Genomic DNA, 57,426 nt, shown 5'->3' on the forward strand with positions numbered 1-57,426 from the left:
TTTATGGCTAATACCATCAATACCGAGAGCCAAACCACTGGTGATTGTCAATTTGTAATTTATAAATTTTCGAACAAATGCTTCCGTCCATTTCTTACCATACTCGGTAACTTGCCGACTTCCTATAATAGCAATTTGCTTTTCAGATAATAATTCACTTCGTCCCGACACAAAAAGTAATAATGGCGGGTTATATATCTGCTTTAATAAAAAAGGATATTGCACATCTAAAAATGTAATTAATTGATTTTCTGTATTTTCTAGCCATTTCAACGTTGATTCAATTCGCCTTAAAGAGACATTAAGGAATTGCAATCGTTGCATTTCATTCAGCCCACAAGCTTTTAAGACTGTATGATTTACTTTATCCACTTGTTTTAATTGAGATACTATCTTTGGCGCTATTTTTATTCCAACTCGGCTAACTTGCGAAAGTCTTAGCCATATTTCCTGTTCATTCATTTTGTCTTCCTGACAATAAGTTAGCACATTTGGAAACGAACAAATCATAACCAATACTGTCAATATGACTGATAAATGTCTAGAATAGACAGTAATTACCTTTCAAATTTTGGAAACTACTCGAAAAATTTATGTCAGTCTTAAACGTGTTACATTATCCAGACGAGCGCCTTCGCACCGTTGCAAAACCAGTTGAAAAAGTTGATGCATCTATCCAGTGTATTATTGATGATATGTTCGATACGATGTATGACGAAGAAGGCATTGGGCTCGCAGCAACGCAAGTGGATATCCACCAGCGCATCATTGTTATTGACGTTTCTGAATCACGTAATGAGCGCCTTGTACTTATCAATCCTGAGCTTCTTAATAAAGAAGGTGAAACAGGTATAGAAGAAGGCTGCCTATCAGTCCCTGAACAGCAAGGATTTGTACCAAGGGCGGAGAAAGTGAAAGTTCGTGCTCTTGATTATAACGGTACATCATTTGAACTTGAAGCTGATGGTCTACTGGCTATCTGTATTCAACATGAAATGGACCATTTAGTTGGAAAACTGTTCGTTGATTACTTATCACCTTTGAAGCGTCAACGTATTCGCCAGAAAGTAGAAAAACTCGATAGACTGAGAGCTAAAGAAGCTAAAAGTCGCTGAGTTGATAAGAAGTTAGTCTTTATTACTATAAATGGGAAAGGATCGTGTCAGAACCATTAAGAATTATTTTTGCAGGTACGCCTGATTTCGCAGCTAAGCATTTGGCCGCATTGTTAGAAACCAATCATAATATTGTTGGTGTATTAACTCGTCACGATAAACCTGCAGGTAGAGGCAAAAAGCTAACAGCGAGCCCTGTTAAGATCCTTGCGGAAGAACATGGAATACCTGTTTTCCAGCCAGTTACCTTACGTGATCCAGACAATCAACAATGGATCACAGATCAAAATGCTGATCTGATGATTGTCGTTGCCTATGGCTTGATCCTGCCACAAGCAGTTTTGGATATTCCCCGTTTAGGCTGTTTGAATGTTCATGGTTCGTTGTTACCACGCTGGCGAGGCGCCGCTCCGATCCAACGATCCATTTGGGCTGGCGACCACGAAACTGGTGTCACTATCATGCAAATGGATGCCGGCCTTGATACCGGAGATATGCTATATAAAGCTATTTGCCCGATTACTGCTGAAGATACTAGTGCAACTTTATATGAAAAGCTGGCGATTACAGGGCCTAAAGCACTTATTCATACAGTAGATTTACTCTCTTCAGGTCATTGTATCCCAGAAAAACAAGATGATTCTCTCGCTAATTACGCTGAAAAATTATCTAAAGATGAAGCGAGAATTGATTGGCAACTACCAGCTGAACACATTGAGCGCTGTATTCGAGCCTTTAATCCTTGGCCAATGAGTTATTTCATGGTTCAAGAGCAATTAATCAAAGTATGGCAAGCTGAAGTCATCGCTCAAGCACATAATCAGCGCCCAGGTACTATCATCAGTGCCGATAAAAAAGGTATCAGTGTTGCAACTGGTAATGGAATATTAAATATTACTCAGCTACAACCACCAGGCAAAAAAGCGATGAGTGCGCAAGATATACTTAACTCCCGCCGCGAATGGTTCATACCTGAGCAATTGCTAGACTAATGTATTGGTAGCATTACCTAAAAATGCAAAATTCGGTAATGCTACTTAAGTAACTAATAGACTCTCTTTCAATTATGAAAAACAAATATAATTTGCGTAGTATCGCAGCGACCGCCATTAGTCAGGTATTAGATAACGGGCAATCATTAAGTACCGTTTTACCTGATCTGCAACGTAATATTAATGATAAAGATAAAGCGCTACTGCAGGAGATTTGCTTCGGAGTTCTACGTTATCTACCAAAGCTCGAATGGTTTATTAGTCAGCTAATGGAAAAACCGCTAACAGGCAAGCAAAGAACTTTGCATTACCTCATCATGGTTGGGCTTTATCAATTACTCTATACTCGCATCCCTGCACATGCGGCTTTAGCAGAAACCGTGGATGGTGCAGTTGCATTAAAGCGCCCACAGTTGAAAGGCCTAATAAATGGGGTACTACGCTCTTTCCAACGTCAGCAAGTTCAATTAGAAGAACGTAACACAAATAATAATAGCCAATATTTACATCCTAGTTGGTTATTAAAACGCATTCAAACCGCCTACCCTGATAGCTGGGAAAATATTGTTGATGCCAATAATCAGCGTCCACCTATGTGGTTGAGAGTTAACTCCCAACATCATACAGCCGCACAATATTTAGAGTTACTCGAACAAGCAGACATTACAGCACACTTGCCCCCATCCCATCCAAGTGCAATTCGCTTAGAAGAAGCGGCTCCCGTTACCTGTTTACCCGGTTTTGAAGATGGCTGGTCAACAGTGCAAGATGTTTCTGCGCAAGGCTGTGCTGAATTACTTTCTCCAGCTAATGGCGAAAATATTCTCGACTTATGTGCAGCACCAGGCGGAAAAACGACACATATTTTAGAACTAGCCCCTAAGGCCCATGTTCTCGCTGTAGACATTGATGAGTCACGACTCAAACGAGTAAAAGAAAACCTGCAAAGATTAAAGCAGCAAGCTATTGTTATTCAAGGGGATGGTACGAAACCTGAAGAGTGGGCGAAAGATCAACAATTTGATCGTATTTTGCTGGATGCTCCGTGTTCTGCAACGGGAGTGATTAGGCGCCACCCTGATATTAAATGGCTAAGACGCGATTCAGATATTCAAGAGCTATCTCAGTTACAGGCTCAAATCTTAGAGGCTGTATGGCCATACTTAAAACCTGGCGGCACATTAGTGTATGCCACATGCTCCATCATGCCTGAAGAAAATAGCCAGCAGATTCAGCATTTCCTTTCTAAACATACTGATGCAAGTATGAATGATGGTACAGAATTAGGCTTACAAATATTACCAAGCACAACTGGGGGTGATGGTTTCTTTTACGCCCGCTTACTCAAGCACGTACAGTAATATTTAACAAAGACTCTGAGATAGGAAGATGCTATGAAGATCATTATTCTAGGTGCAGGGCAAGTCGGTGGGACACTCGCTGAAAACTTAGTGGATGAAAATAACGATATTACCGTTGTTGATACCAATGCCGATCGCTTGCGTCAGCTACAGGATCAGTTTGATCTGCGCGTAGTTAATGGGCATGGTTCTCATCCTCGAGTTCTTAGAGATGCTGGAGCTGAAGATGCAGACATGTTAGTTGCGGTAACTAACTCAGATGAGACCAACATGGTTGCTTGTCAAATTGCTTATAGCCTATTTAATACGCCGAATAAAATCGCACGTATTCGTGCAACCGAATATATCCGCGAAGCTGACAAGCTTTTTTTAGCAGAACAAATCCCTATTGATTATCTGATATCACCGGAACAGCTGGTTATTGAATATATCTATAAACTTATCCAATATCCGGGTGCTTTACAGGTCGTTAATTTTGCTGAAGGTAAAGTGAGCATTGTGGCTGTAAAAGCCTACTATGGGGGTTCTCTGGTAGGTAATGCATTATCTAGCTTACGCGAGCACATGCCACACATTGATACTCGCGTTGTCGCCATATTCCGTCAAGATAGACCCATTCGCCCTCAAGGTTCCACCATTATTGAAGCGGGCGATGAAGTTTTCTTCGTTGCCTCCACTCAACATATTAGAGCGGTAATGAGTGAGCTCCAGCGATTAGAAAAACCCTACAAGCGTTTAATGATTGTTGGTGGTGGCAACGTAGGTGCCGGCTTAGCTAAGCGATTGGAAAAAGACTATAGCGTTAAACTGATTGAACGTAATCAGGAAAGAGCAACTGAATTAGCTGAATTGCTCCATGATACGATTGTTTTTTATGGTGATGCTTCAGATCAAGAATTACTTACTGAAGAACATATTGAACAAATGGATGTGTTTATTGCGCTTACCAATGATGATGAAGCAAATATCATGTCCGCTATGCTTGCAAAAAAAATGGGCGCTAAAAAAGCCATGGTATTAATTCAACGCTCTGCCTATGTTGAATTAGTTCAAGGCGGTGTTATTGATATTGCCGTATCTCCACAGCAAGCAACCATTTCAGCTTTACTTGGTCATGTCAGAAAGGCGGATATTGTCAGTGTCTCATCATTGCGCCGAGGTGTTGCAGAGGCTATTGAAGCGATCGCCCACGGTGATGAAAACACATCAAAAGTGGTTGGTAAGAAAATATCAGAAATTAAGCTTCCTCCAGGTACAATTATTGGCGCCATCGTAAGAGAGGAAGAAGTCATTATTGCTAGTGATTACCATATTATCGAGCAAGGTGACCATGTCATTATGTTTATTACCGATAAAAAATATGTTCCGGATGTGGAAAAGCTGTTCCAGCCAAGTCCGTTCTTTTTATAATTATCTAAAATAAATAGTAAAAATTTGCAGGTTGATAATTCTAGATACTATAATTTTGATACGTGGTTCCACACGTTTAGTCATTTAGTTAATAAATAAAGGGAAGGGGTCGTACATGAGTTTTTTAAAAGAGTTCCGCGAATTTGCCATGAAAGGCAACGTTGTGGATATGGCTGTCGGTATTATTATTGGTGCTGCATTTGGTAAAATTGTTTCTTCATTAGTTGCCGATGTGATCATGCCACCATTAGGATTAATCATTGGTGGCGTAGATTTTAAACAATTCAGCCTTGTACTTCGAGAAGCGGAAGGGAGTGTACCTGCCGTAGTGATGAATTATGGGATGTTTATCCAAACAGTTTTTGATTTTGTTATTGTCGCATTTGCTATTTTTATGGCAATCAAGGTAATGAACAAAGTTCGTCGTGAAAAAGAAGAGGCTGCACCAGCAGAGCCTGCTGCTCCATCTACAGAAGAAGTTTTACTATCTGAAATTCGTGACTTACTGAAAGAACAGAATAAAAAATAACTAAAAGGCCAGTGGTAATAAGTTTATTAACCGATTACCACTGGCCTCCCAGTTACCTGCCTTATTTGCTTTTCCTTTTCTTGTATAGCTTCCTTTACCTTTCTTATTCTTCTCAACTCTCTGGCGAAATAGTGGGTCATGTAACAGTGCCTCAATGGCATTATCTTTAATCTCACCACGCTTATGCTGATATTTATTCATAATCTACCTTCATTATCAGTTTTAAATTAATAAATTTTTGATGCGCCTTTTTCTAGGATCTCCATTATAGAACAATATGTCGATGCATGCTCATCACCACAACATGCTGAACTCAAGGTCTTCAGTGAATCTCTCATAATGATTAGCTCTTGGATCTTCTTTTCCACTTCAATCAGCCTAATATCAACAATATTCTTTGATTCCTGACAAGTATGGTGTTCGGGATCAACTCGGATCGATAATAGCTCAGTAATCGCTTCAAGCGTAAACCCTAGTTGCTTCGCATAACGAATAAAACGTAGGCGCTGTAAATCTTGCTCCGTAAACAACCGGTAGCCACCTTCCGTTCTCGTTTTGTGCCCCATCAAACCCTGCTTTTCATAAAAACGGATTGTATCTGGTGTCACATCTGCCAATTTAGCTATTTGACCAATCTTATACATGCTCATTTTCTTATGCCTATAAGTATGGATAGAAAATAAAAATTCAAGGATGGAAAAGAATTAATTTGGAGGGGTAGAATAGCAGGTACAAAAAAACCGGGCAATACACCCGGTTTTCTTGAAAGCAATTACAGATTACTCTGCAGCTGCTTCTTGAGACTCAACAGCACGGTCAACAAGCTCGATGTAAGCCATCGGAGCGTTGTCACCTGCGCGGAAGCCACACTTAAGAATACGAGTGTAACCACCTGCGCGAGCTGCGAAACGAGGTCCCAGTTCATTAAATAGTTTTGCAACGATCTCGTTATCACGAGTACGTGCGAATGCCAGACGACGATTAGCTACGCTGTCGGTCTTGGCAAGAGTAATCAGCGGCTCAACGACGCGACGCAGTTCTTTCGCTTTAGGCAGAGTCGTCTTGATGATTTCATGACGAACTAAAGAACCTGCCATGTTACGGAACATAGCTTGGCGGTGGCTGCTGTTGCGGTTCAATTGACGACCACTCTTACGATGGCGCATGACCTTATCCTTCTCAGTAAAACCTTAACCTGTGATCCTAATCATCAGCAATACTTGCTGGTGGCCAATTTTCTAAGCGCATGCCCAGAGAAAGACCACGAGATGCCAAGACGTCCTTAATTTCAGTAAGAGATTTCTTACCAAGGTTCGGAGTTTTAAGCAACTCAACTTCTGTACGCTGTACCAGATCACCGATGTAGTGGATAGCTTCTGCTTTGAGGCAGTTAGCAGAGCGGACAGTCAATTCCAGATCGTCAACTGGGCGCAGTAAGATAGGATCGAATTCTGGTTTCTCTTCTTTAACTTCTGGCTGACGTACATCACGTAGGTCAACAAAAGCTTCAAGTTGTTCAGCCAGAATGGTAGCTGCACGGCGAATCGCCTCTTCAGGATCGATTGTACCATTAGTTTCCATTTCGATTACTAACTTATCCAAGTCAGTACGCTGCTCAACACGAGCTGCTTCAACATTGTAGGCAATACGCTCTACAGGGCTATAGCAAGCATCGACTAACAGACGACCGATTGGGCGCTCATCTTCTTCCGAATGAACTCGGGCAGAAGCCGGCACATAACCACGACCACGCTGAACTTTAATACGCATATTTACAGATGCGCTTTCGTCAGTGAGGTGGCAGATAACATGCTGTGGCTTGACGATTTCGACATCACCATCATGGATGATGTCGGCTGCAGTCACAGGGCCAATGCCAGATTTATTCAAGGTTAAAATAACTTCATCTTTCCCCTGAACTTTTACCGCCAGCCCTTTCAGGTTGAGGAGAATCTCCAGGATATCTTCCTGTACACCTTCTTTGGTGCTGTACTCATGCAGTACACCATCAATCTCAACCTCTGTCACCGCACAACCCGGCATAGACGAAAGCAGAATACGGCGCAGTGCGTTACCTAGAGTGTGGCCAAAGCCGCGCTCTAAAGGCTCAAGGGTCACCTTAGCGTGCGTCGAACTCACTTGCTCGATATCTACCAGGCGCGGTTTTAGAAACTCTGTCACAGAACCCTGCATTGTGTCCTCTCTTTGGTGCTAAGCTTTACTTGGAGTAAAGCTCGACGATCAGGTGTTCGTTAATGTCCGCAGACAAGTCAGTACGTTCAGGAATACGTTTGAACACACCTTCCATTTTAGCAGCATCAACTTCCAGCCAAGTTGGCTTCTCACGCTGTTCAGCCAGCTCTAAAGCAGCCTTGATACGAGACTGTTTTTTAGCTTTCTCACGAACGCTGATAACGTCATTCGGGGAAACCTGATAAGAAGCGATATTAACTACACGACCATTTACCATGATAGCTTTGTGGCTAACCATTTGACGTGCTTCTGCGCGAGTTGCGCCAAAGCCCATACGGTAAACGACGTTATCTAAACGACCTTCCAGCAGGGTCAGCAGGTTTTCACCTGTGTTGCCTTTCAGGCGAGTTGCTTCTTTATAATAGTTACGGAATTGACGTTCCAGAACACCGTAAATACGACGAACTTTTTGTTTTTCACGTAACTGAACACCATAGTCAGACAGACGCGGTTTACGCGCACCGTGCTGGCCAGGTGCCTGTTCTAATTTACACTTGGTGTCAATCGCGCGAACACCAGACTTCAGGAAGAGGTCTGTTCCTTCGCGACGGCTCAGCTTGAGCTTAGGACCCAAATATCTAGCCATTTTCTTTCTCCAACAGTCCTAAAAAAAACGAAACGTATTAAACGCGACGTTTTTTCGGTGGGCGACAACCGTTATGAGGGATAGGAGTCACATCAGTAATATTAGTGATGCGGAAACCAGCGGCGTTCAGAGCACGAATTGTTGATTCGCGACCCGGACCCGGTCCCTTAACCATAACTTCCAGGTTTTTGATTCCGTATTCTTTCACAGCTTCTGCGCAACGCTCTGCCGCAACTTGTGCTGCGAACGGAGTGGATTTGCGAGAACCACGGAAACCGGAACCACCGGCAGTTGCCCAACCTAATGCGTTACCCTGACGGTCAGTAATGGTAACGATTGTGTTGTTGAAAGAAGCATGGATATGAGCCACACCGTCTGAGACTTGTTTTCTTACACGCTTACGTGCACGAACTGGTGCCTTTGCCATTATTCAATACCCCGACTTATTTCTTGATCGGCTTACGCGGACCCTTACGGGTACGAGCGTTAGTCTTAGTACGCTGTCCGCGCACAGGAAGACCACGACGATGACGTAAACCACGGTAACATCCAAGGTCCATCAGACGCTTGATGCTCAGGGTAATTTCACGGCGTAAGTCACCTTCTACAACATATTTAGCAACTTCGTCACGCAGCTTGTCGATTTGTTCTTCAGACAGCTCACTGATCTTAACATTTTCAGCAATACCAGTTGCTTCACAGATAGCCTGTGAACGAGTTTTGCCGATGCCGAAAATCGATGTTAAAGCGATTACGGTATGTTTATGATCAGGAATGTTAATGCCTGCTATACGGGCCACTATGCACTCCTAAGTTAAAATATACATTACTGTGCTGAAAAGCCCGTTTTCAGGATACTCAAACAATAATGTATCTTAGATAAAAAAGATTGGCTGGCTAATTTAGCCAGCTCAACCCAACTTTGCAAGAAAAAAATGCTTTTTCTTAGCCTTGACGTTGTTTATGTCTTGGCTCAACACTGCAAATCACACGAACGCTACCATTGCGACGAATAATTTTGCAGTTACGGCATAATTTCTTGACGGAAGCACGAACTTTCATTTTTACTCTCCGTAACTTCTAAGCAAACCATAATCACTCGCGTGATTATTTACCTTTTAGATTTGCTTTCTTCAATGCAGACTCATACTGACTTGACATCATCAGAGTTTGCACTTGAGCCATAAAGTCCATGATAACGACAACCACGATTAAGAGGGAAGTACCACCAAAGTAAAAAGGTACTTTCATTGCGTCACGCATGAACTCCGGGATTAGGCAGATAAAGGTAATATAAAGAGCGCCGACTAATGTTAATCGTGTCATTACCTTATCGATGTACTTGGCCGTTTGCTCTCCCGGACGAATTCCTGGTACAAATGCACCGGACTTCTTCAGGTTATCTGCTGTTTCTCTTGGGTTGAAAACCAACGCAGTATAGAAGAAACAGAAGAAGATGATCGCAGAGGCATAAAGCAACACATATAACGGTTGTCCAGGCTGTAAGTACATAGATACTGTAGTCAGCCAGTCCCAACCAGTTCCATCACCAAACCAAGACGCTATTGTACCCGGGAATAGTATGATACTGGAAGCAAAAATTGCAGGAATTACACCCGCCATATTCACTTTTAACGGTAAATGTGTACTTTGTGCAGCGTAGACACGGCGTCCTTGTTGGCGTTTAGCGTAGTTTACGACGATACGACGTTGACCACGTTCCATAAACACTACAAAGAAAGTTACCGCGAATACTAATACCGCAACCAACAGCAACAGGAGGAAGTGCAGATCGCCTTGCCGAGCTTGCTCGATGGTATGGCCAATAGCCGGCGGGAGACCCGCAACGATACCAGCGAAGATAATAATTGAAATACCGTTACCGATACCTCTTTCAGTTATCTGCTCACCTAACCACATAAGGAACATAGTCCCTGTGACTAAGCTAACAACTGCCGTGAAGTAGAATGGGAGGCCTGGATCAAGAACTAATCCCTGCATCCCTGGCATATTCGGTAGACCCATTGCAATACCAATAGATTGGAATATTGCTAATACCAGAGTACCCCAGCGAGTATATTGGCTTATCTTCCGACGACCTGCTTCTCCTTCCTTCTTGATCTCTGCTAATCGTGGGTTAACCACAGATAATAACTGGACAATGATCGATGCTGAAATATACGGCATGATACCCAGAGCAAAGATAGAAGCACGGCTAAGAGCACCACCAGAGAACATGTTAAACATTTCAATGATGGTGCCTTGTTGCTGTTCGAGCAATTTGGCAAGCACAGTGGCATCAATACCAGGGATTGGAATAAAAGAACCAATTCGGAAAACAATTAGCGCCCCAATAACAAACAAAAGTCTGCGTTTTAGTTCGCCAGCTCCACCTTTGGCACTTTGGAAATCTAATCCTGGTTGTTTAGCCATCTGTCACTTATTCCTCAATTTTACCGCCGGCAGCTTCGATTGCAGCGCGAGCACCTTTAGTAACACGAAGGCCACGTACAGTAACTGCACGATTCACTTCGCCAGACAGAATAACTTTTGCGTATTCAATCTGGATGTCAATAACGTTCGCGGCTTTCAGTGCGTTCAGATCAATAACATCGCCTTCAACAGAAGCAAAATCAGACAGACGGATTTCCGCAGTGATCATTGCTTTACGTGAAGTGAAACCGAATTTCGGTAAACGACGGTATAAAGGCATCTGGCCACCTTCGAAACCACGACGTACGCCACCGCCAGAACGAGACTTCTGACCTTTGTGACCACGGCCGCCGGTTTTACCCAGACCAGAACCGATACCACGACCTACGCGTTTAGGCGCGTGCTTGGCACCTTCAGCCGGAGACAGAGTATTTAAACGCATCTCTTACTCCTCAACTTTAACCATGTAGGAAACCAAGTTGATCATACCACGGACAGCAGGAGTATCCTCGCGCTCTACTGTATGACCAATGCGACGCAGACCTAAACCGACCAGTGTTGCCTTGTGTTTCGGCAGACGACCGATTGAACTGCGAACTTGTGTAATTTTAATAGTCTTAGCCATGGCTGATTACCCCAGAATTTCTTCGACGGATTTTCCACGCTTAGCTGCGACCATTTCTGGAGACTTCATGCTGTCTAAAGCATCCAGTGTTGCACGAACCACGTTGATTGGGTTAGTGGAACCATAGGTTTTAGCCAGTACGTTGCGAACTCCAGCTACCTCTAAAACAGCACGCATTGCACCACCGGCAATAATACCGGTACCTTCGTGAGCAGGTTGCATAAACACGCGAGAACCGGTGTGTGTACCTTTCACTGGGTGGAATAATGTGCCGTTGTTTAGAGCAACGGTTTTCATACTGCGACGGGCTTTTTCCATCGCTTTCTGGATTGCTGCCGGAACTTCGCGCGCTTTGCCGTAACCAAAACCAACGCGACCGTTACCATCACCAACTACAGTCAGTGCGGTAAAGCTGAAAATACGGCCACCTTTAACGGTTTTAGCTACGCGGTTTACCGCGATCAGCTTTTCCTGCAGTTCGCCAGCTTGTTTTTCGATGTGAGACATCTTACACCTCTACCTTAGAACTGAAGGCCAGCTTCACGGGCAGCATCTGCCAGTGCCTGGACTCTACCATGATATTGGAAACCAGAACGGTCAAAAGCAACAACAGTGATGCCTTTTTCCAGTGCACGCTCAGCAATTAATTTACCAACTGCTGCTGCTGCATCTTTGTTTCCAGTGAATTTCACTTGCTCATTGATAGCTTTTTCTGTAGTAGAAGCGGCAACCAATGTTTCAGAACCGTTAGGTGCAATAACCTGCGCATAAATATGGCGTGGAGTACGATGTACCACCAGGCGAGTCGCACCCAACTCTTGGATCTTGCGGCGTGCGCGGGTCGCACGACGGATACGAGCTGCTTTCTTATCCATAGTGTTACCTTACTTCTTCTTAGCCTCTTTAGTACGCACGATTTCATCGGCGTAACGAACACCTTTACCTTTATAAGGCTCAGGACGACGGTAAGCACGCAGTTCTGCCGCTACTTGACCAATCACTTGCTTATCCGCACCTTTCAGTACGATTTCAGTTTGTGTTGGACATTCAGCAGTAATGCCTGCTGGCAGTGCGTGTTCAACCGGATGCGAGAAACCTAAAGACAAGCTTACTGCATTGCCTTTGATTGCTGCACGGTAACCAACACCGACCAGTTGAAGTTTTTTGGTGAAGCCTTCGGTAACACCGATAACCATTGCATTCAGCAGTGAGCGAGAAGTACCCGCTTGTGCCCATGCATCAGCAAAACCTTCGCGCGGAGCGAAAGTTAAGTGGCCATCTTCATGTTTAACTTCAACTGCATTATGGATAGTACGAGTAAGCTCGCCGTTTTTACCCTTGATCGAAATAACCTGACCGTTGAGTTTTACCTCTACGCCGGCAGGAATGACGACGGGTGCTTTTGCCACACGAGACATTCTTTCCTCCCGAATTAAGCTACGTAGCAGAGAATCTCGCCACCAAGACCAGCTTGGCGAGCTGCACGATCAGTCATGACACCTTTAGAGGTAGAAACAACAGCGATACCTAAGCCAGCCATAACTTGTGGCAGCTCATCTTTTTTCTTATAGATGCGCAGACTTGGGCGGCTTACACGCTGGATGCTTTCTACGACAGCCTTACCTTGGAAATAACGTAAAGTCAGTTCCAATTCTGGCTTGATGTCGCCTTCAATTTTAAAATCTTCAATATAACCTTCTTCCTTCAGCACTTTGGCAATCGCCACTTTCAGCTTGGAGGAAGGCATGGTGACCGCAACTTTATTCGCGGCCTGACCGTTACGGATACGGGTCAGCATATCCGCGATGGGATCTTGCATGCTCATCTGTCTTTACTCCCGTGATTCAATATGGTGACAATTACCAACTAGCCTTTTTAAGGCCCGGGATTTCACCGCGCATAGCGGCTTCACGGACTTTAATACGGCTCAGACCAAATTTCCGCAGGAAACCATGCGGACGCCCAGTTTGACGGCAGCGGTTACGCTGACGAGAAGGACTTGAATCACGTGGCAGTGTTTGCAGCTTGAGAACAGCGTCCCAGCGATCTTCATCAGATGCTTTAACATCAGAGATGATAGCTTTCAGTTCTACGCGTTTTGCGAAGAATTTCTCAGCTAATTTAGCACGCTTAACATCACGCGCTTTCATAGATTTCTTAGCCATGAGTAACCTGCCTTACTTGCGGAACGGGAAGTTGAACGCTGCTAACAGTGCGCGACCTTCATCATCAGATTTCGCAGTAGTGGTGATAGTAATATCTAAACCACGTACACGATCCACTTTATCGTAATCGATTTCAGGGAAGATGATTTGTTCACGTACACCCATGCTGTAGTTACCGCGACCATCGAAAGACTTAGCGGACAAGCCACGGAAGTCACGAATACGTGGTACAGCAATAGAAATCAGACGCTCAAGGAACTCCCACATGCGTTCGCCACGCAGAGTTACTTTACAGCCGATTGGATAGCCCTGACGGATTTTGAAGCCTGCAACAGATTTGCGTGCTTTGGTGATCAATGGTTTTTGACCAGAGATTGCTGTTAAGTCAGCTGCTGCGTTATCCAGCAGTTTTTTATCAGCGATCGCTTCACCAACACCCATATTCAGGGTGATCTTCTCGACCCGAGGGACTTGCATGACAGAAGTGTAGTTAAACTCAGTCATGAGTTTATTAACTACTTCGTCTTTATAGTAATCATGCAGTTTCGCCATCGTATACTCCAAAAATTACTTGATAGTTTCACTGTTAGATTTGAAGAAACGGACTTTTTTGCCGTCTTCGAATCTAAAGCCTACACGGTCAGCCTTGCCAGTTGCCGCGTTAAAGATTGCAACGTTAGAAACTTGAATAGCCGCTTCTTTTTCAACGATGCCACCTGGTTGGTTCAGAGCCGGAACTGGCTTCTGATGTTTTTTAACCAGATTGATACCTTCAACGATAACTTTACTAGAAGAAATAACCTGCTTTACTTTACCGCGCTTACCTTTGTCTTTCCCAGTTAGCACGATAACTTCGTCATCACGACGGATTTTCGCTGCCATAGTTCGCTCCTTAGAGTACTTCAGGTGCCAGAGAGATAATTTTCATAAACTTCTCATTACGAAGTTCACGAGTTACCGGCCCAAAAATACGCGTACCGATTACTTGCTCACTGTTATTGTTTAATAACACACAAGCATTACCATCGAAGCGAATGACAGAACCGTCAGGGCGACGTACACCCTTCTTGGTGCGCACCACTACCGCTTTCAGGACATCACCCTTTTTAACTTTACCGCGTGGAATTGCTTCCTTAACAGTAATTTTAATGATGTCGCCTACATGTGCATAGCGACGGTGCGAGCCACCTAGAACCTTGATACACATTACGCGACGTGCACCGGAGTTGTCGGCCACGTTCAGCATAGTCTGTTCTTGGATCATTTTAGTGCTCCGCTAAATGTCAACTACTACTGAGCCACCTCATTATGAAGAGGCCGTTCAAATATACCCATACTACGAGGGCGCGGCATTATAACACCACATCTTCGTGTTGGACAGGAAAAAATAAACGGCTCGATCAAAAAGAGCCGTTTATTCATCACGAAAAATCTATTCTATTACAGAACAGCTTTTTCTACAACGCGAACTAAGGCCCAAGACTTAGTCTTAGACAGTGGACGAGTTTCGCGGATTTCTACCACGTCACCAATTCCACATTCATTGTTCTCGTCATGTACGTGCAATTTAGTCGTACGACGGATGAATTTACCATACAGAGGGTGTTTCACCATACGCTCGATAGCAACAACAATAGATTTCTCCATTTTGTCACTAACTACACGACCTTGCAGAGTACGGATTTTATCGTTCATTACGCACCTGCCTTCTCAGTCAGTAAAGTCTTCACGCGTGCGATATCACGACGCACTTGTTTCATTAGATGAGACTGTTGCAGCTGACCACTCGCAGCCTGCATACGTAAGTTAAATTGCTCACGTAACAGGTTTAAAAGTTCAGCGTTCAGCTCTTCTACGCTTTTTTCGCGCAGCTCTTGTGCTTTCATTACATCACCGTCTTAGTTACAAAGGTGGTTTTGATAGGCAGTTTCGCTGCTGCCAGAGAGAATGCTTCACGAGCCAGCTCTTCAGGCACACCGTCCATTTCATACAGGACTTTACCAGGCTGAATTAAGGCAACCCAATATTCTACGTTACCTTTACCTTTACCCATACGAACTTCGAGTGGCTTTTCAGTGATTGGCTTGTCTGGGAATACACGAATCCAGATTTTACCTTGACGCTTAACAGCACGGGTCATAGCACGACGTGCCGCTTCGATCTGACGTGCAGTCAGACGACCACGGCCAACAGCTTTAAGACCGAAAGTGCCGAAGCTAACATCCGTACCTTGCGCCAGACCACGGTTGCGGCCTTTGTGCACCTTACGGAATTTTGTACGCTTTGGTTGTAACATAGCGACGCTCCTTACTTGCGGCCTTTACGCTGCTGCTTTTTAGGTTGAGCAGCTGGTTTCTCAGCTTGTTCAACTGCAGCCATACCACCCAGAATCTCACCTTTGAAGATCCATACCTTAACGCCGAGAACACCATAAGTGGTGTGCGCTTCTGAAGTGTTGTAATCGATGTCAGCACGTAATGTGTGCAGTGGCACACGGCCTTCACGATACCACTCGGTACGAGCGATTTCAGCACCGCCTAAACGGCCACTGACTTCAACTTTGATACCTTTAGCGCCCAGACGCATTGCGTTCTGTACTGCACGCTTCATAGCACGACGGAACATAACACGACGTTCCAGCTGTGAAGAGATGCTGTCAGCAACTAATTTAGCGTCCAGTTCTGGTTTACGAACTTCGGCGATATTGATTTGCGCAGGAACACCAGCGATATCCGCTACTGTTTTACGCAGTTTTTCAACGTCTTCACCTTTCTTACCGATAACGATACCTGGGCGAGCAGTGTGAATAGTCACACGGATGCTTTTAGCAGGACGCTCGATTACGATGCGTGAAATTGACGCTTTTGCCAATTCTTTATTCAAGTACTGGCGTACTTTAAAGTCGCTGTCTAGGTTGTCAGCGAATTCATTAGTATTCGCATACCAAGTAGAGTTCCAAGGTTTGACAATACCCAGGCGAATACCATTAGGATGTACTTTCTGACCCATTGCTAGTCTCCAGAGTCTCAGCGATCGGACACAACCACAGTAATGTGGCTGGTGCGCTTAAGAATACGATCTGCACGGCCTTTCGCACGCGGCATGATGCGTTTCATAGTTGGACCTTCGTCTACGAAAATTTTCGCAACTTTCAGGTCATCAATGTCAGCGCCATCGTTTTGCTCTGCGTTAGCAATAGCAGATTCCAGTACTTTCTTCACTAAACCAGCAGCTTTCTTGTTGGTGTAGGTCAGAATTTCCAGAGCTTGCGACACTTTCTTACCGCGAATCAGGTCGGCTACTAAGCGAACCTTCTGGGCAGAAGAACGAGCGTGGCGATGCATAGCTAAAGTTTCCATCTCTTCCTCCTATCCTTAACGTTTCTTAGCTTTCTTATCTGCCGCGTGGCCGCGATAAGTGCGAGTCGGTGCGAATTCACCCAGTTTGTGACCAACCATTTCGTCGGTTACGAATACTGGAACATGCTGACGACCATTATGGACAGCGATGGTCAATCCGATCATATTAGGAAAGATCGTTGAACGACGGGACCAAGTCTTGAGAGGCTTCTTGTCTCCGCTTTCCACCGCTTTCTCTACCTTCTTCAGCAAGTGCAGGTCAATAAAAGGACCTTTCTTGAGAGAACGTGGCATGGCTTATCCTCTAATTATTTTTTAGAACGATGACGTACGATGAATTGATCAGTACGCTTGTTACTACGAGTTTTCTTACCTTTGGTCTGAACGCCCCATGGTGTTACTGGGTGTTTACCAAAGTTACGGCCTTCACCACCACCATGTGGATGGTCAACTGGGTTCATCGCAGTACCGCGAACGGTAGGACGAATACCACGCCAGCGGCTAGCACCAGCTTTACCAAGAACTCGTAACATGTGTTCAGCGTTACCAACTTCACCTAAGGTTGCACGGCAATCAGCTAAAACTTTACGCATTTCACCAGAACGCAGACGCAGGGTGACATAAGCACCATCACGAGCAACGATTTGAGCGTAAGTACCTGCTGAACGCGCTAACTGACCACCTTTACCTGGTTTCAGCTCGATGTTATGAACTGTAGAACCAACAGGGATGTTGCGCATTGGCAGTGCGTTACCAGCTTTGATAGCTGAATCAACGCCAGATTGAATCTGGTCACCAGCTTTCAGGCCTTTTGGTGCAAGAATATAACGACGTTCACCGTCTTTATATAGTACCAGTGCAATGTTCGCAGAACGGTTTGGATCATATTCCAAACGTTCAACAACTGCAGGGATACCGTCTTTGTTGCGTTTGAAGTCAACTAAACGATAATGCTGCTTATGGCCACCACCGATATGACGGGTAGTGATACGGCCATTGTTGTTACGACCACCGGATTTGCTGTTTTTTTCTAACAGCGGAGCATAAGGCTTACCCTTATGCAGCTCAGGGTTAACCACTTTAACAACGTGGCGACGGCCCGGAGACGTAGGTTTACATTTAACAACTGCCATTGTTCTTTACTCCTCCGACTTACTCTGCGCCGCTAACGAAGTCCAGATTCTGGCCTTCTTTCAGCGTAACGTAAGCTTTTTTCCAGTCACTACGACGACCAGAACGCTGACCGTGGCGTTTAGTTTTGCCTTTTACCAGCAAAGTGTTAACACCTTCAACTTCAACTTCAAACAGTTTCTGTACAGCAGCTTTGATTTCTGCTTTAGTTGCGTCTTTTGCAACTTTGAGAACGATGGTGTTGCTTTTTTCCATCGCTGTAGAAGCTTTTTCAGATACGTGCGGCGCGCGCAGTACTTGTAGCAGACGTTCTTCACGGATCATGCCAGCATCTCCTCAACTTGCTTCACAGCATCAGCAGTCATAACCACTTTGTCGAAAGCAATCAGGCTAACTGGGTCGATACCTGCTGCATCACGAACGTCAACCTTGTACAGGTTACGTGCTGCTAAGAACAGATTTTCATCTAATTCAGCAGTGATGATCAGAACATCTTGCAGAGCCATATCTTTCAGTTTCTGTGCCAGCAGCTTAGTTTTAGGTGCTTCTACAGAGAACTGTTCGACAACGATCAGACGATCTTGACGTACCAATTCAGACAGGATGCTTTTCAGAGCACCACGGTACATCTTCTTATTAACTTTTTGACTGTGGTCCTGTGGTTTAGCTGCGAAGCTAACACCACCAGAGCGCCAGATTGGGCTCTTGATTGAACCAGAACGTGCACGGCCTGTGCCTTTTTGACGCCATGGTTTTTTACCAGAACCAGAAACTTCAGCACGAGTTTTCTGAGCACGAGTACCTTGACGAGCACCAGCTGCATACGCAACAACTACTTGGTGAACAAGCGCTTCATTGAAATCACGCCCGAAGGTAGTTTCGGAAACAGTCAGCGCGCTTTGCGCGTCTTTCATTACCAATTCCATTCCTATCTCCTCGACGTTAAGCCTTGACAGCCGGTTTTACGATCAGGTTGCTACCAGTTGCTCCTGGAACAGCACCTTTGACCAGCAGCAGGTTGCGCTCAGCGTCAACACGTACTACATCTAAGCTTTGAACAGTTACACGTTCATTACCCAGTTGGCCTGCCATTTTCTTGCCTTTGAACACTTTGCCCGGAGTCTGGTTCTGACCGATAGAACCCGGAACACGGTGAGACAAGGAGTTACCGTGAGTAGCATCTTGAGTACGGAAATTCCAGCGCTTAACTGTGCCGGCAAAACCTTTACCTTTAGATGTACCAGTAACGTCGACTTTTTTAACGTCAGCGAAAATTTCAACGCTAATGCTTTGACCTACGTTAAACTCAGTACCTTCTTCAGTACGGAATTCACGCAGAATGCGGCCAGCTTCAACGCCAGCTTTAGCGAAATGACCTGCTTCAGGCTTAGTTACACGGTTAGCTTTTTTGCTACCAGTAGTAACCTGAATTGCATTGTAACCGTCAGTTTCTGCAGTTTTAACCTGAGTAACGCGGTTATTTTCAATTTCGATAACAGTTACAGGGATGGAAACGCCATCTTCAGTGAAGATACGAGTCATACCCACTTTCTTACCGACTAAACCAATCATTGTTTCAACCTCTCAATCGTTCGACGACCTGATTAACCCAGGCTGATCTGCACGTCAACGCCGGCAGCCAGATCCAGACGCATCAGAGCATCAACGGTCTTCTCGGTTGGCTCAACGATGTCAACCAGACGTTTGTGAGTGCGAATTTCGTACTGATCACGCGCGTCTTTGTTAACGTGCGGAGAGATCAGAACGGTAAAACGCTCTTTACGTGTCGGCAGCGGGATAGGACCACGTACTTGCGCACCAGTGCGCTTAGCAGTCTCTACGATTTCCGCAGTTGATTGATCGATTAAACGATGATCAAAAGCTTTCAGGCGGATACGGATTCTTTGGTTCTGCATGAGACCAGAGCTCCAACTATTTTATAAACGTAAATGATTACTCCTCGCACCCATTTCGATTGATAGGGGAGTGTAATCGTTCTTGATGTAACCCCCATATCGGGAGTATTGTCTAAATGAGCAACAAATCGTTGACTCAATACTGAGATTTCAGTCCTAAAATTTAGGGCTTACTCATCAGTAAGCCCGCGCATTATACGTAATTTATTGCGAAACGCAAGCAATCGGGGAAAATATGTGCGAATTTTCTGATGTGCAAATTTAGCAGATATAAAAAAGGCCCATCACTGGGCCTAATTACGTTTTCGCCAGCCATACAAAACTATTCTTCGATAACTTGTGCCTGAAGATAGTTTTGAATACCTAAACGTTTGATCAATTCAAGCTGAGTTTCAATCCAATCTATGTGATTTTCTTCATCTGCAAGAATCTCTATCATTAAGTCTCGACTAACATAATCATGAATTGAATCCGCATAACTAATGGCTTCTTTTAAATTTTTGGCGCCATCAAGTTCTAATTTCAAATCTGAAGCAAGCATCTCTTCGACATCTTCACCAATGTTTAGCTTACCTAGATCTTGTAGATTCGGAATACCTTCGAGAAATAAAATACGCTCAATGTACTTATCCGCATGTTTCATTTCATCAATCGATTCGTGATATTCCATTTCATTGAGTTTAGTCAGTCCCCAATTTTTAAACATTCGGGCATGTAGAAAATATTGATTAATTGCAACAAGTTCATTGCCCAGCAATTTATTTAAGTGGGCTATCATTTTTTTATCGCCTTTCATTTTTATCCTCCATCGCTTCCAGTCCTATAAGTGTAGTACTGAAATTGATGATATGAATAATATTTACACAGTTATCTGCGTGGCGAATTTTAACAAAACAATAGAGGGGTATGTGAAAGGGTTATGCAACGTGTTCAATACATTGCTCTTCAAGATGCTGAAGTTCTTCCTGTAAAATCTCGCGCGTTTGTCGGATACATTTTCCGCATTCGCGCCCTACTGGCAAAATCTGACGTAGCCCTTTCAAAGAGGTGACGTGATATTTACGCGCCACGTTCCTGATTTGTTTATCAGTGATTGCTTCACAAAGGCATACATACATGATCATTTACCTGCACAAATTACATACAGCAAGTTTAAATGAAAATGATTGGCATTTCAATTATCATTAATTGCAATATTTGAAAATAAAATAAATTAATGAGCTATATAAAAACAAAAAAGGACGTCCTAAGACGTCCCTTTTCTGTGGTTCTTTCTTATTCAGAAAGAGCGGTATTATGCAATGATTCTTGCAACAACACCCGCACCTACAGTACGACCACCTTCACGGATTGCGAAACGTAAACCATCATCCATCGCGATTGGGTGAATCAGAGTCACGATCATGTTGATGTTGTCGCCTGGCATTACCATCTCTACGCCTTCTGGCAGTTCGATAGTACCGGTTACGTCAGTTGTACGGAAGTAGAACTGTGGACGGTAGCCTTTGAAGAATGGAGTATGACGACCACCTTCATCTTTGCTCAGAATATAAACTTCTGATTCGAATTGGGTGTGTGGCTTGATTGAACCTGGTTTAGCCAGTACTTGACCACGTTGAATTTCTTCACGCTTAGTACCACGCAGCAGAACACCAACGTTCTCACCCGCACGACCTTCGTCCAGCAGTTTACGGAACATTTCAACGCCAGTACAAGTAGTCTTAGCCGTTGCTTGAATACCAACGATTTCAACTTCTTCACCAACTTTGATGATACCACGCTCAACACGGCCTGTTACTACTGTACCACGACCAGAGATTGAGAATACGTCTTCGATTGGCAGCAGGAATGGCTTGTCAATTGCACGCTCTGGTTCTGGGATGTAAGAATCCAGGTAGCCTGCTAATTCAACAATTTTCGCTTCCCACTCTGGGTTGCCTTCCAGCGCTTTCAGTGCTGAACCGCGAACAACTGGAGTGTCATCGCCTGGGAAATCGTATTGAGACAGAAGTTCACGAACTTCCATTTCAACTAATTCTAACAGTTCTTCGTCGTCTACCATGTCACATTTGTTCAGGAAAACGATGATGTAAGGAACACCTACTTGGCGACCTAACAGGATGTGCTCACGAGTTTGTGGCATTGGGCCATCAGTCGCAGCAACAACCAGAATTGCACCGTCCATCTGCGCAGCACCAGTGATCATGTTTTTAACATAGTCGGCGTGTCCTGGGCAGTCTACGTGTGCGTAGTGGCGAGTTGGGGTGTCATATTCTACGTGAGAAGTAGAAATGGTGATACCACGCGCTTTTTCTTCTGGTGCGTTATCGATTTGGTCGAATGCACGAGCGTTACCGCCGTAAGTTTTAGCCAGAACAGTAGTGATTGCTGCTGTCAGGGTAGTTTTACCATGGTCAACGTGGCCGATTGTACCAACGTTAACGTGCGGTTTTGAACGTTCAAATTTTTCTTTAGACATTAGATTGTCCCTCTAAGACACGGAATCGGTGGTTAAACCACATCAACCAAGCAAGGATTAAGTTCGCTTGTATTCTTTCTTTACAGGAGACAAAACAGGAGATAATTGAGAACATCGGGGAAGTGGTGCTGATAGGCAGATTCGAACTGCCGACCTCACCCTTACCAAGGGTGTGCTCTACCAACTGAGCTATATCAGCACATCTTGGAGCGGGCAGCGGGAATCGAACCCGCATCATCAGCTTGGAAGGCTGAGGTAATAGCCATTATACGATGCCCGCAATGAACTCGGCTACCTGAGTTATCAGCTGTTAAACTGTTTTCCGCAAAGCTTATAGAAGCTTATTGGAGATGGTGGTGGGAGAAGGATTCGAACCTTCGAAGTCTGTGACGGCAGATTTACAGTCTGCTCCCTTTGGCCGCTTGGGTATCCCACCTATCCAAATTTTTAATGGTGCCGGCACCAAGAGTCGAACTCGGGACCTACTGATTACAAGTCAGTTGCTCTACCAACTGAGCTATGCCGGCATCAAGTGCTGCGCATTCTAGGAAGAGTGAGCGCAGGATGCAACAAAAAAATTTAATTTTTTGTTCATTCGCTCACATTTTATTCGCTTTTTGCGATTTTGTTGATTTTTTATCTACTTTAAGATTAAAACATCAACAACAGCCATTAACTATAATCGATTATAATCTGAGGAGTAAAGCACCGTTATCGAGTTTAGTTTCGTAAAATATAATTTTTTTATTCACTATCACAGTTTTTTCCCAGTTTTGATCGTTTAGTTTTTCAGCAAAAAACCTGTTTTTTTTTGCATACGTCAAAAAAAATTCACATAAAACACAAAAAAACCTACGCCTACTTCTTTTCACTCGCTATGATGCTACCAAATTTTATGGATACAGATGCTTTTGCAGCCTGTCCAACCTGCACACAATAGGCAGATGTTGGTTTATGAAACAAAAAGAAAATTTTATGACGACACCATATTTAGAGTTCGATAGAGAGCATTGGGCCACTTTACGTGATTCTGTTCCTCTAACATTATCATCAAGTGAGCTTCTTGAACTTAAAGGTATTAATGAAGAGCTCTCCATGGATGATGTCATCGAAATTTATCTTCCTCTCTCTCGTCTACTGAACTTTTATATAAGTTCCAATTTGCGTCGTCAGGCGGTGTTAGAGCAATTTTTAGGAACTAATGGTGCAAAAGTGCCATACATCATTGGTATCGCAGGCAGTGTTGCTGTAGGAAAAAGCACTACAGCACGTTTGCTACAAGCGCTACTAACCCGTTGGCCAGAACATCGCAAAGTTGACTTGATTACTACCGATGGCTTCTTATATCCAAACCAAGTCTTACGTGACAAAGATATAATGAAGAAAAAAGGCTTTCCGCAATCTTACGATATGCGGAAGTTGGTTAACTTTGTTTCTCAAATCAAGTCTGGAGCGCGTAATGTTGCAGCACCTGTTTATTCGCATTTAACCTACGATATCGTTCCTGATCAGACACAAATTATCGACCAACCTGATATTTTAATATTAGAAGGCTTAAACGTTCTGCAAAGTGACATGGATTACCCTCAAGATCCTCACCATGTCTTTGTTTCTGATTTTGTTGATTTTTCCATTTATGTTGATGCGGCCCCTCACTTACTGAAGCAATGGTATATCGGACGCTTTTTGAAATTTAGACAAGGTGCGTTTTCTGATCCTGATTCATATTTCCATAATTATTCTAAGCTCAGTGAAGAAGAAGCGATCAATGTGGCGAGTTCAATTTGGGATGAGATCAATGGTTTAAATCTTGAAGAGAATATATTGCCAACTAAAGAACGGGCAAGTTTAATTATGACCAAGGGCGAAAATCATTCTATTCGGAATGTACGCTTAAGAAAATAATGGATAAGGCCGGTATTACCCGGCCACTATAGTTAATTTTCATTCGATCTTAATGATATTTCACCGCCAATATAAGGGATAATTTCTCCATTTTCTTTTTGTAATAACAGAGCGCCCTGCTCATTTATTCCCTTTTCAATACCAAAAACAATATCGTTACCAATCAAGAGTTTAACCTTGCGACCTAAAAAATTATCTAATTCAAACCACCGAGACAAAAATGGTTTCAATCCTTGTTTTTCAAATATACGTAATGATTCTTTTAATGAATTAATAATATTACCAGCTAATTCATTTCTCTCGACATTCTCAATTTCATCAATTAATGCAGACCAAGCTTGGTTAATTGTTTCCTCTTTTTGAATGATATTTTTACTCATACCAATATTGATACCAACACCAATAATAATATGTGCTGCATCACCAGTTTTGCCTGTTAGTTCAACCAGAATACCAGCAAGTTTCTTATCATTCATGTAGAGGTCATTAGGCCATTTAACCTTGACTTTGTTTCCACATAATTTATTTAAAGTTTCAGCAATTACGATACCAACAACTAAGCTCAAACCAATTGCAGCTGCGGGGCCTTGTTCTAATTTCCAATATGTTGAAAGGTAGAGGTTACATCCGAATGGTGAAATCCATTGGCGCCCGCGGCGGCCTCTTCCTGCACTTTGGTATTCAGCTAAGCAAGTATCCCCAGACTGCAGGTGAGGAATTCGATCCAACATATATTGGTTAGTTGAATCAATAACAGGCTCAACTATGACATTAGAATCAGAAACATATTGCTCAATACGTTCTTTACTCAATAGGTTAATTTGCGAAGGAAGCTGATATCCCTTACTAGTAACTGTTTGAATATCAAGACCCCATGAGCGCAATGTTTTAATATGTTTGTTAATTGCCGCTCTCGTCATTCCTAAGTGCTCACCCAGTTGTTCCCCTGAATGAATCTGCCCATCCGCTAAAATATCAATAACCTGTAATGGAATGCTCATCTCTTTCATTGTATACAGTCCACCGCATTGACCTCGCCATTTCGTCCTATAAAACGAACTTCAGGCTCCAAAAATATATCGAAATGCTGTGCAACTGTGTGGCTGACATGCTTAGCTAGCTCCACAATATCTTTTCCTGTCGCATTCTCTTTATTGATCAATACCAAAGCTTGCTGTGTATGAACAGCAGCTCCACCTAGTTCGTAGCCTTTTAAGCCGCATTGGTCAATCAACCAACCTGCCGCTAATTTCACACTTCCATCTGCCTGAGCGTATTGGGGGCAATTAGGATAACTAGCTTTGATTGTCTCCGCGAGTTCAGCAGAGACGACAGGATTTTTAAAAAAGCTCCCCGCATTGCCTGTTACAGCGGGATCAGGTAATTTGCTTCTGCGAGTCTCACATACCGTCTCAAACACATCTGAAGGCGTTACAGTGCTAGGATCGAGCTTAGCTAAATCGCCATACGCTAGCTGTGGTGACCACTCCTTAGCAAAAATCAATCCAACACTGATAATCGCATGCGAATTCTGATATTCATGTTTAAAGATACTGTCTCGATAGCCAAAATTGCATTCTTCCGCAGGGATACGAGTGATCCTACCTGTATCCAAGCAGAGGATATCCACATACTCACAAACATCTTTTAGCTCTAACCCATAAGCGCCAATATTTTGTATCGGTGCAGAGCCTACGCATCCAGGGATCAGCGCTAAGTTTTCTGCGCCATATATTCCCTTATGAAGCAATGTTTCAAGTAGTTGATGCCAGTTTTCCCCCGCAGATGCGTGTACATGCCAAGCATCTGCAGATTCAGTAATTTCGATACCTTTAATTCTGTTTACAATGACCACACCTTCAAAGTCTTCAGTAAATAACACATTGCTTCCCCCGCCTAATAGCAGTACTGGAAGATTGTCATTTTTTGCTGTTGTCCACTGTTGGTACAGCGCATCAGCGCTTTGTACAATATTCACCTTAATGGCTTTGGCATCAATACCGAAGCTATTAAGTGATTTGAGTTCGGCGGTCAGGTTCATTGCTACCTTCATTTCAAATAATGATCTAAGATTTTATAAGTCTATCAGCCAGGCCTAGCAGTGAATAGCATGTAGGCGGAAATAATATGATAAGTAAGAAATTGAGAAGAGTTTTGAAAAGTACAGATCGTTAGATAGCAAAAAGCCACCCATTGGGTGGCTTCTTATATTTAAAACCTAGCAGTTCCCTACTCTCACATGGGGAGACCCCACACTACCATCGGCGCTACGGCGTTTCACTACTGAGTTCGGCATGGGGTCAGGTGGGACCACCGCGCTATTGCCGCTAGGTAAATTCTTTTAAACTATTTTAGTATTCATGGTGCTGATACCCAGATTCGAACTGGGGACCTCACCCTTACCAAGGGTGTGCTCTACCAACTGAGCCATATCAGCAATATGGTACTGTCAGTCAGCACTGACACAACCTTAAAATTTAATGTCTGGCAGTTCCCTACTCTCACATGAGGAGGCCCCACACTACCATCGGCGCTACGGCGTTTCACTACTGAGTTCGGCATGGGGTCAGGTGGGACCACCGCGCTATTGCCGCCAGACAAATTCTGTTTATTCCCGTTTAGTCTTTAATCCACTAAACCAGAATATCAATCCTGAACAAGCTGTTGTGTCCACCTCTCGGCGTCCCACTTCATTGAATCAACTTTAATCTCTCAATCTCGAAAACACCTTCGGTGTTGTCAGGTTAAGCCTCACGGTTCATTAGTATTGGTTAGCTCAACGTATCGCTACGCTTACACACCCAACCTATCAACGTCTTAGTCTTAAACGTTCCTTTAGGACCCTTAAAGAGTCAGGGAAGACTCATCTCAAGGCAAGTTTCCCGCTTAGATGCTTTCAGCGGTTATCTCTTCCGCACTTAGCTACCGGGCAATGCCATTGGCATGACAACCCGAACACCAGTGGTGCGTCCACTCCGGTCCTCTCGTACTAGGAGCAGCCCCTTTCAATCTTCCAACGCCCACGGCAGATAGGGACCGAACTGTCTCACGACGTTCTAAACCCAGCTCGCGTACCACTTTAAACGGCGAACAGCCGTACCCTTGGGACCTACTTCAGCCCCAGGATGTGATGAGCCGACATCGAGGTGCCAAACACCGCCGTCGATATGAACTCTTGGGCGGTATCAGCCTGTTATCCCCGGAGTACCTTTTATCCGTTGAGCGATGGCCCTTCCATACAGAACCACCGGATCACTAAGACCTACTTTCGTACCTGCTCGAGCCGTCACTCTCGCAGTCAAGCTGGCTTATGCCTTTGCACTAACCGCATGATGTCCGACCATGCTTAGCCAACCTTCGTGCTCCTCCGTTACTCTTTGGGAGGAGACCGCCCCAGTCAAACTACCCACCAGACACTGTCCGCACCCCAGATAATGGGGCTACGTTAGAACATCAAACATTAAAGGGTGGTATTTCAAGGTTGGCTCCACGCAGACTGGCGTCCACGCTTCAAAGCCTCCCACCTATCCTACACATCAAGGCTCAATGTTCAGTGTCAAGCTATAGTAAAGGTTCACGGGGTCTTTCCGTCTTGCCGCGGGTACACTGCATCTTCACAGCGAGTTCAATTTCACTGAGTCTCGGGTGGAGACAGCCTGGCCATCATTACGCCATTCGTGCAGGTCGGAACTTACCCGACAAGGAATTTCGCTACCTTAGGACCGTTATAGTTACGGCCGCCGTTTACTGGGGCTTCGATCAAGAGCTTCTCCTTACGGATAACCCCATCAATTAACCTTCCAGCACCGGGCAGGCGTCACACCGTATACGTCCACTTTCGTGTTTGCACAGTGCTGTGTTTTTAATAAACAGTTGCAGCCAGCTGGTATCTGCGACTGGCTTCAGCTCCATGAGTAAATCACTTCACCTAATGCCAGCGTGCCTTCTCCCGAAGTTACGGCACCATTTTGCCTAGTTCCTTCACCCGAGTTCTCTCAAGCGCCTGAGTATTCTCTACCTGACCACCTGTGTCGGTTTGGGGTACGATTAATGATAATCTAGAGCTTAGAGGCTTTTCCTGGAAGCGGGGTATGAGCTACTTCGCCACCGTAGTGACTCGTCATCAGACCTCAGCATATAGTGAACCGGATTTGCCTAATTCACCTGCCTACATCCTTAAACCGGGACAACCGTCGCCCGGCCAGCCTAACCTTCTCCGTCCCCCCATCGCAATTATCACCAGTACGGGAATATTAACCCGTTTCCCATCGACTACGCATTTCTGCCTCGCCTTAGGGGTCGACTCACCCTGCCCCGATTAACGTTGGACAGGAACCCTTGGTCTTCCGGCGTGCGGGTTTTTCACCCGCATTATCGTTACTTATGTCAGCATTCGCACTTCTGATACCTCCAGCATGCCTCACAGCACACCTTCACAGGCTTACAGAACGCTCCCCTACCCAACAATATTTACATATCGCTGCCGCAGCTTCGGTGCATAGTTTAGCCCCGTTACATCTTCCGCGCAGGCCGACTCGACCAGTGAGCTATTACGCTTTCTTTAAATGATGGCTGCTTCTAAGCCAACATCCTGGCTGTCTGAGCCTTCCCACTTCGTTTCCCACTTAACTATGACTTTGGGACCTTAGCTGGCGGTCTGGGTTGTTTCCCTCTTCACGACGAACGTTAGCACCCGCCGTGTGTCTCCCGTGATAACATTCTTCGGTATTCGTAGTTTGCATCGAGTTGGTAAGTCGGGATGACCCCCTAGTCGAAACAGTGCTCTACCCCCGAAGATGAGTTCACGAGGCGCTACCTAAATAGCTTTCGGGGAGAACCAGCTATCTCCCGGTTTGATTGGCCTTTCACCCCCAGCCACAAGTCATCCGCTAATTTTTCAACATTAGTCGGTTCGGTCCTCCAGTTAGTGTTACCCAACCTTCAACCTGCCCATGGCTAGATCACCGGGTTTCGGGTCTATACCCTGCAACTCATTCGCCCAGTTAAGACTCGGTTTCCCTACGGCTCCCCTATACGGTTAACCTTGCTACAGAATATAAGTCGCTGACCCATTATACAAAAGGTACGCAGTCACACCACAAGGGTGCTCCCACTGCTTGTACGTACACGGTTTCAGGTTCTATTTCACTCCCCTCGCCGGGGTTCTTTTCGCCTTTCCCTCACGGTACTGGTTCACTATCGGTCAATCAGGAGTATTTAGCCTTGGAGGATGGTCCCCCCATATTCAGACAGGATAACACGTGTCCCGCCCTACTCGTCGAGTTCACAACACTAACACCTTCGGATACGGGGCTATCACCCTTTACTGCCGGCCTTTCCAGACCGTTCTCCTGATGCTAATGCTGATTAAGACTCTGGGCTGCTCCCCGTTCGCTCGCCGCTACTAGGGGAATCTCGGTTGATTTCTTTTCCTCGAGGTACTGAGATGTTTCAGTTCCCTCGGTTCGCTCGTTTGACTATGTATTCATCAAACGATAGTGCAACGAATTGCACTGGGTTTCCCCATTCGGAAATCGTCGGTTATAACGGTTCATATCACCTTACCGACGCTTATCGCAGATTAGCACGTCCTTCATCGCCTCTGATTGCCTAGGCATCCACCGTGTACGCTTAGTCGCTTAACCTCACAACCCGAAGGTGTCTTTATCAACTGACCCGACGGCCAATTGAACACGTTCAAGTTGAGATTTTTGAGAGACTCTCACATTGTTTAAGCGATAAACAATGTGCGTTGTTTTCAATTTTCAGCTTGTTCCAGATTGTTAAAGAGCATAATTGTTAAACCAACTACAACGTAATTGGCTTAATCATTATTTGTGGGGAACGTCTTTCACTCATTCTCCGCGCAATTGGCGTCCCCTAGGGGATTCGAACCCCTGTTACCGCCGTGAAAGGGCGGTGTCCTAGGCCTCTAGACGAAGGGGACACTACAGTCAGCTTCGCAGACGCGCTTTTTGCTCTACTTTCTATCAGACAATCTGTGTGAGCACTTCACAAGTACACTTCAATGGTAAGGAGGTGATCCAACCGCAGGTTCCCCTACGGTTACCTTGTTACGACTTCACCCCAGTCATGAATCACAAAGTGGTAAGCGCCCTCCCGAAGGTTAAGCTACCTACTTCTTTTGCAACCCACTCCCATGGTGTGACGGGCGGTGTGTACAAGGCCCGGGAACGTATTCACCGTAGCATTCTGATCTACGATTACTAGCGATTCCGACTTCATGGAGTCGAGTTGCAGACTCCAATCCGGACTACGACGTACTTTATGAGTTCCGCTTGCTCTCGCGAGGTCGCTTCTCTTTGTATACGCCATTGTAGCACGTGTGTAGCCCTACTCGTAAGGGCCATGATGACTTGACGTCATCCCCACCTTCCTCCGGTTTATCACCGGCAGTCTCCTTTGAGTTCCCACCATCACGTGCTGGCAACAAAGGATAAGGGTTGCGCTCGTTGCGGGACTTAACCCAACATTTCACAACACGAGCTGACGACAGCCATGCAGCACCTGTCTCAGAGTTCCCGAAGGCACTAAAGCATCTCTGCTAAATTCTCTGGATGTCAAGAGTAGGTAAGGTTCTTCGCGTTGCATCGAATTAAACCACATGCTCCACCGCTTGTGCGGGCCCCCGTCAATTCATTTGAGTTTTAACCTTGCGGCCGTACTCCCCAGGCGGTCGATTTAACGCGTTAGCTCCGGAAGCCACTCCTCAAGGGAACAACCTCCAAATCGACATCGTTTACAGCGTGGACTACCAGGGTATCTAATCCTGTTTGCTCCCCACGCTTTCGCACCTGAGCGTCAGTCTTTGTCCAGGGGGCCGCCTTCGCCACCGGTATTCCTCCACATCTCTACGCATTTCACCGCTACACATGGAATTCTACCCCCCTCTACAAGACTCTAGCTGACCAGTCTTAGATGCCATTCCCAGGTTAAGCCCGGGGATTTCACATCTAACTTAATCAACCGCCTGCGTGCGCTTTACGCCCAGTAATTCCGATTAACGCTTGCACCCTCCGTATTACCGCGGCTGCTGGCACGGAGTTAGCCGGTGCTTCTTCTGTTGGTAACGTCAATCGCTGATGATATTAGCATCAACGCCTTCCTCCCAACTGAAAGTACTTTACAACCCTAAGGCCTTCTTCATACACGCGGCATGGCTGCATCAGGCTTGCGCCCATTGTGCAATATTCCCCACTGCTGCCTCCCGTAGGAGTCTGGGCCGTGTCTCAGTCCCAGTGTGGCTGATCATCCTCTCAGACCAGCTAGGGATCGTCGCCTTGGTGAGCCATTACCTCACCAACTAGCTAATCCCATATGGGTTCATCCGATAGCGCAAGGACCGAAGTTCCCCTGCTTTGCTCCTTAGAGATTATGCGGTATTAGCTACCGTTTCCAGTAGTTATCCCCCTCTATCGGGCAGATCCCCATACATTACTCACCCGTCCGCCGCTCGTCAGCGAGAAGCAAGCTTCCCCTGTTACCGCTCGACTTGCATGTGTTAGGCCTGCCGCCAGCGTTCAATCTGAGCCATGATCAAACTCTTCAATTAAAAAGCTTGATGCTCAAAGAATGTTTACTGTCGTTTGATTTCCGAAGAAACCAAATTACCTATTAGTTCATATATATGAATTAACGTGTTAGTCACTCTTCAAGACTTAAAATCAAATATTTTTTTGATAGTGTCCTGTGAGTGCCCACACAGATTGTCTGATAAATTGTTAAAGAGCGGTGCGACATTTCTTGAGAAATTCGACTCAGTTTTTATCAACTTAGGTCGTTGTCGCGAGGTGGCGTATATTACGCTTTCCTCAGTGAGAGTCAAGCATTTTTTTGCTTAATCTTTTCAGATTCTCTCGCTGCCGGTTCAGTGTCCATCGCGCTTTGCGTTGGCTTGTTCCCGGTCAGTGGATGCGCATTATAGGGAGTCAGAAAAATCTGGCAACCCTTTTTTTGATGTTTTTTTTCGTTCGCTCAGCTTTTCAGCTAATTTGGCTTAAATGGCTAGTTTTTTCAGCGATTTGAAGCCTTCCGCCTCAAGAACAGGTCTTAATTCTTGTAAACTCTCGTTCATTAATAAGCAGTAAGCGAAGTCTTCTTCATTTGAATCCGTTACTTCAGCCTGATTATTGATGAGCCAAACGGTTCTTCTGGCAATTGCGGCGCCAGAATCAATGAATCGTGTTCCACTTGGTAGCACTTTTTCTAACTCTTCTACTATAAGAGGGAAATGGGTGCAGCCAAGAATCACCGTATCTGGGGCTTCTTTCATTTTGATCCACGGTTTGACGGCTTGAGCCACTTCATCCAGCGGCAGTATTTCACCATGTAACTTTCTTTCTGCCAATTGTACGAGTTCTGCTGAGCCTAAAGAGATCACTTTGCAGTCCGTCGCAAAACGTTCAATCAGCTCTTTTGTGTATTCACGATTTACCGTGCCCCGAGTCGCCAATAAACCAACGACACCGTTACGCGTCAGTTTGGTTGCAGGCTTAATCGCTGGAACGACACCAACAATTGGGAAAGTAAAATTCGCTCTTAAGTTAGGTAAGCTCACCGTGCTTGCAGTATTACACGCAATAACAGCAATGGTGAGAGGATGCTTTTTCGCGATGGCATTAACGATTTGATAAACCCTATCAATAATGAACTCTTCGCTTTTCTCTCCATAAGGGAAAGCTTCATTATCGAATGCATATATATAGTGCGCATTTGGGATCAGTTTTTTGACTTCGCGATAGACAGATAACCCGCCCACTCCGGAGTCAAATACCAGAATGGTCGGGCGAACAGATAGGTTGTTATCAGAAGTTGTAGCTTCCTGTGAGGAAATATTCTCTTCCAGCGGTGCGATAACCATACGCGGTCTCATAGTCTTTATCGAACATATTAGCTATTTTACCACGAATTGTGAGATGTGAAGTGATTGGATATGCAGCTGTGATATCCCAAAGGCTAACGCCGCCGAGTTTTAATCTTTTATAGTCACCAGTACTAGTATCATATTGACCGAAGTCTTTATCATATCTAGAACCAATGTATTGATAAGTTAGCCCCCAATCTACATTGGCAACATTCCAATCTAGTTGATATTTGATTTGTTGCTTAGCTCGACGAATTAAGACTTTATTCGTTTTATCGTCCCTAGGATCGGTATATTGATATGTAAGCTGATGGTGGAATATGCCTGTATCCATATCTCCGTTCCACTCGATACCTTTTATTGTCGCCTCACCGACATTTTGCCATCCCCAATTAGTTTCGGCTTTCGCATCAATAAGATTGGTAATTTCATTCTTATATGCAACTAATTGCCAATTTAAAGGACCTGTGAGCCCTTTCACTCCACCTTCCCATTGCTTGCTTTCTTCTGGCTTTAGGTCTGGATTGCCATATGGTGCTGAAGCATATAGTTGGCTAATGTTTGGTGCTTTATAAGCCGTAGCATAAGAGCCTATTAGCTGATACCCATCAATGAATTCCCATCCAGCGCCTGCTTGCCATGTTGTATGCCAGCCAAACTCTGAATGTTTTTCAGACCTTACAGCGCCTTCAATAGTAAAAGCAGAGATTGCTTGCTGAGACGTTAAATAGATTCCGGTATTATTGATTGATTCATTGTTTGGTAATGAAGATGTTCCCGCTTCAATGGTTTGCTTTTGATAATCAACACCAGCCGAAACTGTACCATTTTCAAATTGGTAATTATTTCCCCATTGAACGTTATACTGTTTCGAATCATCAGCACGAGAACCTTTACCGTATTTTCCATATCTTGGGTCATAGTTATAATCTTTAACGTGACTATAGCTGCTCATTAATGAAGTAGAGTATTTCTCCTGATGATATTTAACACCAGTTTCATAGGTGCGGCTATATAGCTTGCGGGTATCAGCCAAAATACCAGCAAATTCAGAGGCATCATAATTTGTTCGATTATCATACCCATAAGCTCTGGCATAAGCTAAAACATCTGGGGTAAATTGATGTTCCACACCTAGCCATAATGTTTTATTAAGAAAACCATCTTTGTCTGGCTGGGGATGTCCTCCTGTATTTCCTCTCGCCTCTACATCAAACCCTTTTGTATAGGTATAAGCCGCCGCGCCCGTTACGGTTGTATTCTCACCAATCTTCTGCTGCGTTGAACCGTTATAGTTTTGATAGCCATATGAACCGATCCCTGCATTCAAGGTGGTTCCTTCATTATTACGGCGAGTAATAATGTTAATCACCCCACCCACCGCATCAGAGCCATAAACGGCTGAACGTGCGCCACGAATATACTCAATACGCTGCACTAGCGAGATTGGAATTTGACTCATATCTGAAGAACCAGAAATTCCCGCTTGATTAAGACGAACACCATCAATTAAAACCAAAACATGGCGTGATTCTGTTCCTCTAATAAAGAGAGAACTTTGTTGCCCTATTCCACCATTTTGAGCAACATCCACCCCCGGTAAACGTCTCAATACATCAATCACGGTATTTGACTGCCAATGATCAATATCTTCACGGGTCACCACAGTCACTGGCGCTAATATAGAAGAGATAGGTTGTTCGAAACGGTTTGCAGACACCACCATTTCATCTGACGAATTAGAGCTTGCACTTGCCAAAGAGGAAATACCGCACAACACGGCCAGAGCTGCCACCGAAAGCGATAGCGACTTGTTATTATTCATTATGTTTACACTCGGAAAATCAATTAAATTAACATTCCGCGACGCTGAAAATCAGATCCGCGCTGAGATTCAACAAAGCGATAAGAGTTGTGGTAGGTATCGGACTTATAAAGTGACAAGTTGGGTTTCTATATATGAAGCGATATATAAAATGAAAATTCGACCTGTTATATCCCCTAAATAATTCAAGCTTCATGTAGGCGGCAAGCGAAGATATTCCTAGGAGCATACTGAAGTATGTGACTAGGATAGCTGAGCGATGCCAACACCCATGTAGCTTGAAGAATGACGGGGATACCTTAATTACCGTTGCGCGTCAGCTTTGGACTCTCACCAAATTCCCTCAACCACAGCACATAATCCTAAATTGAATAACTATCAGTGTCCATGAATCGATAATGAAAACTGGACATCTTCGCTGCTTGCCCTACAATTTCGCCCCTGATGTGAATTTTGACTGTTTTATGGGGCCATATGATGCAAAACACCTTGCACACCGAAGATTACGAACTGCAACTTGCAGAGAAAGTTGACCGTCTGAAGAGTTTGATGGCCCCTTATGCTGCGCCTGAACCTGAAATTTATTCATCTCCAACCTCCCATTATCGGATGCGTGCAGAATTTAGAATTTGGCACGAAGGCGATGACCTATTTCATATTATGTTTGATAAAGAGACCAAAGAACGCATTCGAATTGAGTCATTTCCAGTTGCTAGCCAGCTAATCAACGACATGATGGCTGAACTTCTGCCTTTATTAAAACGCTCTGAATTACTGCGCCACAAATTATTCCAGATAGATTACTTATCGACGCTAAGCAATAAGCTGATTGTTTCTCTGCTTTATCATAAAAAATTAAGTGATGAATGGACAGAACAAGCCAAACAATTGAAAGCCGATTTAACGGCCAAAGGCTTTGACGTTCAAATTATTGGTCGCGCCTCTAAAACTAAAATTATGCTCGACCACGATTATGTCGATGAAGTTTTACCTGTAAAAGGGAAAAACATGATTTATCGTCAGGTGGAAAATAGTTTCACACAGCCAAACGCGCAGGTGAATATTAAAATGTTAGAGTGGGCAATTGATGCGACTCAACATTCAACCGGCGATTTATTAGAGCTGTATTGTGGTAATGGCAACTTTTCACTGGCGCTGGCTCAAAACTTCAATCGTGTTTTAGCGACTGAAATTGCCAAACCTTCAGTGCATGCGGCGCAATACAATATAGAAGCTAACAAAATAGATAATGTGCAGATTATCCGAATGTCTGCGGAAGATTTTACTCAAGCCATGAATGGCGTTCGTGAATTTAATCGTTTAGAAGGGATTAATTTAGCGGATTACCAGTGCAATACGATTTTTGTCGACCCACCACGCAGCGGCTTAGATGACAAAACTGTTCAGCTGGTACAAGAATATGACCATATTCTGTATATCTCCTGTAACCCTGAAACCCTGTGCGATAATTTAGCGGAACTCACTAAAACCCATAAAGTTGAAAAACTGGCTTTATTTGACCAATTCCCATATACCCATCATATGGAAAGTGGAGTGTTACTCACTCGACGCTAATACTCTCTATAAATTATTCCCTATAAATTATCCATAAAAAACGCCGCACTATTATGTTGCGGCGTTTCTTTTTATTCAAAACTGATATTAATGTTCAGTTTCACTTTCGAGAGCTTGTTCTTGCAGCTCTTTTTTACGTGCTTTCCAGCTGGTATACATCCACAGTGCAATAATCACAATCACGGTTGCTGGGATAAAGTTAGAACCGACATCAGGATGTTGGACGCGTAAAATCGCTGCGTAGCCAAACATACCTAAGAAAAAGCTGCCGGCGACAAATTTTGGTAATCCCATTGGCATAGCTTGATTTAAATAGCGCTGGTGTAAACAGTAAACAGCCAAAATTAATGTGACGATTGGGAAGATAGAAAATTCCACAAAGGAATTAAACAGGGTAGAGAACGTTCCATGAGTCGATAAGCCGATTACTAAAGATAGCAGTAACGTGCTTCTCTCATAATTCTTGTGTTCCGTCATTGTCTCTCCTTTACTCTTTGGTTAAGTCAGGGTCTGTATCATTTTGTTTTTCTTGCTCGCGGCGGTACCAGTAATATGCGCCTTTAGCTATCATACGTAGCTGTAATACTAACCGCTCTTCGAGGCGTCGACGTTTTTCTTCATCAATATCAAGCGCTTCAGCGCCCGCACTAAACACAATAGTGACCATAGCTTCGGCTTGCATTTCAGTGAAATACCGCGGTGTACGATTTTCTAATTCAAGATAATCCGCTAATTCTGCAATAAAATGTTGGATTTCTCGTGCGACCGCAGCACGAAACTCAGCAGAAGTTCCTGAGCGCTCACGTAATAATAACCTAAACGCGTTAGGGTTATTACCAATAAACTCCATAAAAGTAGAGACTGACGTGCGGATCACACTCCCGCCTTTTGCGATACGTTGACGCGCTTGTCTCATGAGTTGGCGTAGCATCAAACCACTTTCATCAACCATGGTTAACCCAAGCTCATCAACATCTTTGAAGTGACGGTAAAACGAAGTTGGTGCGATGCCCGCTTCACGAGCGACTTCCCGTAAGCTGAGGCTAGTAAAACTACGTTCTGCACTTAATTGGCTAAATGCCGCTTCCACGAGCGAACGACGAGTTTTTTCTTTCTGTTTTGCTCTAACGCCAATAGTGTTGCTCACGATTTTCCTAGTTTTCTACAATTAAAACGCCGCGAATAGATCAAAATATCACTTTTGAATGCGCCCATCCGTTAAGCATACCTGAAAATTATTAATCTAGTTTAATGAAAAGATGACTCTCCCATCAATTTCGCCATTTTCAGAATTTCACCCAGCTTCATTTTTTCTAGGCTGTGTCTTTTATCGACTTTTTTCTATAAATTTTTTATATACTTTGCGCGCCTTTATTTTTATTTGCTTTCTATACTTATTTGTCTTTAGGATTTCGAATTGAGACAAGATGGCAAACGAATGTTACTATCACAACGTCCCTAGAATTAAAACAGGCTTACCTCATGCAACAACATACCCATTTTGATGCAATTGTCATTGGTTCCGGTCCTGGTGGTGAAGGTGCCGCTATGGGCCTGGTTAAACAAGGAAAAAACGTTGCTGTTATAGAACGTTATAACAGTGTCGGCGGCGGCTGTACCCACTGGGGTACTATTCCCTCTAAAGCCCTTCGTCATGCTGTTAGTCGAATTATCGAATTTAATCAAAACCCTCTATATAGTGATAATTCCCGCAGTTTACGCTCCTCTTTTTCTGAAATTCTTACTCATGCCGAAACCGTTATAAGTCAACAAACTCGTATGCGTGAAGGGTTTTATGAACGCAATGGTTGCCAAATGTTTTCTGGTGAAGCAACTTTTGTTGATGATCAACATGTTAGCGTACGCTATGCAGATGGAAGTTGTGATGTCCTTAGCGCAGATAAAATTATTATTGCGACTGGCTCACGACCTTATTGCCCGCCTGATGTTGATTTTACCCACTCCCGAATTTATAACAGCGATACCATTCTCAGCCTTTCCCACGAACCTCGCCATGTGATTATTTATGGTGCGGGTGTGATTGGTTGTGAGTATGCATCCATATTTCGTGGGTTAGGTGTCAAAGTCGATTTGATCAACACTCGTGATCACTTATTGGCATTCCTTGATCAAGAGATGTCTGATGCATTGTCTTATCATTTCTGGAACAGTGGCGTGGTTATCCGTCACAACGAAGAGTATGAAAAGATTGAAGGTTTAGATGATGGCGTTATTGTTCATCTTAAATCAGGCAAGAAAGTGAAAGCGGATTGCTTACTGTTCGCGAACGGTCGTACTGGTAATACTGATAATATCGGTCTGGCGAATGTGGGGATCGAAGCGGATGGTCGTGGCTTAGTCAAAGTTGACCATGCTTATCGCACCAGTAATGAGCATATCTATGCTGTTGGCGATGTGATTGGCTATCCAAGCCTAGCTTCTGCTGCTTATGATCAAGGGCGAATTGCGGCTCGCGCAATTACCTCTGGCTTAGGTAATGCCCATTTAGTTGAAGATATTCCGACAGGTATTTATACCATTCCAGAAATTAGTTCTGTGGGTAAAACAGAACAAGAATTGACGGCAATGAAAGTCCCTTATGAAGTCGGTCGTGCTCAGTTTAAACATTTAGCACGAGCACAAATTGCTGGCATGAATGTGGGTAGTTTGAAAATTCTCTTCCATAGAGAAACTCTTCAAATTTTAGGTATTCACTGTTTCGGTGAGAGAGCGGCTGAAATTATTCATATCGGCCAAGCGATTATGGAACAAAAAGGTGAAGGGAATACCATCGAATACTTCATTAATACCACATTTAACTATCCAACCATGGCTGAAGCGTTCCGAGTTGCGGCATTGAATGGTCTAAATCGACTGTTTTAGCGGTTCTCTACGCTTTACACTGAATGATTGGCTTTAGAATAAGTGATTGCAGGTTTATTCCCGCAATCACTTTTTTTGTTTTTATCGCTTACTTTTTATTTCTGTAGTACTTATCCATCGAGCTGTAAATTGTCTCAGCAAGCTGCTCATAACGTCCACGCAATGGAGAGCCCGGACGATAAACTAATACAATGCGGCGTTTTGGCTCAGGTTCAATACAGTTCAAGTAACAAACGCCATCACGACAAGCCTCATGAGGTACAGCCAAATCTGGCAGCAATGTAATTCCGCTACCCGCTGCGACCATGTTTCTCAGCGTTTCTAAGCTCGTCGCTCTGAAATGGGTATCTTCTTTTGCCCCGGCTTGGAAACAGAACCCCATCGCTTGATCACGTAAACAGTGACCATCTTCTAGCATCAATAATTTCTCACCCGCTAATTCGCCCATTTCAACCGTATCACGGTCATGCCATGGGTGGTTTTCATAAATCGCGAGTTTCATTGGCTCTTCAAATAATGGCACAACAATAAAGGGTTCGGTTTCTTTGACTTCTGCCAGAATAGCGCAATCCAACTTACCACTATCTAACTGAGCTAATAATTGCTGAGTCTGCGCTTCGTGTAAGTAAATTTCTAGTTTAGGGTGCACACGGTGTAATTCAGGAATAATGTGCGGAAGCAAATAAGGTGCAACAGTTGGGATCAGTCCTATATGTAAAGGCCCTGACATGCTTTCACCTTGTAAAGCGGCCATTTCTTGTAGAACTTTTATCTCTCTTAAGATCGTTCTTGCTTGCTCAACGAGCAATAAACCTTGTTGAGTAAAAAGCACTTTTCGGCTGGTTCTTTCTAATAGCATCACGCCGAGCTCTTCTTCAAGCTTACGAATTTGACCGCTCAGCGTAGGCTGACTTACATGGCAAGAATCCGCAGCACGTCTAAAGTGCTTGTGCTCAGCAAGTGCAACTAGGTACTCCAGATCACGAATATTCATCCGCCTTTTTCCTCTCGTTATGCCTGACTATATAGATAATACCAATCATTATAGAGAATATATAACATTTCATCTATTGATAAAAATAAAAAGCAATATTTAAATTTTTTTAAGAAAAATCTCATTTAAATATGAAACAAACTGTAATATCTGGAAAATAAATGTATCAGTCTTTTTCCGAATAAAAAATGATTTCAATATGCAATAATCAACCATTTTTACTCGTTAAAGGAGTAAAAATTATGTATTAAAAAATATTCAGGCAACTATTCCAATAAACTTCTTAATATATCTTTCTTCTTACTCTTGTACTTACGAACTAGTTCAATGAATCACACGTGGCATCCACTAAACCTATCAACCTCGCTACACTTTCCTCATCGAGCAATATCAGAAGAAAAAATGAATAATTTTATTAAAAATAATAACATACAAAATTAATTATTTGTTTTTTTTGACATATTTTTAAATATTTTTAACGTTGAAGTTAATCACCTTAATGCCAATAATATACCTACTTGAACGCAATTAGCACAATTTAGAAATTACGTTGATAAGAATCATGAATTGGTACAGAGCTATTAATAACCCCATAAAAACCATTAAAATAAATAATCATTTATTCAAATTAGTTGAATCCATTTGCCTATGATGGCTTTGGATAGCTGAATAACACTCAATAGCAATGATGCTAAATGTTAAATACATATTACCCATTATTAGAGTATTTATATTGATACTTAGCCATCCTGATAATTGCTCTTAAATTCCTATATAGAATGGCTACCAAACAAGCTAATAGGACTTAATACCCGAAAATGAGGTAATAGCAAAAATAAGGGATATAACTTTATTAAGTATTAGCTCATAGTAATGAAACATTTTGTTATATTCTCTTTCATATTTAATTAAAGTTTGTAAATACATATAAAAGAATATATTAAAGTGATCTGCATAGATTTCAATATTCATTATCACTCACCTAACGAATGAGTGTACTCAAAACCCAATAGCCAGCCATTTAATTCATCAATATATGATAAGTAAGTTTTTTGTATCAAAATTATAAACAAATTGGTTCTTGACTAGTTTTTTATGGGTATATGTTTTTACTTATACTATATTTAACTTATCCCATATTGTTTAATTTAATTTTAAAATTTCCATACATTTGATTTTCAATATTTACACCTTAATGGAGTTATTTGAATTATTATAAGCCCCATCAAATAGCACGAGGTAATTGAAAAAAGAAAAGTAGCCAATATATATCTTACGCAATACCGAATTAATTAAATTAATACACTTAAAAAAATTGATTAAACACAAATCAGTTAGGGGATACTATTATGAAAAATTTACCATCAATCGCTAAAAAAACCTTCTTTCGCGCAGTCATGGCATTATTACTCGTTCCTGCTTTTAGCGCCGTTAATGCCTATGCAGAAAACAGCGAACATAACGGTACCATCCAATTTACAGGCTCAATTGTCTATGCATCTTGCTTGAATGAAGTAAATAATAATAATGTCACTGTAAATTGTCTGAACGACAATGACGATATGGTTGCCAATAACATTGATCTGAAAAAGTTAGTGAAAACTCAAGGTTGGAAAGTCCTGAATGGCGGTCGAAGTGTTTATTCTTATGATTGGGTGAATGAAGACAAACAGATGGGTATGTTAACAATTAAATATAGTTAAGATTAAACGTTATGGAAATTGGGGTAGCCATGCTACCCCCCATTTTTTTGCTACATTTTCTTTATTTACATCTTCAAGCGAGTTCTCGCATCCACAATAGCTTTTGCTACCTGCTTTTGAGATACCCCACCTTTTGCTAATCGCTTATCAAGACAAGATTGTAGAGATAAAATCTCATACACATCCAGTTGGATAGTTGCACTGAATTTTTGCAAATCACTTAATGCCATCTCTTCTAATGCTTTACCCTGCGCTATCGCAGCCACCACCGCTTCACCCACAATATGGTGAGCTTCACGGAATGGAACGCCTTTCGCCACTAGATAATCCGCCAGCTCAGTCGCATTTGCATAACCTTGTTTTGCTGCATCTTCACAACGAGGACGACGAATTTGGATACCATCCAGAACGAGTACCGCCATATGCATACAATCTAACCATGTATCGAGGGCATCGAATAACCCTTCTTTGTCTTCTTGCATATCTTTGTTGTAAGCAAGCGGCAACCCTTTCAGGGTCATCATCATGCCAGTCAATGCCCCTTGAACACGGCCACATTTACCACGAATTAACTCCAATGCATCAGGATTTTTCTTTTGCGGCATCAGCGACGAGCCTGAAGTCACTTTATCGGATAACTCCACAAACCCGGCTTCGCCACTGTTGAAGAAAATCAAATCTTCAGCAAAGCGAGATAAATGCACCATACCGATGCTGGCGTCAGATAAAAGTTCTAACACATGGTCTCTATCAGAAACGGTATCTAAACTGTTACGCGTTGCGGAGGAAAAGCCTAACCATGATGCTAATTGCTCACGGTCAATATCATAGGCCGTACCCGCCAACGCCCCACACCCTAATGGGCTGACATCCAAACGTTTTAAAGTATCTTGCAAACGGCTTTCATCACGAGACAACATTTCGCTATACGCTAAACACCAATGGGCGAATGTCACTGGTTGAGCACGTTGTAAGTGGGTATAGCCCGGCATCACTGCATCTTGGTTATTTTCAGCGGTGATGACCAACGCTTTTTGTAATTCGGTGACGGCTTCTAATAACAGCGCCACTTGGTCTTTACACCACAATTTTAAGTCCGTTGCGACTTGGTCATTACGACTACGACCCGTATGCAGTTTTTTCCCTAAATCACCGACTTTATCAATCAGTTTACCTTCTACCCAGCTATGGATATCTTCGGCATCGCTTTGCAAGATAATCTCAGGATCGGCTTGCACTTCCGCCAATAGCGCATTAAGTGCTTGCTCGAGAGATTTTTGCTCGCTATCAGACAGCACGCCAACTGTGACCAATGCTTTTGACCATGCCACAGAGCCAATAATATCCTGCTCAGCTAAGCGATAATCAAAACGCAGTGAATCATTGAATTGTTTAAACCGTTGATCTGCCTGCTGACTAAAACGTCCACCCCAAAGTGCCATAACGAGTCCCTACCTGATTGATAAAATAAGTGTCTGCCCGACAGCCTTATTTGGCTGTCGGGGTCATACTGATAAAACTATTTTGCTTTGTTCTGTTCTTTCAGTGCACGAATACGTGAAGAGAGTGAGTAGAGGCGGATAAACCCACCAGCATGGCTGTGATCGTAAACTTCATCTTCACCAAATGTTGCAAACTCTTCAGAGTACAGGCTCTTATCCGCTTTCTTCTGGATAGCCGTCACTTGCCCTTTATACAATTTCAGAACCACTTCACCGGTCACATCCTGAGCCAGAGATTCTGCTGCTGCTTGCAAAGAATGACGAAGTGGCGCAAACCAGCGACCGTCATACACCACATAAGACATTTCCAGACCTAGCTGTTCACGCCATTTGTAGCTATCGCGGTCTAATACTAATTGCTCAACACCACGCAGCGCAGCCATCATGATGGTGCCCCCCGGGGTTTCATAGCAGCCACGGGATTTCATACCCACTAAACGGTTTTCCACGATATCGATACGACCCACGCCATGTTTTGCACCCAGCGTATTTAATGTTTCTAAACAGCCTAATGGAGACAGCGCTTTCCCGTTTACAGAAACCACTTCGCCGTGTTTCACGCCAACCGTCACCAGCTCAGCTTCATCTGGTGCATCTTTCGGATCAACCGTCCACACCCAGCAATCTTGGTTAGCGGCATTCCAAGTGCTTTCCAATACGCCGCCTTCAGTAGAAATGTGCCATGCGTTTTCATCACGGCTGTAGATTTTCTCTAAGCTCGCGGTCGTTGGAATATTACGCTCTTTCAGGTAATCCAGCAGGGCTTCACGGGAACGTAAGTCCCACTCACGCCATGGCGCAACCACTTTCAGTTGTGGTGCTAAAGCGGTGTAAGTGCTTTCGAAACGCACTTGGTCATTACCTTTACCGGTTGCGCCGTGCGCGACTGCGTCTGCGCCAACTTTCAGTGCGATTTCAACTTGCGCTTTAGCGATAATTGGACGCGCCATAGACGTACCCAGTAAATAGCTACCTTCATACAGCGCACCTGTTTTCAGCACTGGGTAGATATATTCTTTGATAAATTCTTCACGCAGGTCAACTACGTAGCATTCAGAAGCACCTGATTGCAGGGCCTTTTTCTCAACACCGACTAAGTCTTCTCTGTCTTGACCCACATCAGCAACGAATGCCACGACTTCACAATCATCGTAGTTTTCTTTTAACCATGGAATGATAGCCGACGTGTCTAATCCACCGGAGTACGCTAATACAATCTTCTTAATGCCCTTTTTCATAAATTACCTGTCCCAATTCTTTTAAAATAAAGGTGTTTAAAATTAAATGTCTGATTTGTCTGTTTGCTTTCTCAGTTATACACTCAAGAAGCAAGAATTCGTGTGCCAATCGCGGTGCCATTAAATAGTGATGGCAACTGTTCCGCATGACGCCAGCTCGCAATATCCACTGGGCGTTGCAATGTGGAAGCCGCTTCTAACGCCGCATTCACTTTGACTATCATTCCATCCGTGATGATGCCTTGATCAATCAGTTTCTGCGCTTTAGCGGTGGTCATCTCATCAATCTTTTGGCCTTTACCATCCAAAATACCGCTCACATCAGAAAGCAGGACTAAATCTGCATTCAGTGCTTGAGCAATCGCTGTCGCCGCTTGGTCTGCATTGACATTCATCAGTTGCCCCTCTTCAGTGATCCCGATAGAGCTAATGATTGGCAAATATCCCGCAGACAGTAATAGTTTCAGTAACTTCGCATCACCCGCTTTCGCACTACCCACATGACCGAGTTCATCATTAATTTGCGTAACCACTGCGCTGTGTCCATCCCCAAGTGATAAACCCACCGCTTGCAATTGATGTTTAATCGCCCATGCCAACAAGGTTTTATTCGCCGTTCCGGCTAGCGCGCCGGTAATAATGTCGATTTGATCTGCTGGCGTGACGCGCAATCCTTGTTTTTTCACGACGGGTAATTGCAGTTTTTGCATTAATTCATCGACTAAACACCCGCCACCGTGAACAATCACCAACTCACGTTGATGAGCCTGACGGTAGGTTTGGATCGCCGTAAATAATCTTTCTAGGGCTTCTTCGCTATCGAGTAACACACCACCCAATTTAATGACTAAAGGTTGCATGGGGATTTATCCTTAATAAATTGCCATAAGAGCATTAAAGTAATGATTGCGTTTCGTTGAAACCAAACCGAATATTCATGCACTGAACCGCTTGCGCTGCGGCACCTTTTAATAGGTTATCTTCTGTACCTACTAAAATCAGGTGCTCACCTTTCAATACAAAGCCGATATCACAAAATGGAGTGCCAACCACCGATTTCAGTGCAGGAACGCCTTTATCATATAAACGGACTAACGGTTTATCGTGATACGCATCTTTAAATGTTTGGCTAATTTGCTCCGCTGTAACGCCGGCTTTCACTTTGCAAGTGATGGTCGCCAGTATGCCCCGTGCAAAATTGCCTAAATGTGGCGTGAAAATCACGTCTCTACCTAGATGCGTTGCGATTTCAGGTTGATGACGGTGAGTGAAAATACCGTAAGGCTGTAAGCTCACTTCGCAAAAGCTGTTCGTCATGGAAGCTTTGCGCCCTGCCCCTGAAACTCCACTGGTCGCATTAATCACTGGCCACATGTTTTCATCGAGCAAATCCGCTTCAATCAGCGGCTTTAATGAAAGTTGAGAAACCGTTGGATAACACCCCGGCACCGCAATCAGCTGAGCTTGACGGATTTTATCTGCCTGCCATTCCGCTAAACCGTAAACTGCTTGCATTAACCACTGGGTATTTGTATGTTCGAAACCGTAGTATTGCGGATAAAAAGCCGCATCTTGAACACGATAAGCACCCGAAAGGTCAAACACCACGCAACCCGCTTCAAGAAACTGGGGGGCGATGTCATGACTGACTTCATGGGCGGTCGCGAGGAAAACAACATCAACCCCTTTTGCCGCCTCAACCACATCGGTAAGCGGCTGAACCGGAAGGTCGATAATGCCTTTATACTGGGGATGTAAATCAGAAAAGCATTTACCCGCATCCGCACTTTGTGCAGAAACCATCAGCCCAGAAAGATGAATATCAGGATGACGTTGTAAGTAAGCGGCTAATTCTGCTCCAGTATAACCACTGGCCCCGACAATGAGTGTGTTCAACATGTGTTTTCTACCTTGTACTCGTGACCCAAACAGTTTAATGTGTATTTTTATTCAAATAAAGTGCATGAATATTGATACTATTATGGATAAAGGCTGTCAACAGTGAATATTAAATTACCTGCATTTATTGAGATTTATCGTCAATTAATCGCCACGCCGTCGATTAGTGCGACCGATTCGCAACTCGATCAGAGTAACCGAGCGCTGGTGGAGCTATTAGGTGGATGGTTAGAAACCTTAGGCTTTACTGTGAATATTCAACCGGTCCCTGATACCCGAGATAAATATAACCTGTTAGCCTCGATTGGCGAGGGTAACGGAGGGTTGATGCTATGTGGTCATACGGATACCGTGCCATTTGATGAGGGTCGCTGGAGTAAAGATCCGTTCAAGCTCACCGAACATAATGGCAAACTGTATGGGCTAGGCACCGCAGATATGAAAGGCTTTTTTGCCTTTATTATTGATGCACTGCGTGATGTTGACCTCAGCACCTTAAAGCGCCCTCTGCATATTCTTGCCACGGCAGATGAAGAAACCTCGATGGCTGGTGCTCGCTTTTTTGCCGCCAGTACCGAATTACGCCCTGATTTCGCCATCATTGGTGAACCGACGTCATTACAGCCTATTCGCGCGCATAAAGGACACCTTTCCAATGCCATTCGTATTACAGGTCAATCTGGGCATTCCAGTGATCCAGATAGAGGCGTTAATGCCATTGAATTAATGCATGAATCTATCTCTCACTTAATGACTTTGAGAAATACATTGAAAGAGCGCTATAACAACCCTGCGTTTGTGATCCCGTATCCAACCATGAACTTTGGTCATATTCATGGTGGTGATGCAGCGAACCGAATTTGTGGTTGCTGTGAATTACATATGGATATTCGCCCACTGCCAGGTTTAACGTTGCAAGATCTGGACGAGCTACTCAATGAAACTCTCGAACCCGTTCGTGCAAAATGGCCGGGTCGCTTAGCCATTGAAGAGATGCACCCACCGATCCCCGGCTATGAATGCCCGACAGATCATAAAATGGTCGCAGTCATTGAGCAGTTATTAGGTAAAAAAGCGGAAACTGTAAACTACTGTACGGAGGCGCCATTTATCCAAGAACTTTGCCCGACACTGGTGCTAGGCCCCGGCTCTATTGAACAAGCCCACCAGCCTGATGAGTTCATCGATATGAGCTTTATTGAACCAACCCGCCAACTCATCAGCCAAATGGTCGAGCACTTCTGTTTTACTGAATAGTGTTTTATTGAATAATGTTTTACTAAGTAATGTTGTACCGCATGCGGAGTCACTCGGCTCCGCATTTCCCCATCATGAATTTTTCTCTTATTGCGCCTGAAAAAACATCAATTCCAAATTTGATTTAGGAGTTGACTCTCTCTCAATATCGCGTAATCTCTATTTAGACGTCTAAACGTATAGAAGTACAAAAGAATGCATATAATCAAATAACGAAAATAATCATTAAATAATGAGTTTCTTGAGGCGAGGTCACAGGGTATGAGTTTCTTTCACGCAAATCAGCGCGAGGCGTTGAACCAGAATTTAGCTGAATTAGATGGGCAGATTAATGTCTCATTTGAATTTTTCCCACCTCGCTCAGCAGAAATGGAACAGACATTGTGGAAATCTATCGATAGGCTCAAGGTCTTAAAACCGAATTTTGTCTCTGTCACCTACGGCGCTAACTCCGGTGAGCGAGATAGAACCCATAGCATCATTAAAGATATCAAAGACAAAACAGGATTAGTAGCCGCACCGCACTTAACCTGCATCGATGCCAGCCCTGATGAGCTAAAAACTATCGCTCGAGATTATTGGAACAACGGTATTCGCCATATTGTGGCATTACGGGGAGACCTTCCTGATAACAGCCGTAAGCCCGATATGTATGCAGAGCACTTGGTTGAATTACTGAAAACTGAAGCTGACTTTGACATTTCCGTCGCCGCTTACCCTGAAGTACACCCTGAAGCCAAAAGTGCTCAGGCTGACTTAATCAATTTGAAGAAAAAGATTGAAGCCGGAGCCAACCGTGCCATTACCCAATTTTTCTTTGATGTTGAAAGCTACCTACGTTTTCGTGACCGCTGCGTAGCAACGGGTATTGATGTGGAAATCGTACCGGGAATTTTGCCTGTTTCTAACTTCCGCCAGCTAGAACGTTTTGCCAAAATCACCAATGTGCGTATCCCAAGTTGGATGAATAGAATGTACGAAGGCTTAGATGATGACCCTGAAAGCCGCAATCTTGTTGGTGCGTCAATTGCCATGGACATGGTGAAAATTTTAAGTCGTGAAGGCGTAAAAGATTTCCATTTTTACACCTTAAACCGCTCTGAATTGACTTACGCCATTTGCCATACATTAGGCGTTAGACCAAAATAATTGGGTGTTAGGTGAAGCAGCCACTTTATTCCATATTACTTATCGGGTTAATTCATTTATCGTGAATTAACCCAGTCATATTCCCCTTTCCTCTATTCTATTTATCGCCATTCTCTATAATTCCATTTTCCATAGTTAATACAGGCTAAAACCAGTCATTATTAGACTAGATATTAAAATTATGGCATAAATAATTAATTGAATATGTCCAAATAGAATTAAAATACATTAAATATTTAATTAAAAACCTGAAATTAGATCAATCCAAAACAAATAGTCTTTTAATGATGTACTGCTTAATATCATTAAAAACCACATAAAACGCTATTTCATCCTTCTTCACCATTATTTTCCTGATAATGAAAATTTTATTTTTCAATAGTTTACAAAATCAAGGAAACCGCATATCCCATTGATGCAACTCATTTTTTCACATTGAATGACGTAGTGAAAACCCAGATTAACAATGTTGATAAATTGTTATACCTGATTAACTTCGAATTTAAATCATATTTACCATGAAAACAAATAATCAAAAAAACCACTATTAAAATCAGACTTTCTTTTAAAGAACTTTATTCTGTTTTATTTTTATGCTTATATGAAAATATAAGATTATTGATCCTTCCTAGTAATAACATCTCAATTATTGAGGAGATTCGTTGTATGAATAATAAATCAGTATCTTCAAAATATAGTGAATTAGATGATATTTATGCTTCATTTGATTTATCCCAATCCTTACCAAAAACGAAATTCCCAATCAAAGAAAGCGACCCGAGAAATGTATTTAGTGCAGTTCGTGATGAGCTAATGCTAGATGGTAATTCCCGACAAAACTTAGCGACATTTTGCCAAACATGGGTAGATGACGAAATTCGTAGTTTGATGGATCTCTCTATCGACAAAAACATGATTGATAAAGACGAATATCCGCAAACTGCCGAAATTGAAAACCGCTGCGTGCATATGCTCGCTGATTTATGGAACTCTCCTGACGCGCTCAACACATTAGGCTGCTCAACGATTGGCTCTTCAGAAGCCGCAATGTTAGGGGGGCTGGCGTTAAAATGGCAATGGCGTAAAAAACAAGCAGCCAAAGGAAAACCAACCGATAAACCTAACTTAATCTGTGGTCCTGTCCAGATTTGTTGGCATAAATTTGCCCGTTATTTTGATGTCGAACTGCGTGAAATTCCGCTCGAAGGCGACCGCCTGATCATGAGCCCAGAAGAAGTTATCAAACGCGTTGATGAAAACACTATCGGTGTCGTTCCAACTCTAGGCGTGACGTTCACTTGCCAATATGAGCCAGTGAAAGCTGTTCATGATGCATTGGATAAACTGCAAAAAGAAACGGGCTTAGACATTCCTATCCACGTGGATGGTGCAAGTGGTGGTTTCCTCGCGCCTTTCTGTGCGCCTACACTGGAATGGGATTTCCGTTTACCTCGCGTTAAATCCATCAACGCATCTGGACACAAATTTGGTTTAGCGCCATTAGGCGCTGGTTGGGTAATTTGGCGTGAAGCAAAAGATCTCCCAGAAGAGCTCATTTTCAATGTGAACTACCTTGGCGGTAACATGCCAACCTTCGCATTAAACTTCTCTCGTCCGGGTGGACAAATCATTGCACAGTATTACAACTTCCTGCGTCTTGGTCGCGAAGGCTACGCCAAAATTCATAATGCCTGCTATGCCACCGCTCAATACCTTGCCCGTGAAATTGAAAAACTGGGCCCATTTGAGATGATTTTTGATGGCGATAGTGCCAAAGGTATCCCAGCACTGGCATGGAAATTAAAAGACGGTGCGAAAACCAGTAACTACTCTTTATATGATATTGCAGACAAACTACGTAGCCGCGGCTGGCAAGTTCCCGCTTACTCAATGCCTGCAAACCGTGAAGATCTGGTGATCCAACGTATTTTAGTCCGTCACGGTGTCAGTCTCGACCTCGCCTCATTACTCATCGAAGACTTCAAACGCACCCTCGAATATTTCGAGAAACACCCTGTCAGTACACCACTTTCTGAAGAAGAAAGCGGCGGTTTCAATCACAGCTAATCCTTAGTCGTTTATCCAGTCGGCGTATTCATTTATGCGCCGACTGACTTCGTAAAACATATGACAGGAGAATAGGCATGGCGACGTCAACAACAGCTCCAGCCGCAAAACAACTCACCTTGTTAGGTTTTTTTGCAATCACCGCGTCTATGGTGATGGCGGTCTATGAATATCCGACATTCGCCACATCGGGTTTCAGTTTAGTTTTCTTTTTACTCTTAGGGGGATTGCTGTGGTTTATCCCCGTAGCCTTATGTGCTGCCGAAATGGCTACCGTTGAAGGCTGGGAAGAAGGGGGAATTTTCGCGTGGGTTTCCAACACATTGGGAGAGCGTTGGGGATTTGCGGCGATTTCATTTGGTTATCTGCAAATTGCGATAGGCTTTATTCCGATGCTGTATTTTGTACTCGGCGCCCTATCCTACATATTAAATTGGCCAGAACTCAATACCGATCCTGTCACCAAAACCATCGGCGCTCTGGTAATTTTATGGGTTCTCGCCTTTACCCAATTTGGGGGAACCAAATATACAGCAAGTATCGCAAAAGTCGGTTTCTTTGCTGGGATTTTATTACCGGCTTTAATTCTCGTTGGGCTAGCGATTAGCTACTTGGCAAGTGGTGCCCCTTTAGCTATCGAGATGAGCACAAAAACCTTTATTCCTGACTTCACTCAAATCGGCACATTAGTGGTTTTTGTTGCCTTTATTCTCAGTTACATGGGTGTTGAAGCCTCAGCAACCCACGTCAACGAAATGAAAAACCCTGGTCGAGATTATCCTGCGGCAATGTTTTTACTGATGATTGCGGCGATTTGCTTAAGCTCTATTGGTGGTTTATCGGTTGCTGCCGTGATCCCTAACAGCGAAATCAACCTGTCTGCGGGTGTGGTACAAACCTTTGAAGTTCTCGTTAGCCACTTTAATTCCACCTTAGAGTGGGCAGTACGGATTATTGCTGCGTTGCTGTTACTCGGCGTGTTAGCGGAAATTGCCTCTTGGATTGTAGGACCTTCCCGTGGGATGTATGTCGCTGCACAAAAAGGAATTCTGCCGAAAAGCTTTGCCAAAGTGAATAAAAACGGCGTACCAGTCACGTTAGTCATTTCCCAATTACTGATCACCACGGTGGCGATTATTGTCCTCACCAATACAGGCGGCGGCGGGAATATGTCCTTCCTGATAGCGCTGGCATTAACTGTTGTTATTTATCTGTGTAGCTACTTTATGCTGTTCCTCGGTTATATGCATTTAGTCTGCAAACAATCAGATAAAAAACGGGCATTCAACGTACCGGGCGGTAAAGGCTTTAAATTATTAATCGCGTTTGTTGGGTTAGTGATCTCAATTCTGGCATTTGTGGTGTCATTCTTCCCGCCAAGTTCATTACCAGGCGGAGCAGATGATACGACTTACGTAACGCTGCTAGCGGTCAGTTTTGTGATTATCTTCCTGCTACCTTTTGTGATTTATGCATTCCACAATAAAGCCGGAAAATCCACCAACGTCTCCATGGTGCATATCAAAACTCACAATGCCCCAACCAACCATTTCTTTATTCATCCACGGGCGCGTTCGCCTTACCATCTGATCCATAATGATCAGAACAAAAAATAACGTTCAACCATAAACGAAAAAGGCTGCCAATTGGCAGCCTTTTTACTGACAGAAACTAATCGTTATCCGGTATTACGCATACCCGCCGCAACACCAGCAATGGTCACCATCAACGCTTGCTCCACACGAGGGTCTGGATGCTCTTGTTGACGAGAACGTTGGAGCAATTCGGCTTGAAGAACGTTCAGTGGGTCAGTATAGACGTTACGTAGCGCGATAGATTCTGCAATCCACGGTAAATCCGCCATCAACGCTTCATCTTTAGAAACAGCTAAAACACTCTTAATATCTTCAGATAACTGGTCACGCAGCTTTTGTCCCAGAGGCCATAAACGTTTTTCAACGAGGCAATGGTCATAGTATTCCGCCAGCCATAAATCGGCTTTCGCGTACACCATTTCCAGCATCGCAATACGGGTTTTGAAGAATGTCCACTCTTGCCACATTTCATCCAGCACCGCTTGCTTGCCTTCTTTTTCGATAACATGTTTCAGCGCCGCACCTGCCCCTAACCACGCGGGCAACATCAAGCGGTTTTGTGTCCACGCAAAAATCCAAGGGATAGCGCGAAGGGTTTCAACGCCCCCAGTAGGACGACGTTTTGCAGGGCGAGAACCTAATGGCAATTTACCCAGCTCTAACTCTGGAGTTGCCGCACGGAAATACGGGACAAAGTCAGGCTGTTCACGCACATAATCGCGATACATCGCGCAAGATACGTCAGACAATGAATTCATTACCGCCTTCCACTCTTCTTTTGGCTCTGGCGGTGGCAGTAAGTTAGCTTCGAGGATAGCGCTCGCGTACATAGCCAAGCTGCTAATGGTTACTTGCGGGAGACCAAACTTAAAGCGGATCATCTCGCCTTGTTCCGTCACACGCAGTCCGCCTTTTAAGCTTCCCGGTGGTTGGGAAAGTAGTGCAGAGTGTGCCGGAGCACCACCGCGGCCAATGGTGCCGCCACGCCCATGGAACAGTGTCAGTTTTACGCCTTCTTTATCGCACAACTTAATCAGGGCATCTTGTGCACGATACTGCGCCCATGATGCCGCCATCACACCCGCATCTTTTGCAGAGTCCGAGTAACCAATCATCACCATTTGGCGATCATCAATCAGCTCACGATACCACTCAATGCTGAGCAACTTAGTCATCACGCTTTCGGCGTTATTTAAGTCTTCAAGGGTTTCGAACAGTGGCGCAACCGGCAATTTAATCGAAGCGCCCGCTTCTTTTAGCAGGAGTTTGACGGCTAAAACGTCGGATGGCACTTTCGCCATCGAAATCACGTAAGCGGCGATAGAGTCATTCTTCGCTTTAGCGATAACGCGGCAAGTTTCGAACACTTCTTGCGTTTCAGCTGTCGGTTGCCAGTCTTGTGGGATCAGCGGACGACGAGATTGCAACTCAGTCAGTAAGAAATCTTGCTTCTCTTGTTCTGACCAATTGCCATAGTTACCTAGCCCCAAATATTCTGTCAGCTCAGACAGCGCATCTGTATGGCGAGTGCTTTCTTGGCGCACATCGATACGCACCAATTGCAGACCAAAGCTGCGAATACGACGCAGCGTATCTAACAGTGAGCCATTAGCAATAATGCTCATATTGCAGGCAACTAGCGATTGGTAGCAGGTATACAGCGGATCCCACAGTTGCGCGTTATCCGTCAGTAAATCCGCTGGTGGCAGAACTTGCTCGCCTTTCACTCGGCGCTCTAAATATTCCAATGTAGAGAACAGTTGGCTACGCAGATTTTTGGCGATTTGGCGATAAGGCTCATCCACATCATCGCCGCCCGCCAGTGCACGTAGTTCTGGCGTCGCTTCCGTCATAGAAAGCTCCGACACCAAGACCTGAATATCTTTCAAGAATAAATCGGCAGCTTTCCAACGGCTTAATAGCAGAACATGGCGAGTCACTTCCGCGGTCACATTCGGGTTGCCATCACGGTCTCCCCCCATCCATGACGTAAAGCGGATTGGGTTGGCTTCGACAGGTAATTCAGCCCCAATGGACTCTTCAAGCTGTTCATTGAATTCCCGTAAAAATGCCGGAACCCCTTCCCACAACGAGTTTTCAACAACCGCAAAGCCCCATTTCGCTTCATCGATTGGCGTAGGGCGAATTTTACGAATTTCATCGGTGTGCCAAGATTGCGCCACCAGTTGGCGTAAACGACGCATAATATTGTTGCGTTCGTAATCCGCTAAATCATCATGATCGAGCTGGGATAAACAGGTGTTCACCTCAACCAATTTGTGAATTAAGGTGCGACGGGCGATTTCGGTTGGATGGGCGGTCAGCACCAGCTCAATAGAGAGCTCTTCAACGGCTTTTTGAATATCATCGTGGCTAAAATCGTGCTCTTTTAAACGCCCAAATAATTTCTGTAAAGCAACAGGGTTACTCGCCGCTTCGCCGTGAGGAGAAATACTGTGGTACTGCTCTGCCACGTTGGTTAAGTTTAAGAATTGGTTGAATGCCCTCGCAACGGGTAATAGCTCATCGTTGGTGAGTGTTTGCAAGGTCATTAATAATTTTTGGCGCTGAACTTCATTACCTGCGCGGGAGGATTTGGATAACTTGCGAATAGATTCGACTTTATCGAGGATATCTTCACCAAGAGCGTCTTTGATGGTATCACCGAGTAGCTTACCCAACATACTGACATTACTGCGCATTGCGGAATATTGCTGATTCATGGGACTCCTGATCTTGTGCTGTTGGCAGGATGCCACCCCGCTTCTCGTGAACGGTTAACAAACTGCGCTGGATTTCCTGTAATAAAATTTCAGTCGGCTAGAATTATGTTTTGTGATGCAGACCGCGAATTTCACCCTGTACCCTATATTCATATCAGAAAAAAAGCGCTTTGGGTGATTTTTCTGAAATTTAATTACAGCACTATTTTTATTAATTTTTCTTATTTAAGTATTGCGTCAGCGCAATCTATCGTCGATTCAGCACTTTTAAGTCATGAATCTTATTTAAGAATAAAATAGGAATGGGAAAATTTGAGAAATGAAGAGAACGCACGAGTTTATCTACCCCGTGCGTTGCTGATTTTATAAAAGCTGAGAAAGTCGATTCAAGTCAGATTGGATAGCGCCAGCGGTCACATCGCGACCTGCTCCCGGTCCGCGGATCACCAATGGGTTATCACGATACCAACGGCTTTCAATGGCAAAAACGTTATCCCCCGGTAATAAAGAGGCTAACGGATGCTCAGGTTTAACCGCCTCGACACCCACTTTTGCTTTACCTTTCACCGCATCAAACCGCGCTACATAACGTAGCACTAATCCTAGCTCCTTCGCGGCTTCTAAGCGCTGCTGCATCTGCTCGTTAATCACGGCGCTATTTTCAAAGAACTCATCCAGTGAGCCCGTTTCCGCTTGCGCTGGCACTAATGATTCCACGCGCACGTCATCCGGTTCGATATCATAGCCCGCTTCTCGCGCTAGAATAATGAGCTTGCGCATCACATCTTGCCCAGATAAATCGATGCGAGGATCCGGTTCTGTTAATCCTTGCTGCCAAGCTTGCTCGACAAGCTCACTGAAAGGCACAGAGCCATCAAATTGCAAGAATAGCCACGATAATGTGCCGGAGAAGATCCCACTGATCGCCAGAATCGCGTCACCACTTTCTTTGAGATCGCGCACGGCGTAGTTGATCGGCAACCCCGCGCCGACGGTCGCGTTGTAGAGCCAATGGCGCCCCGTCTTCGCAAACGCATCACGAATATCACGGTATTGCTGAGTAGGCGCCGCCCCTGCAAGTTTGTTTGCACTGATAACGTGGAAACCATAACTCGCAAAATCCACATAACTATTGGCGAGCTCGCCGCTGGCGGTGACATCCAACACAATCAGGTCATCATAAGGGTGCGCTCGCATCCATAAAAACAGATTATCGTCTTGGTGCTCAACTGCTTCGTCATCAAAGAAGGCTAATGCGCGGCTTGGGTCGATACCTTGGTAATTCAATAAACTGCGGCGGCTATCTACCACGCCCGCCAAGACAAAATCAAAGTCACTGCGAGCAGAAATATTTTGCTGCTCGACCGAAAACAGTTCTAACCAACGAGCGCCAATATTACCTTTACCAAACAACACTAAGCCAATGCGCTTTTCGGCACGGAATAAGCTTTGGTGCATGCCTTGAATAATATGCTCAGTTTGATTAGTACGCAGTACCGCGACTAAGCTAATGCCATCTTCTGAGTGCCAGATAAACTCAACTGGCTGCCCTTTGAGTTCTTCATAAAAGCGGTGGCTGTGCAGCGGTTTTTTACACACGCCAGCACCAACCAGAGCCACCAGTGAAAAACCTTCACGTAATGAAAGAGACCCCGGCAATGCCGCTTCTTCCAACACATTCAATGCACTTTCGACCACTTCCGAGGTGTAGCACAGTTGCAAGATAGCGCGATCATGGTGAACACCTCGCGCCAGAGGGCGAAGTTGTACGCGTTTTAATAATAAATCCACATCCTTGCAAATTTGGTTAAAATCGCGCCCTGCGGCAATTCGCAGCTCAATTAAGCACACATCGTTATGGCTGGTGACAATT

Annotated in this window: 60 protein-coding genes, 6 tRNA genes, 4 rRNA genes and 1 riboswitch (2 of these 71 running past the window's edge); of the genes, 13 read left to right on the forward strand and 57 right to left on the reverse strand. The window is 44.0% G+C overall.

Annotation, left to right across the window (positions count from 1 at the left end):
- On the reverse strand, positions 1-462 hold the 5' end (the start) of the coding sequence (gene dprA, locus H0913_RS17765; RefSeq protein ID WP_181477702.1) for a DNA-processing protein DprA. It extends 618 nt beyond the left edge of the window; 462 of the gene's 1,080 nt are visible here — the first part of the coding sequence; the start codon lies at positions 460-462; its stop codon lies off the left edge, out of view.
- Between the two features lie 131 nt (positions 463-593).
- Between dprA and def the strand changes: the two genes are divergently transcribed.
- From def to mscL, 5 genes are all read left to right on the forward strand, one after another.
- Complete coding sequence (gene def, locus H0913_RS17770; protein WP_181477703.1) at positions 594-1,115, forward strand: peptide deformylase; 522 nt, start codon at positions 594-596, stop codon at positions 1,113-1,115.
- Positions 1,116-1,159: 44 nt separating this feature from the next.
- Positions 1,160-2,107, forward strand: coding sequence for a methionyl-tRNA formyltransferase (fmt, locus tag H0913_RS17775; RefSeq protein WP_181477704.1), 948 nt, complete (start codon positions 1,160-1,162; stop codon positions 2,105-2,107).
- A 74-nt stretch (positions 2,108-2,181) separates the two neighbouring features.
- Positions 2,182-3,468: a 16S rRNA (cytosine(967)-C(5))-methyltransferase RsmB gene (gene rsmB, locus H0913_RS17780; protein ID WP_181477705.1), complete on the forward strand. Its 1,287-nt coding sequence runs from the start codon at positions 2,182-2,184 to the stop codon at positions 3,466-3,468.
- A 33-nt stretch (positions 3,469-3,501) separates the two neighbouring features.
- Positions 3,502-4,878, forward strand: coding sequence for a Trk system potassium transporter TrkA (gene trkA / locus H0913_RS17785; protein WP_036955884.1), 1,377 nt, complete (start codon positions 3,502-3,504; stop codon positions 4,876-4,878).
- Between the two features lie 115 nt (positions 4,879-4,993).
- Complete coding sequence (mscL, locus tag H0913_RS17790) at positions 4,994-5,407, forward strand: large-conductance mechanosensitive channel protein MscL (protein ID WP_036955890.1); 414 nt, start codon at positions 4,994-4,996, stop codon at positions 5,405-5,407.
- On the opposite strand, the gene H0913_RS17795 is transcribed toward mscL, so the two are convergent.
- The 37 genes from H0913_RS17795 to H0913_RS17975 all read right to left on the reverse strand — a co-directional run bounded on the left by H0913_RS17795 (position 5,408) and on the right by H0913_RS17975 (position 22,881).
- Entirely contained in the window at positions 5,408-5,608 is a 201-nt protein-coding gene (locus H0913_RS17795) for an alternative ribosome-rescue factor A (protein ID WP_154603128.1), read from the reverse strand.
- Between the two features lie 26 nt (positions 5,609-5,634).
- On the reverse strand, positions 5,635-6,051 hold the full coding sequence (zntR, locus tag H0913_RS17800) for a Zn(2+)-responsive transcriptional regulator (RefSeq protein ID WP_036955922.1): 417 nt from the start codon (positions 6,049-6,051) through the stop codon (positions 5,635-5,637).
- Positions 6,052-6,186: 135 nt separating this feature from the next.
- Positions 6,187-6,573, reverse strand: coding sequence for a 50S ribosomal protein L17 (gene rplQ / locus H0913_RS17805; RefSeq protein ID WP_036955900.1), 387 nt, complete (start codon positions 6,571-6,573; stop codon positions 6,187-6,189).
- A gap of 37 nt (positions 6,574-6,610) precedes the next feature.
- Positions 6,611-7,600, reverse strand: coding sequence for a DNA-directed RNA polymerase subunit alpha (locus H0913_RS17810; protein WP_036955903.1), 990 nt, complete (start codon positions 7,598-7,600; stop codon positions 6,611-6,613).
- A gap of 25 nt (positions 7,601-7,625) precedes the next feature.
- Positions 7,626-8,246 carry a 30S ribosomal protein S4 gene (gene rpsD, locus H0913_RS17815; RefSeq protein ID WP_004265487.1) on the reverse strand — a complete coding sequence of 207 codons (621 nt, stop codon included), beginning with the start codon at positions 8,244-8,246 and terminating at the stop codon, positions 7,626-7,628.
- A gap of 37 nt (positions 8,247-8,283) precedes the next feature.
- The gene (gene rpsK / locus H0913_RS17820) at positions 8,284-8,673 is read right to left on the reverse strand and encodes a 30S ribosomal protein S11 (protein WP_004388621.1); all 390 of its coding nucleotides are present in this window, start codon (positions 8,671-8,673) and stop codon (positions 8,284-8,286) included.
- A 16-nt stretch (positions 8,674-8,689) separates the two neighbouring features.
- Positions 8,690-9,046 (reverse strand): 30S ribosomal protein S13, encoded by a 357-nt coding sequence (gene rpsM, locus H0913_RS17825; protein WP_004907144.1) that lies wholly within the window; start codon positions 9,044-9,046, stop codon positions 8,690-8,692.
- Between the two features lie 145 nt (positions 9,047-9,191).
- The gene (gene rpmJ, locus H0913_RS17830; protein WP_004265484.1) at positions 9,192-9,308 is read right to left on the reverse strand and encodes a 50S ribosomal protein L36; all 117 of its coding nucleotides are present in this window, start codon (positions 9,306-9,308) and stop codon (positions 9,192-9,194) included.
- A gap of 45 nt (positions 9,309-9,353) precedes the next feature.
- Complete coding sequence (secY, locus tag H0913_RS17835; RefSeq protein ID WP_006657025.1) at positions 9,354-10,679, reverse strand: preprotein translocase subunit SecY; 1,326 nt, start codon at positions 10,677-10,679, stop codon at positions 9,354-9,356.
- 7 nt (positions 10,680-10,686) lie between these two features.
- Positions 10,687-11,121: a 50S ribosomal protein L15 gene (gene rplO, locus H0913_RS17840; protein WP_006657024.1), complete on the reverse strand. Its 435-nt coding sequence runs from the start codon at positions 11,119-11,121 to the stop codon at positions 10,687-10,689.
- Positions 11,122-11,124: 3 nt separating this feature from the next.
- The gene (rpmD, locus tag H0913_RS17845) at positions 11,125-11,304 is read right to left on the reverse strand and encodes a 50S ribosomal protein L30 (protein ID WP_006657023.1); all 180 of its coding nucleotides are present in this window, start codon (positions 11,302-11,304) and stop codon (positions 11,125-11,127) included.
- A gap of 6 nt (positions 11,305-11,310) precedes the next feature.
- Entirely contained in the window at positions 11,311-11,811 is a 501-nt protein-coding gene (rpsE, locus tag H0913_RS17850) for a 30S ribosomal protein S5 (protein ID WP_006657022.1), read from the reverse strand.
- 14 nt (positions 11,812-11,825) lie between these two features.
- On the reverse strand, positions 11,826-12,179 hold the full coding sequence (gene rplR / locus H0913_RS17855) for a 50S ribosomal protein L18 (RefSeq protein ID WP_006816326.1): 354 nt from the start codon (positions 12,177-12,179) through the stop codon (positions 11,826-11,828).
- A 9-nt stretch (positions 12,180-12,188) separates the two neighbouring features.
- Positions 12,189-12,722: a 50S ribosomal protein L6 gene (gene rplF / locus H0913_RS17860; protein WP_006657020.1), complete on the reverse strand. Its 534-nt coding sequence runs from the start codon at positions 12,720-12,722 to the stop codon at positions 12,189-12,191.
- Positions 12,723-12,736: 14 nt separating this feature from the next.
- Positions 12,737-13,129 carry a 30S ribosomal protein S8 gene (gene rpsH / locus H0913_RS17865; RefSeq protein WP_004907134.1) on the reverse strand — a complete coding sequence of 131 codons (393 nt, stop codon included), beginning with the start codon at positions 13,127-13,129 and terminating at the stop codon, positions 12,737-12,739.
- A gap of 34 nt (positions 13,130-13,163) precedes the next feature.
- Positions 13,164-13,469 (reverse strand): 30S ribosomal protein S14, encoded by a 306-nt coding sequence (gene rpsN, locus H0913_RS17870; protein ID WP_004265458.1) that lies wholly within the window; start codon positions 13,467-13,469, stop codon positions 13,164-13,166.
- 12 nt (positions 13,470-13,481) lie between these two features.
- On the reverse strand, positions 13,482-14,021 hold the full coding sequence (gene rplE / locus H0913_RS17875; protein ID WP_006657019.1) for a 50S ribosomal protein L5: 540 nt from the start codon (positions 14,019-14,021) through the stop codon (positions 13,482-13,484).
- Between the two features lie 15 nt (positions 14,022-14,036).
- Positions 14,037-14,351 carry a 50S ribosomal protein L24 gene (rplX, locus tag H0913_RS17880; RefSeq protein ID WP_004265452.1) on the reverse strand — a complete coding sequence of 105 codons (315 nt, stop codon included), beginning with the start codon at positions 14,349-14,351 and terminating at the stop codon, positions 14,037-14,039.
- Positions 14,352-14,361: 10 nt separating this feature from the next.
- A complete protein-coding gene (rplN, locus tag H0913_RS17885; RefSeq protein WP_004265449.1) occupies positions 14,362-14,733 on the reverse strand; it encodes a 50S ribosomal protein L14 in 372 nt (123 codons plus the stop codon).
- Between the two features lie 176 nt (positions 14,734-14,909).
- Positions 14,910-15,164: a 30S ribosomal protein S17 gene (gene rpsQ / locus H0913_RS17890; RefSeq protein WP_006657018.1), complete on the reverse strand. Its 255-nt coding sequence runs from the start codon at positions 15,162-15,164 to the stop codon at positions 14,910-14,912.
- A complete protein-coding gene (rpmC, locus tag H0913_RS17895) occupies positions 15,164-15,355 on the reverse strand; it encodes a 50S ribosomal protein L29 (RefSeq protein ID WP_006657017.1) in 192 nt (63 codons plus the stop codon). Before rpmC ends, rpsQ begins: the two co-directional genes overlap by 1 nt.
- Positions 15,355-15,765: a 50S ribosomal protein L16 gene (gene rplP / locus H0913_RS17900; RefSeq protein ID WP_004926449.1), complete on the reverse strand. Its 411-nt coding sequence runs from the start codon at positions 15,763-15,765 to the stop codon at positions 15,355-15,357. Before rplP ends, rpmC begins: the two co-directional genes overlap by 1 nt.
- 11 nt (positions 15,766-15,776) lie before the next feature.
- A complete protein-coding gene (gene rpsC / locus H0913_RS17905) occupies positions 15,777-16,478 on the reverse strand; it encodes a 30S ribosomal protein S3 (RefSeq protein ID WP_004907131.1) in 702 nt (233 codons plus the stop codon).
- A 17-nt stretch (positions 16,479-16,495) separates the two neighbouring features.
- Complete coding sequence (gene rplV, locus H0913_RS17910; protein WP_004265430.1) at positions 16,496-16,828, reverse strand: 50S ribosomal protein L22; 333 nt, start codon at positions 16,826-16,828, stop codon at positions 16,496-16,498.
- Positions 16,829-16,843: 15 nt separating this feature from the next.
- The gene (gene rpsS, locus H0913_RS17915; protein WP_004265426.1) at positions 16,844-17,122 is read right to left on the reverse strand and encodes a 30S ribosomal protein S19; all 279 of its coding nucleotides are present in this window, start codon (positions 17,120-17,122) and stop codon (positions 16,844-16,846) included.
- 14 nt (positions 17,123-17,136) lie between these two features.
- Complete coding sequence (gene rplB, locus H0913_RS17920; protein WP_006657016.1) at positions 17,137-17,961, reverse strand: 50S ribosomal protein L2; 825 nt, start codon at positions 17,959-17,961, stop codon at positions 17,137-17,139.
- Between the two features lie 19 nt (positions 17,962-17,980).
- On the reverse strand, positions 17,981-18,283 hold the full coding sequence (gene rplW / locus H0913_RS17925) for a 50S ribosomal protein L23 (RefSeq protein ID WP_006657015.1): 303 nt from the start codon (positions 18,281-18,283) through the stop codon (positions 17,981-17,983).
- A complete protein-coding gene (gene rplD / locus H0913_RS17930) occupies positions 18,280-18,885 on the reverse strand; it encodes a 50S ribosomal protein L4 (RefSeq protein ID WP_036955909.1) in 606 nt (201 codons plus the stop codon). The genes rplW and rplD overlap by 4 nt, the downstream gene beginning before the upstream one ends.
- A gap of 16 nt (positions 18,886-18,901) precedes the next feature.
- Entirely contained in the window at positions 18,902-19,531 is a 630-nt protein-coding gene (gene rplC / locus H0913_RS17935) for a 50S ribosomal protein L3 (protein ID WP_036955911.1), read from the reverse strand.
- Positions 19,532-19,563: 32 nt separating this feature from the next.
- Positions 19,564-19,875, reverse strand: coding sequence for a 30S ribosomal protein S10 (rpsJ, locus tag H0913_RS17940; RefSeq protein ID WP_001181005.1), 312 nt, complete (start codon positions 19,873-19,875; stop codon positions 19,564-19,566).
- Between the two features lie 322 nt (positions 19,876-20,197).
- The gene (gene bfr, locus H0913_RS17945) at positions 20,198-20,671 is read right to left on the reverse strand and encodes a bacterioferritin (protein WP_036955915.1); all 474 of its coding nucleotides are present in this window, start codon (positions 20,669-20,671) and stop codon (positions 20,198-20,200) included.
- A gap of 121 nt (positions 20,672-20,792) precedes the next feature.
- A complete protein-coding gene (gene bfd / locus H0913_RS17950) occupies positions 20,793-20,993 on the reverse strand; it encodes a bacterioferritin-associated ferredoxin (RefSeq protein WP_036955919.1) in 201 nt (66 codons plus the stop codon).
- Positions 20,994-21,169: 176 nt separating this feature from the next.
- Positions 21,170-22,354, reverse strand: coding sequence for an elongation factor Tu (tuf, locus tag H0913_RS17955; protein WP_096759607.1), 1,185 nt, complete (start codon positions 22,352-22,354; stop codon positions 21,170-21,172).
- A 123-nt stretch (positions 22,355-22,477) separates the two neighbouring features.
- Positions 22,478-22,553: transfer RNA gene (locus tag H0913_RS17960), tRNA-Thr, on the reverse strand.
- 6 nt (positions 22,554-22,559) lie between these two features.
- Positions 22,560-22,634, reverse strand: a tRNA-Gly gene (locus H0913_RS17965).
- A 71-nt stretch (positions 22,635-22,705) separates the two neighbouring features.
- Positions 22,706-22,790 (reverse strand) — tRNA-Tyr (locus H0913_RS17970).
- Positions 22,791-22,805: 15 nt separating this feature from the next.
- Positions 22,806-22,881 (reverse strand) — tRNA-Thr (locus H0913_RS17975).
- Between the two features lie 427 nt (positions 22,882-23,308).
- Here H0913_RS17975 and coaA point away from each other — a divergent pair.
- Positions 23,309-24,259 (forward strand): type I pantothenate kinase, encoded by a 951-nt coding sequence (gene coaA, locus H0913_RS17980; RefSeq protein WP_154602943.1) that lies wholly within the window; start codon positions 23,309-23,311, stop codon positions 24,257-24,259.
- Positions 24,260-24,291: 32 nt separating this feature from the next.
- Here coaA and birA read toward each other — a convergent pair whose 3' ends face one another.
- From birA to btuB, 10 genes are all read right to left on the reverse strand, one after another.
- A complete protein-coding gene (gene birA / locus H0913_RS17985; RefSeq protein ID WP_181477706.1) occupies positions 24,292-25,269 on the reverse strand; it encodes a bifunctional biotin--[acetyl-CoA-carboxylase] ligase/biotin operon repressor BirA in 978 nt (325 codons plus the stop codon).
- On the reverse strand, positions 25,266-26,300 hold the full coding sequence (murB, locus tag H0913_RS17990; protein WP_154638316.1) for a UDP-N-acetylmuramate dehydrogenase: 1,035 nt from the start codon (positions 26,298-26,300) through the stop codon (positions 25,266-25,268). Before murB ends, birA begins: the two co-directional genes overlap by 4 nt.
- Before the next feature lie 175 nt (positions 26,301-26,475).
- Positions 26,476-26,591, reverse strand: a 5S ribosomal RNA gene (gene rrf, locus H0913_RS17995).
- A gap of 29 nt (positions 26,592-26,620) precedes the next feature.
- Positions 26,621-26,696 (reverse strand) — tRNA-Thr (locus H0913_RS18000).
- A gap of 45 nt (positions 26,697-26,741) precedes the next feature.
- Positions 26,742-26,857: ribosomal RNA gene (gene rrf, locus H0913_RS18005) — 5S ribosomal RNA — on the reverse strand.
- A 142-nt stretch (positions 26,858-26,999) separates the two neighbouring features.
- Positions 27,000-29,904 (reverse strand): 23S ribosomal RNA (locus H0913_RS18010).
- A gap of 226 nt (positions 29,905-30,130) precedes the next feature.
- Positions 30,131-30,206: transfer RNA gene (locus H0913_RS18015), tRNA-Glu, on the reverse strand.
- An 85-nt stretch (positions 30,207-30,291) separates the two neighbouring features.
- A 16S ribosomal RNA gene (locus H0913_RS18020) occupies positions 30,292-31,832 on the reverse strand.
- The 16S, 23S and 5S rRNA genes sit together here with 2 tRNA genes alongside, the layout of an rRNA operon.
- A 444-nt stretch (positions 31,833-32,276) precedes the next feature.
- Positions 32,277-33,140 (reverse strand): glutamate racemase, encoded by an 864-nt coding sequence (gene murI, locus H0913_RS18025; RefSeq protein WP_154603296.1) that lies wholly within the window; start codon positions 33,138-33,140, stop codon positions 32,277-32,279.
- Positions 33,085-34,968, reverse strand: a complete 1,884-nt coding sequence (btuB, locus tag H0913_RS18030; protein WP_154603292.1) for a TonB-dependent vitamin B12 receptor BtuB — start codon at positions 34,966-34,968, stop codon at positions 33,085-33,087. The genes murI and btuB overlap by 56 nt, the downstream gene beginning before the upstream one ends.
- A gap of 73 nt (positions 34,969-35,041) precedes the next feature.
- Positions 35,042-35,335: riboswitch (cobalamin riboswitch) on the reverse strand.
- 110 nt (positions 35,336-35,445) lie between these two features.
- Here btuB and trmA point away from each other — a divergent pair.
- Positions 35,446-36,543 carry a tRNA (uridine(54)-C5)-methyltransferase TrmA gene (gene trmA / locus H0913_RS18035; protein ID WP_154603291.1) on the forward strand — a complete coding sequence of 366 codons (1,098 nt, stop codon included), beginning with the start codon at positions 35,446-35,448 and terminating at the stop codon, positions 36,541-36,543.
- 87 nt (positions 36,544-36,630) lie between these two features.
- On the opposite strand, the gene H0913_RS18040 is transcribed toward trmA, so the two are convergent.
- Both H0913_RS18040 and fabR read right to left on the reverse strand, forming a co-directional pair.
- Positions 36,631-37,020, reverse strand: a complete 390-nt coding sequence (locus tag H0913_RS18040; protein WP_154603290.1) for a YijD family membrane protein — start codon at positions 37,018-37,020, stop codon at positions 36,631-36,633.
- A 10-nt stretch (positions 37,021-37,030) separates the two neighbouring features.
- Positions 37,031-37,690 (reverse strand): HTH-type transcriptional repressor FabR, encoded by a 660-nt coding sequence (gene fabR, locus H0913_RS18045; RefSeq protein WP_036950902.1) that lies wholly within the window; start codon positions 37,688-37,690, stop codon positions 37,031-37,033.
- A 335-nt stretch (positions 37,691-38,025) separates the two neighbouring features.
- Between fabR and sthA the strand changes: the two genes are divergently transcribed.
- The gene (gene sthA / locus H0913_RS18050; protein ID WP_036950900.1) at positions 38,026-39,426 is read left to right on the forward strand and encodes a Si-specific NAD(P)(+) transhydrogenase; all 1,401 of its coding nucleotides are present in this window, start codon (positions 38,026-38,028) and stop codon (positions 39,424-39,426) included.
- A gap of 88 nt (positions 39,427-39,514) precedes the next feature.
- On the opposite strand, the gene oxyR is transcribed toward sthA, so the two are convergent.
- A complete protein-coding gene (gene oxyR, locus H0913_RS18055; RefSeq protein ID WP_036950898.1) occupies positions 39,515-40,420 on the reverse strand; it encodes a DNA-binding transcriptional regulator OxyR in 906 nt (301 codons plus the stop codon).
- A gap of 1,349 nt (positions 40,421-41,769) precedes the next feature.
- On the opposite strand from oxyR, the gene H0913_RS18060 reads away from it, so the two are divergent.
- Positions 41,770-42,123, forward strand: a complete 354-nt coding sequence (locus H0913_RS18060) for a hypothetical protein (RefSeq protein ID WP_154603289.1) — start codon at positions 41,770-41,772, stop codon at positions 42,121-42,123.
- A gap of 65 nt (positions 42,124-42,188) precedes the next feature.
- Here the strand turns inward: H0913_RS18060 and argH are convergent, their stop codons facing one another.
- The 4 genes from argH to argC all read right to left on the reverse strand — a co-directional run bounded on the left by argH (position 42,189) and on the right by argC (position 46,762).
- Positions 42,189-43,565 (reverse strand): argininosuccinate lyase, encoded by a 1,377-nt coding sequence (gene argH, locus H0913_RS18065; RefSeq protein ID WP_154638647.1) that lies wholly within the window; start codon positions 43,563-43,565, stop codon positions 42,189-42,191.
- Positions 43,566-43,642: 77 nt separating this feature from the next.
- Entirely contained in the window at positions 43,643-44,863 is a 1,221-nt protein-coding gene (locus H0913_RS18070) for an argininosuccinate synthase (RefSeq protein ID WP_036950892.1), read from the reverse strand.
- An 83-nt stretch (positions 44,864-44,946) separates the two neighbouring features.
- Positions 44,947-45,723 (reverse strand): acetylglutamate kinase, encoded by a 777-nt coding sequence (gene argB, locus H0913_RS18075; RefSeq protein ID WP_036950890.1) that lies wholly within the window; start codon positions 45,721-45,723, stop codon positions 44,947-44,949.
- 34 nt (positions 45,724-45,757) lie between these two features.
- On the reverse strand, positions 45,758-46,762 hold the full coding sequence (argC, locus tag H0913_RS18080; RefSeq protein ID WP_154603286.1) for an N-acetyl-gamma-glutamyl-phosphate reductase: 1,005 nt from the start codon (positions 46,760-46,762) through the stop codon (positions 45,758-45,760).
- Positions 46,763-46,864: 102 nt separating this feature from the next.
- On the opposite strand from argC, the gene argE reads away from it, so the two are divergent.
- The 4 genes from argE (at position 46,865) to gadC (ending at position 52,851) form a co-directional block, all read left to right on the forward strand.
- The gene (argE, locus tag H0913_RS18085; RefSeq protein ID WP_181477707.1) at positions 46,865-48,019 is read left to right on the forward strand and encodes an acetylornithine deacetylase; all 1,155 of its coding nucleotides are present in this window, start codon (positions 46,865-46,867) and stop codon (positions 48,017-48,019) included.
- Between the two features lie 261 nt (positions 48,020-48,280).
- Entirely contained in the window at positions 48,281-49,168 is an 888-nt protein-coding gene (metF, locus tag H0913_RS18090; protein ID WP_036950884.1) for a methylenetetrahydrofolate reductase, read from the forward strand.
- Positions 49,169-49,834: 666 nt separating this feature from the next.
- Complete coding sequence (locus H0913_RS18095; protein WP_154603284.1) at positions 49,835-51,235, forward strand: glutamate decarboxylase; 1,401 nt, start codon at positions 49,835-49,837, stop codon at positions 51,233-51,235.
- A 77-nt stretch (positions 51,236-51,312) separates the two neighbouring features.
- Positions 51,313-52,851 carry a glutamate:gamma-aminobutyrate antiporter gene (gene gadC / locus H0913_RS18100; protein ID WP_154603283.1) on the forward strand — a complete coding sequence of 513 codons (1,539 nt, stop codon included), beginning with the start codon at positions 51,313-51,315 and terminating at the stop codon, positions 52,849-52,851.
- 62 nt (positions 52,852-52,913) lie between these two features.
- On the opposite strand, the gene ppc is transcribed toward gadC, so the two are convergent.
- A complete protein-coding gene (gene ppc / locus H0913_RS18105; RefSeq protein ID WP_154603282.1) occupies positions 52,914-55,553 on the reverse strand; it encodes a phosphoenolpyruvate carboxylase in 2,640 nt (879 codons plus the stop codon).
- 363 nt (positions 55,554-55,916) lie between these two features.
- Positions 55,917-57,426, reverse strand: the 3' portion of a protein-coding gene (locus H0913_RS18110) for a bifunctional aspartate kinase/homoserine dehydrogenase II (protein WP_181477708.1). 932 nt of this gene lie beyond the right edge of the window; only the last 1,510 of its 2,442 coding nucleotides appear in the window; its start codon lies off the right edge, out of view — the gene reads right to left on this strand; its stop codon occupies positions 55,917-55,919.

Source organism: Providencia rettgeri, from assembly GCF_013702265.1.
Taxonomy (GTDB): Bacteria; Pseudomonadota; Gammaproteobacteria; order Enterobacterales; family Enterobacteriaceae; genus Providencia; species Providencia zhijiangensis.

Bases quoted from the DNA above. Each gene is read 5' to 3' on its own strand.
- def (WP_181477703.1), top strand. From the start codon at position 594: ATGTCAGTCTTAAACGTGTTACATTATCCAGACGAGCGCCTTCGCACC.
- rsmB (WP_181477705.1), top strand. From the start codon at position 2,182: ATGAAAAACAAATATAATTTGCGTAGTATCGCAGCGACCGCCATTAGT.
- trkA (WP_036955884.1), top strand. From the start codon at position 3,502: ATGAAGATCATTATTCTAGGTGCAGGGCAAGTCGGTGGGACACTCGCT.
- mscL (WP_036955890.1), top strand. From the start codon at position 4,994: ATGAGTTTTTTAAAAGAGTTCCGCGAATTTGCCATGAAAGGCAACGTT.
- H0913_RS17795 (WP_154603128.1), bottom strand. From the start codon at position 5,608: ATGAATAAATATCAGCATAAGCGTGGTGAGATTAAAGATAATGCCATT.
- zntR (WP_036955922.1), bottom strand. From the start codon at position 6,051: ATGTATAAGATTGGTCAAATAGCTAAATTGGCAGATGTGACACCAGAT.
- rplQ (WP_036955900.1), bottom strand. From the start codon at position 6,573: ATGCGCCATCGTAAGAGTGGTCGTCAATTGAACCGCAACAGCAGCCAC.
- H0913_RS17810 (WP_036955903.1), bottom strand. From the start codon at position 7,600: ATGCAGGGTTCTGTGACAGAGTTTCTAAAACCGCGCCTGGTAGATATC.
- rpsD (WP_004265487.1), bottom strand. From the start codon at position 8,246: ATGGCTAGATATTTGGGTCCTAAGCTCAAGCTGAGCCGTCGCGAAGGA.
- rpsK (WP_004388621.1), bottom strand. From the start codon at position 8,673: ATGGCAAAGGCACCAGTTCGTGCACGTAAGCGTGTAAGAAAACAAGTC.
- rpmJ (WP_004265484.1), bottom strand. From the start codon at position 9,308: ATGAAAGTTCGTGCTTCCGTCAAGAAATTATGCCGTAACTGCAAAATT.
- secY (WP_006657025.1), bottom strand. From the start codon at position 10,679: ATGGCTAAACAACCAGGATTAGATTTCCAAAGTGCCAAAGGTGGAGCT.
- rplO (WP_006657024.1), bottom strand. From the start codon at position 11,121: ATGCGTTTAAATACTCTGTCTCCGGCTGAAGGTGCCAAGCACGCGCCT.
- rpmD (WP_006657023.1), bottom strand. From the start codon at position 11,304: ATGGCTAAGACTATTAAAATTACACAAGTTCGCAGTTCAATCGGTCGT.
- rpsE (WP_006657022.1), bottom strand. From the start codon at position 11,811: ATGTCTCACATCGAAAAACAAGCTGGCGAACTGCAGGAAAAGCTGATC.
- rplR (WP_006816326.1), bottom strand. From the start codon at position 12,179: ATGGATAAGAAAGCAGCTCGTATCCGTCGTGCGACCCGCGCACGCCGC.
- rplF (WP_006657020.1), bottom strand. From the start codon at position 12,722: ATGTCTCGTGTGGCAAAAGCACCCGTCGTCATTCCTGCCGGCGTAGAG.
- rpsH (WP_004907134.1), bottom strand. From the start codon at position 13,129: ATGAGCATGCAAGATCCCATCGCGGATATGCTGACCCGTATCCGTAAC.
- rpsN (WP_004265458.1), bottom strand. From the start codon at position 13,469: ATGGCTAAGAAATCTATGAAAGCGCGTGATGTTAAGCGTGCTAAATTA.
- rplE (WP_006657019.1), bottom strand. From the start codon at position 14,021: ATGGCGAAACTGCATGATTACTATAAAGACGAAGTAGTTAATAAACTC.
- rplX (WP_004265452.1), bottom strand. From the start codon at position 14,351: ATGGCAGCGAAAATCCGTCGTGATGACGAAGTTATCGTGCTAACTGGG.
- rplN (WP_004265449.1), bottom strand. From the start codon at position 14,733: ATGATCCAAGAACAGACTATGCTGAACGTGGCCGACAACTCCGGTGCA.
- rpsQ (WP_006657018.1), bottom strand. From the start codon at position 15,164: ATGAACGATAAAATCCGTACTCTGCAAGGTCGTGTAGTTAGTGACAAA.
- rpmC (WP_006657017.1), bottom strand. From the start codon at position 15,355: ATGAAAGCACAAGAGCTGCGCGAAAAAAGCGTAGAAGAGCTGAACGCT.
- rplP (WP_004926449.1), bottom strand. From the start codon at position 15,765: ATGTTACAACCAAAGCGTACAAAATTCCGTAAGGTGCACAAAGGCCGC.
- rpsC (WP_004907131.1), bottom strand. From the start codon at position 16,478: ATGGGTCAGAAAGTACATCCTAATGGTATTCGCCTGGGTATTGTCAAA.
- rplV (WP_004265430.1), bottom strand. From the start codon at position 16,828: ATGGAAACTTTAGCTATGCATCGCCACGCTCGTTCTTCTGCCCAGAAG.
- rpsS (WP_004265426.1), bottom strand. From the start codon at position 17,122: ATGCCACGTTCTCTCAAGAAAGGTCCTTTTATTGACCTGCACTTGCTG.
- rplB (WP_006657016.1), bottom strand. From the start codon at position 17,961: ATGGCAGTTGTTAAATGTAAACCTACGTCTCCGGGCCGTCGCCACGTT.
- rplW (WP_006657015.1), bottom strand. From the start codon at position 18,283: ATGATCCGTGAAGAACGTCTGCTACAAGTACTGCGCGCGCCGCACGTA.
- rplD (WP_036955909.1), bottom strand. From the start codon at position 18,885: ATGGAATTGGTAATGAAAGACGCGCAAAGCGCGCTGACTGTTTCCGAA.
- rplC (WP_036955911.1), bottom strand. From the start codon at position 19,531: ATGATTGGTTTAGTCGGTAAGAAAGTGGGTATGACTCGTATCTTCACT.
- rpsJ (WP_001181005.1), bottom strand. From the start codon at position 19,875: ATGCAGAACCAAAGAATCCGTATCCGCCTGAAAGCTTTTGATCATCGT.
- bfr (WP_036955915.1), bottom strand. From the start codon at position 20,671: ATGAAAGGCGATAAAAAAATGATAGCCCACTTAAATAAATTGCTGGGC.
- bfd (WP_036955919.1), bottom strand. From the start codon at position 20,993: ATGTATGTATGCCTTTGTGAAGCAATCACTGATAAACAAATCAGGAAC.
- tuf (WP_096759607.1), bottom strand. From the start codon at position 22,354: ATGTCTAAAGAAAAATTTGAACGTTCAAAACCGCACGTTAACGTTGGT.
- coaA (WP_154602943.1), top strand. From the start codon at position 23,309: ATGAAACAAAAAGAAAATTTTATGACGACACCATATTTAGAGTTCGAT.
- birA (WP_181477706.1), bottom strand. From the start codon at position 25,269: ATGAAAGAGATGAGCATTCCATTACAGGTTATTGATATTTTAGCGGAT.
- murB (WP_154638316.1), bottom strand. From the start codon at position 26,300: ATGAACCTGACCGCCGAACTCAAATCACTTAATAGCTTCGGTATTGAT.
- murI (WP_154603296.1), bottom strand. From the start codon at position 33,140: ATGGTTATCGCACCGCTGGAAGAGAATATTTCCTCACAGGAAGCTACA.
- btuB (WP_154603292.1), bottom strand. From the start codon at position 34,968: ATGAATAATAACAAGTCGCTATCGCTTTCGGTGGCAGCTCTGGCCGTG.
- trmA (WP_154603291.1), top strand. From the start codon at position 35,446: ATGCAAAACACCTTGCACACCGAAGATTACGAACTGCAACTTGCAGAG.
- H0913_RS18040 (WP_154603290.1), bottom strand. From the start codon at position 37,020: ATGACGGAACACAAGAATTATGAGAGAAGCACGTTACTGCTATCTTTA.
- sthA (WP_036950900.1), top strand. From the start codon at position 38,026: ATGCAACAACATACCCATTTTGATGCAATTGTCATTGGTTCCGGTCCT.
- oxyR (WP_036950898.1), bottom strand. From the start codon at position 40,420: ATGAATATTCGTGATCTGGAGTACCTAGTTGCACTTGCTGAGCACAAG.
- H0913_RS18060 (WP_154603289.1), top strand. From the start codon at position 41,770: ATGAAAAATTTACCATCAATCGCTAAAAAAACCTTCTTTCGCGCAGTC.
- argH (WP_154638647.1), bottom strand. From the start codon at position 43,565: ATGGCACTTTGGGGTGGACGTTTTAGTCAGCAGGCAGATCAACGGTTT.
- H0913_RS18070 (WP_036950892.1), bottom strand. From the start codon at position 44,863: ATGAAAAAGGGCATTAAGAAGATTGTATTAGCGTACTCCGGTGGATTA.
- argB (WP_036950890.1), bottom strand. From the start codon at position 45,723: ATGCAACCTTTAGTCATTAAATTGGGTGGTGTGTTACTCGATAGCGAA.
- argC (WP_154603286.1), bottom strand. From the start codon at position 46,762: ATGTTGAACACACTCATTGTCGGGGCCAGTGGTTATACTGGAGCAGAA.
- metF (WP_036950884.1), top strand. From the start codon at position 48,281: ATGAGTTTCTTTCACGCAAATCAGCGCGAGGCGTTGAACCAGAATTTA.
- H0913_RS18095 (WP_154603284.1), top strand. From the start codon at position 49,835: ATGAATAATAAATCAGTATCTTCAAAATATAGTGAATTAGATGATATT.
- gadC (WP_154603283.1), top strand. From the start codon at position 51,313: ATGGCGACGTCAACAACAGCTCCAGCCGCAAAACAACTCACCTTGTTA.
- ppc (WP_154603282.1), bottom strand. From the start codon at position 55,553: ATGAATCAGCAATATTCCGCAATGCGCAGTAATGTCAGTATGTTGGGT.